This window comes from Streptomyces sp. Wb2n-11, assembly GCF_001049855.1.
GTDB lineage: Bacteria > Actinomycetota > Actinomycetes > Streptomycetales > Streptomycetaceae > Streptomyces > Streptomyces altiplanensis.
Genome location: NZ_CVPB01000001.1, coordinates 1,865,172 through 1,922,842 on the forward strand (window position 1 = coordinate 1,865,172; position 57,671 = coordinate 1,922,842).

Genomic DNA, 57,671 nt, shown 5'->3' on the forward strand with positions numbered 1-57,671 from the left:
CGCCGACCACTCGGCAGGGACACAAGAACCGTACACGCAACGGCCGGGGCCGCTCGACGGAAATAATCTCCGCCGAGCGGCCCCGACTGTACTGCGCAGCTACACGGCTCAGCCGCGCGGCTTCTCGCGCATCTCGTACGTCGCGATGACGTCGTCGATCTTGATGTCGTTGAAGTTTCCGAGGTTGATACCGCCCTCGAAGCCTTCGCGGATCTCGGTGACGTCGTCCTTGAAGCGGCGCAGACCCTGGATGTTGAGGTCCTCGGCGATGACCTTGCCGTCGCGGATGAGGCGCGCCTTGGTGTTGCGCTTGACCTCGCCCGAGCGGACCAGGACACCGGCGATGTTGCCCAGCTTGGACGAGCGGAAGATCTCGCGGATCTCCGCCGTGCCGAGCTCGACCTCTTCGTACTCCGGCTTGAGCATGCCCTTGAGGGCCGCTTCGATCTCTTCGATCGCCTGGTAGATGACCGAGTAGTACCGGACATCCACGCCCTCGCGGTCCGCCATCTGCGCGGCGCGGCCGGCAGCTCGGACGTTGAAGCCGATGACGATGGCGTCGGAGCCCATCGCCAGGTCGATGTCGGACTCGGTGACCGCGCCCACACCGCGGTGCAGGACCCGGATCTCAACCTCTTCACCGACGTCGAGCTGGAGCAGCGAGGACTCGAGAGCCTCCACCGAACCGGACGCGTCGCCCTTGATGATGATGTTGAGGTCCTGGACCAGACCGGCCTTGAGCACCTTGTCGAGGTCCTCGAGGGACACCCGGCGGGTGCGCTTGGCGAAGGCCGCGTTGCGCTCGCGCGCCGCACGCTTCTCGGCGATCTGGCGGGCCGTACGGTCCTCGTCGACGACCAGGAAGTTGTCGCCGGCGCCGGGGACGTTGGTGAGACCCAGGACCAGGACGGGGGTCGACGGACCCGCTTCCTCGACGTTGTTGCCGTGGTCGTCGAGCATCGCCCGGACTCGGCCGTACGCGTCACCGGCGACCATCGTGTCACCGACGCGGAGCGTTCCGCGCTGGACGAGCACGGTGGCGACGGCGCCGCGACCGCGGTCGAGGTGGGCCTCGATCGCAATACCCTGCGCGTCCATCTCCGCGTTCGCCCGGAGGTCGAGCGAAGCGTCCGCGGTCAGGACCACGGCCTCCAGCAGCTGATCGATGTTCAGCTCCTGCTTGGCGGAGATGTCGACGAACATCGTGTCGCCGCCGTACTCCTCGGCCACCAGACCGAACTCGGTGAGCTGACCGCGCACCTTGGTCGGGTCGGCACCCTCGACGTCGATCTTGTTGACCGCGACCACGATCGGCACGTCGGCCGCCTTGGCGTGGTTCAGCGCCTCGATCGTCTGCGGCATCACACCGTCGTTCGCCGCGACCACGAGGATCGCGATGTCGGTGGACTTCGCACCACGGGCACGCATGGCGGTGAACGCCTCGTGACCGGGGGTGTCGATGAAGGTGATGGCGCGCTCTTCACCGTTGACCTCGGTGGCGACCTGGTACGCACCGATGTGCTGCGTGATACCGCCGGCCTCGCCCGCAACGACGTTCGTCTTGCGGATCGCGTCCAGCAGTCGGGTCTTACCGTGGTCGACGTGACCCATGACGGTCACGACCGGCGGACGGGAGACGAGCATTTCCTCGCCGCCCTCGTCCTCGCCGAACTCGATGGAGAAGGACTCGAGAAGCTCGCGGTCCTCCTCCTCCGGGCTGACGATCTCGAGGACGAAGTTCATCTCTTCCGCGAGGAGCTTCAGCGTCTCGTCGGAGACGGACTGCGTGGCAGTGACCATCTCGCCGAGGTTCATCATCACGCCGACGAGCGACGCCGGGTTGGCGTTGATCTTCTCGGCGAAGTCGGTGAGCGAGGCACCGCGCGACAGGCGGACGGTCTGTCCGTTGCCGCGAGGCAGCATGACGCCGCCCACGGACGGGGCCTGCATGGCCTCGTACTCCTGGCGCCTCTGCCTCTTCGACTTGCGACCGCGACGAGCGGGCCCGCCGGGACGGCCGAACGCACCCTGCGTGCCACCACGGGCACCGGGACCGCCGGGACGGCCACCGAAGCCGGGACGACCGCCGAAGCCGCCGCCACCACCGGGACGGCCCGCGCCGCCACCGCCACCGGGACCACCGGGACGGCCGGCGAAGCCGCCGCCACCGCCACCGGGACCGGCCGGACGGCCGGCGAAGCCGCCACCGGGACGACCGCCGCCGCCACCACCCGGACGGCCACCGGGGCCGCCGGGACCGCGGCCACCGCCGCCGGGACCGCCACCAGGACGGGGACCGGCAGCCGGACGCTGCGGCATCATGCCGGGGTTCGGACGGTTACCGCCGGGAGCGCCGCCCGGACGCGGGGCGCCGCCCTGCGGACGGGGCATGCCACCGGGGGTCGGACGTGCGCCGCCGGGGGCGCCGGGGCCGCCGGAACGCTGCGCGCCGCCGGGACCGCCCTGCGGGCGCGGGGCGCCACCGGGTGCCGGAGCACCGGCGCCGCCGCCCGGACGGGGTGCGCCGCCGGGACGGGGCGCCTGGGGGCGCGCCATGCCGGTGGAGCCGCCGGAGGTGAACGGGTTGTTGCCCGGACGCGGACCCGCGGGACGGGCACCGCCCGGACGCGGGGCCTGCTGGCCGCCGGGACGGGCGGGACGCTCGCCACCACGGCGGTCGTCGCGCTGGCCGCCGTCACGCTGGCCGCCGTCACGCTGACCGGCCGGAGCCGGACGGGCGGGACGCGGGCCGGGCGTGGCGCCCGTGGGGCGCGGGGCCTGCTGCGGCTGCGCGGGGGCAGCCTGCTGGGCCGGCTCGGGCGCGGAGAACTCCGCCGCGGGCACCGGTGCCGCCGGAGCGGGCTTGGCCGGTGCGGGCTTGGGGCCCGGACGCGGGGTGCCGGACGGCGCGGACGCCGCCGGGGCGCTCTTCGGGGCCTCGGCCGCGGCCGGCCTGGGGGCCGGGGCACCGGGCTTCGGGGCGCCGGGACGTGCTGCCTGCGCCGGGGAGGGCGCGGACGAGGGGGCCGTCGGGGACGGCTTCGCGGGCGTCGCCTTACGCGGCGCGCCCGGCTTGGCTGCGGACTTGCCGGCGTTGCCGCCGGGACCCTGCAGTGCGTCAGTCAGTTTGCGTACAACCGGCGCCTCGATCGTCGAGGACGCCGAGCGGACGAATTCACCAAGTTCTTGGAGCTTGGCCATGACGACCTTGCTCTCCACACCGAACTCCTTGGCGAGTTCGTATACCCGGACCTTTGCCACTTCGCTCCTTTGAGGTCCGGGTTACCGCCGGACCGTCGCTACTTCATGGGCGTACTCATCGCGTACTCATCGAGTGCTCATCGCAATCTCGACCTACTTCCAACTCGCGAGGTACCTGACCGCACGGTTATCCGTGCCGTTCTCTTCTTACGGTGTTGCCTGCTCGACAAACTGGCTCAGTGCCGTTGTGTCGAGCGGTGCCCGGCCCCGAAAGGCCCGGGGAAACGCCCGGCGGCGGACCGCCAGAGCGAGACAGGCAGGGGCGGGGTGAACGTACGCACCCCGGCCGGGCAGCGTACCGCGAGGATCGGGGACACACTCACCCTCGACCACCACGATCCGCAGCAGTTCGCTCTTGGCCGCTCGCTCCCGGCATCCCACACAGGTTCGCTCAGGGCATACGCGGGCATGCGTCCGGCCAGACACTATTAAGTCTACCTCCCCGCAGCGACCTCACCCCATCGGGGCAAAAATCGAACGGTTGTTGTCGTGAAACCTGCCTCAGTCCCGGTCGTCCGAGGGCTGCTCGGTGTCGGGACGGATGTCGATGCGCCAGCCGGTCAGCCGGGCCGCGAGGCGGGCGTTCTGGCCCTCCTTGCCGATGGCCAGCGAGAGCTGGTAGTCGGGCACGGTGACCCGGGCGGAGCGGGTCGCCATGTCCACGATCTCGACCTTGCTGACGCGTGCGGGCGACAGCGCGTTGGCCACCATCTCGGCCGGGTCGTCCGACCAGTCCACGATGTCGATCTTCTCGCCGTGCAGCTCGGCCATGACGTTGCGCACGCGTCCGCCCATCGGGCCGATGCAGGCGCCCTTGGGGTTCAGGCCCGACCGCGTCGACCGTACGGCGATCTTGGAGCGGTGGCCGGCCTCGCGGGCGATGGCCTCGATGACGACCGAGCCGTCCGCGATCTCCGGCACCTCCAGGGCGAAGAGCTGCTTCACCAGGTTGGGGTGCGTACGCGACAACGTCACGGACGGGCCGCGCATTCCCTTGGCCACCCGTACGACGTACGACCGCAGTCGCAGGCCGTGCGTGTACTCCTCGCCGGGCACCTGCTCCTGCACGGGCAGGATGGCCTCCAGCTTGCCGAGGTCGACCAGGACGTTCTTGGGGTCCCTGCCCTGCTGCACGACGCCCGTGACGACGTCGCCCTCGTGGCCCGCGTACTCGCCGAAGGTCCGGTCGTCCTCGGCGTCGCGCAGACGCTGGAGGATGACCTGCTTGGCGGTGCTCGCCGCGATCCGTCCGAAGTCGGACGGGGTGTCGTCGAATTCCTTGGGCTCCTGGCCCTCTTCGAGATCCGCCGGGTCCTCCTTCGCCCAGACCGTCACGTGCCCGGTCTCGCGGTTGAGTTCCACGCGCGCGCGGCGGTGGCTTCCCTCGGTGCGGTGGTACGCGATGAGGAGGGCCGATTCGATCGCCTCGACCAAAAGGTCGAAGGAGATCTCCTTTTCTTTCGCCAAGCCCTTCAGGAGCTTTACGTCGATGTCCATGGCTACGCCTCCTCTTCCTTCTTGTCCTTGCGGTTGAACTCGATCTCCACCCGCGCCTTGGCGATGTCCGCGAAGGCGACCCGGCGGGCGGTGGGCTTGCGGCCCTTCACGCCCGGCACTTCGAGGTCGAGCCCCTCGTCGTCCACGGCCAGGATGCGCGCGACCAGCTCGGTGGCGTCGTTCAGCGTGAGCTTGGCGAGGCGGCCGGTGGCCCGTACGTAGTGGCGGCGCTCCGACAGCGGGCGGTCGGCGCCCGGCGAACTGACTTCGAGGACGTACTCGCCCTCACCCATCGCGTCCGTCTCGTCGAGCTTCTCGGAGACGGCGCGGCTCAGCTCGGCGCAAGCGTCGAGTTCCACGCCCTCGTCGGAGTCGACGACGATCCTCAGCTGGCGGCGGCGGCCCGCCCGGGACACCTCGATGTCTTCCAGATCGAGGCCTTCTGCGCTGACCAGTGGTTCCAGGAGTGCGCGCAGCCTGTCGCTCTGGGTGGTGCTCATCCGGGTGACTCCTCGGCCGCGTGTGCTGTTGTGTGGATCGTCGCGTGTCAGATCAAAGGGTATCCGGTCCCGAGGGGTGTTGCCGTCCGCCCACCGCGCGGCCGCAGGTACGCTCGCCTGCGGTGATCACCGCAGAGGCCCGAGGGAGACACACGTGCGGCGCACGGAAACCACACGCAGGGGTGCGCTCGCGGCGACCGGGGCCGCGGCCGTCGCGCTGCTGGCCGGCGGGTGTACGGAGGATTCGGCTCCGGGGGGCACGCAAGGCTCCGCCGCCGGGGCCGGGGCCGCGTCCGCGCGGACCGAGGCGAGGCTGCGGAAGCGTTCCGCGCGGGTGCGGCAGACGCTCCTGGCGCACTACGACGCCGTCATCGCCGCCCACCCCTCCACCGCCGGCCGGCTGGAACCGCTGCGCGAAGCGGTGGCCAGGCAGACGGACGCGCTGCGGGCCGGGGGCCCGGCGGGCGGCGCCTCCGCGCCGCCGGCCGTCGCCACCGAGCCGAAGGCCGCGCTGAAGGAGCTCGCCGCCGAGGAGCGGCGCGGCGCCGACGCGCACACCGCGGCCCTCCTCGACGCGCCGGCGGAGCTGGCACGGCTGCTGGCGTCCGTCGCCGCGGCCGGCGCCGCGCACGTGTATCTGCTGACGACCGAGGGGAGCGACGGGTGAGCGGGACGCCGACCGGCATGCAGGCGGTGGAGGCCGTGCAGGCCGCCCTGGCCGCCGAACACGCGGCCGTGTACGGGTACGGGGTCGTCGGCGGCCGGATCGCCGACGAGCGCAGGGACGAGGCGCGGGAGGCGTACGACGCCCACCGTGCGCGGCGCGACGCGCTGGAACGGACCGTGCGCGACCTGGGCGCCACCCCGGTGGCCGCGGCCGCCGCGTACGCCCTGCCGTTCCCGGTGCCCGACGCGGCCGCGGCGCTGCGGCTCGCCGCCGAGCTGGAGAACCGGGTGGCCGGCGTCTACTCCGACCTCGTACGCGCCGCCACCGGGCCGCTCCGGCGCGAGGCGGCGGGGGCGCTGCGGGAGGCAGCGGTGCGGGCGGTGCGCTGGCGGGGACGCGGCGTAGCCTTTCCTGGGCTCGCCGAGCTGACCACCCCGGTCACGAGCCGCAAGCAGTGAGCTTCGAGCCGGCCTTTGAAGGGGACCCACACGCATGCTTTTTGAAGCGCCGCCGCGTCTCGTACGAGCGCTGGGCGAGGCGTACGGAGACGCGGCGGCCGCCGACTGGCTCGGGAAGCTGCCCGAGCTCGCCGAGGAGGCCGTGTCCCGGCGGGAGCTGACCGTCGAGCGGGTGCAGAACCCCGGCGGCAGGAGCAGCCTGGTCGTCCTCGTACGGCAGCAGGACGGCACTCCGGCCGCGCTCAAGATCGCGCCCGAGGAGGCCGGACCCGGCCCGGAGCGGGCGGCGCTGGCGCACTGGAACGGCTGGGGAGCGGTCCAGCTGCTCGACCGGGAGGAAACGGGTGGCGGTGAGTTCCTCCTGGAGCGGTTGCACAGCGAGGTCTCGCTGCGTTCCCTGCCGGAGGCCAAGGCGCTGCTCGAAGCCGCCGGGACCGTACGGCGGCTGTGGGTCGAGCCGCCCGCGGACCACCCCTTCGAGACCGTCGCCCAGCGCACGGCCCGCCAGGCCGCGGCGATGCGCTCCGCGGGCCCCTCGCTCGTCCCGCTGGTCGAGGCGGCCCTCGCGGCGCGTGACGAGCTGACGGCGTCCGCCGGTGAACTCCTGTTGCTGCACGGCAACTTCAGGCAGGGCAAGGTGCTCGCCGGCGACCGGGCCCCGTGGCTGGCCGTCGGGCCCGACCCGCTGGTCGGGGAGCGGGCGTACGACCTGGCCCGGCTGGTCCGCGACCGGATCGAGGACCTCGTCGCGACGGCGGCGGGCGCGTCCGTCACCCGCCGCCGGGTGAACAAGCTCGCCGACTCCCTGGACGTGGACCGGGCCAGGCTGCACGGCTGGACGCTGTTCCGTGCGGTGGAGTCGGGCGTACGGGCGACCGCGGCCGGCCGCCACCAGGACGCCGAACTGCTGCTGGAGTTCGCCGGCTGGCTGTAGCGGCCGCTATCGCGCCCCCGCCTTCCCGAAGACCTCGACCAGGCTGGTGACGCTGTCACCGGCGCGGCCGTCCGCCATGCCCCGCTCGAAGATGCCGAGCATCGCGGCGGGCAGCGCCGGGTCGACACCCGCGTCGCGCGTGGTGTGCAGGACGTGCGCGACGCTGGCCACCCCCATGGCGAGCCTGTCGACGTCGCCGGGGTGCTCCCCCGCGTCGATCCGCGGGGTGTAGAACCCGAGGAAGTTCGGCATCGAGGCGAACGTCTCCGAGGCGTGCGGCAGGAGCTCCTCGGCACTGATGCCGTTCGCACCGGCCACCGCGAGGGCGTGCAGCCAACTGACCAGGCCCGTCCAGAACATGTCCATCTGGAGCTGGTAGTAGAGCGCGGCCAGGCCGGGGTCCTCGCCCTTGTAGTCCGTGCCGGTGAGCACCTCCAGGGTGTCCTGGTGGGCCTCGAAGACGTCCTTCGGGCCGCTGTAGTACGTCGACACGTCCGGCCCGCCGATGGTCGAGGGCGAGGACTGCACCCCGCCGGTGAGGTGGCGCGCGCCGTGCCCGGCGGCCCACTCGGCGGCCGCGCGGGCCCTGTCGGGGGTGTCGGAGCTGAGATTGACGAGGACCCGTCCGTTCAGCGACGCGGTGGCCGGCTCCAGGATGGCGTACATCGCGTCGTAGTCGGTGAGACTGAGGACGACCAGTTCGTTGGCGGCGAGCGCCTCCTCGACCGTGGCCGCCCGGCGCGCCCCCTCGCCACCAGTTCGTCGGCCCGGCTCGCCGTCCGGTTCCACACGGTCACCTCGTGGCCGGCGTCCAGGAACGCGCCCACCATCGCCTGCCCCATCGGGCCGAGGCCGATCACGGTCACGGACTGCTGCTGCTCACGCATGCGAGATCCCCTTCTAGAACGAACGCTCTATTCAGGAAGGAACCTAACACACTCTGGAACGAACGCTCTATTCGGTAAGCTCGACGCGTGAAGACCAAGGCGGAGCAGAACACGGGAACGGGACCGGGGCCGGGTACGCGCGAGCGGATCGTCCGGACGACCTCACGGCTGATGCAGCGGCAGGGGTACGAAGGGACCGGGATCAAGCAGATCTCGCGGGAGGCCGAGGCCACGCTGGGGTCCGTCTACCACTTCTTCCCCGGCGGCAAGCAGGAGCTGGCCGTGGCCGCCGTACGCCACGGCGACCAGGAGTTCACCGACATCCTGCGCGAGACGTTCGAGGGCCAGCAGGACCCGGCGAAGGCCGTCCTCGCGCTGACCGGGGCCCTCGCCGAAGGCCTGCGCGCCTCCGACTGGGCCGAGGGCTGCCCGGTGACCTCGACGGTCGTGGGTACGGCGGGGAGCGCCCCGGACATCCAGCGGGCCGCCGCCGAGGCGTTCGCGCGCTGGCGGGCGGTGGTGTCGGACAGGCTGCGCGAGGCGGGCGTGGCCGAGGACGAGGCCCCCGCGCTCGCGTACACCGTGATCAACACGCTGGAGGGCGCCGAGCTGGCCGCCCAGGTCTCCCGGAGCGAGGAGCCGCTGGAGATCGCGGGCCGTCATCTGGCGAGGCTCATCGACTCGTACCGCTGACGTGAAAACGCGACGAGGGCCCCGCGCGATCGCGCGGGGCCCTCGTGCGTCTGCTCTGCGTCAGGCGGTCAGGCGGGCGATCGCCTCGTCCACCGTCAGCTCCTCGCGCTCACCCGTGCGGCGGTCCTTGAGCTCCACGACGCCCTCGGCGCTGCGGCGGCCCGCCACCAGGATCTTCGGTACGCCGATGAGCTCGGCGTCCGTGAACTTCACGCCCGGCGAGACGCCCGGACGCTCGTCGACCAGCACCCGCAGGCCGGCCGCGCCCAGCTTGTCGGCGACCTCGACGGCCAGCTCCGTCTGGAGCGCCTTGCCGGCGGCGACGACGTGCACGTCGGCCGGGGCGATCTCGGCCGGCCAGCACAGGCCCTTGTCGTCGGCGGACTGCTCGGCGAGGGCGGCGACGGCGCGGGAGACGCCGATGCCGTACGAACCCATGGTCACGCGGACCGGCTTGCCCTGCTGACCGAGCACGTCGAGCTGGAAGGTGTCGGCGTACTTGCGGCCGAGCTGGAAGATGTGGCCGATCTCGATCGCGCGGTCGAGCTTGAGGCCGGTGCCGCACTTCGGGCACGGGTCGCCCTCTTCGACGACGACGACGTCCAGGTAGTCGTCGACCTGGAAGTCGCGGCCCGCGACGACGTTCTTCGCGTGGGTGCCGGGCTTGTTGGCGCCGGTGATCCAGGCGGTGCCGGCGGCGACGCGCGGGTCGGCGATGCAGCGGACCTTCTCCAGGCCCTGCGGACCGACGTAGCCGCGTACGAGGTCGGGGCGGCCCACGAAGTCCTCGGCCGTGACGAGCTCGACCACGGCGGGCGCCAGGTGCTCGCCCAGCTTGCCGAGGTCGACCTCGCGGTCACCGGGCACGCCGACGGCGACGATCTCGCCGTCGACCTTGACGAGCAGGTTCTTCAGGGTCGCCGAGGCCGGTACGCCCAGGTGCTGGGCGAGGGTCTCGATCGTCGGGGTGTCGGGGGTGTCCAGCTCCTCGACCGGGCCGTGCTCCGAGCCGTCGTACGCGGCGGCGACGGCGGCGGGACTGAAGGTCACGGCCTCCGTGTTGGCCGCGTAGTCGCAGGACGGGCAGTCCACGAAGGTGTCCTCGCCGGCCGCGGCCGGGGCCAGGAACTCCTCGGACGCCGAACCGCCCATCGCGCCGGACACGGCGGAGACGATGCGGAAGTCGAGGCCGAGGCGCGCGAAGATCTTCTGGTACGCGGCGCGGTGCAGCGCGTACGACTCGGCGAGGCCCTCGTCCGTCGTGTCGAAGGAGTACGAGTCCTTCATCTGGAACTCGCGGCCGCGCAGCACACCGGAGCGCGGACGCGCCTCGTCGCGGTACTTCGTCTGGATCTGGTAGAGCATCACCGGCAGGTCCTTGTAGGACGTGCACTGGTCCTTGACGGTCTGCGTGAAGATCTCTTCGTGCGTCGGACCGAGCAGGTAGTCGGCGCCCTTGCGGTCCTTGAGGCGGAACAGCAGGTCGCCGTACTCCTCCCAGCGGCCGCTCGCCTCGTACGCCTCCTTGGGCAGGAGCGCCGGCAGCAGCACCTCCTGGGCGCCGATCTCGTCCATCTCCTCGCGCACGACGCGCGAGATGTTCTCGAGGACCTTCTTGCCCAGCGGGAGCCAGGTCCAGATCCCCGCCGCGTTCCGGCGGACGTACCCGGCACGCACCAGCAGCTTGTGGCTGAGCGTCTCGGCGTCCGCCGGGTCGTCACGCAGTGTCTTGACCATCAGACGGGACATGCGCTGGACCTGGGCCATGGTGAACTCCTGCGAAGAAAAGTGTGATGGCTAGGAGGTTAGCCGGGCAGCACAGGCACCGGGAAATCCGTTACGCGCCGTGACGGCGCAGCGGGAGCGGGGCGCCCATCACGGCGTACGGCCTGGGGGCGCTCGGGAAGTGCACCTGGCGGGCCAGGTCGGCGTAGCCCAGCGCGCGGTAGAGGCGGCGTGCCGGGCTCTCGATGTCGATCGCGGAGAGGATCGAACGCGGCTGCGACGCGGTGTCGGTGATGGTGGTGATCAGCTCGCGGCCGATGCCGCGTGCCTGGTGGGCGGGGTCGACGTGCAGTTCGGTGATGACGAAGGAGTCGTCGAGCCAGTCGTCGTTCCCGGCGCGGCGCAGGTGCGGCTCGACGACCGTGGACCACCAGTGCGTACGGTCGTTGGGCATCCCGTAGACGAAGCCGACGAGCCGTCCGTCGGGCGTCGTCGCGCCGAGCGCCCGCGCACCGGGGTTCAGCAGGTGCCGCAGCACGATGTGACGGCGTACACCGATCTCCTCGTCGGTGAGCCCGAAGGCGAGGGCCTGGACGGCGAGCGCCTCGTCCACGCGCGCGGCGAGATCGACCGGCGCGACCACTACGGCGGGGCTGTGGGGTTCGCCCCCGGAAAGAGGTGCCATAAAGCGACCCTACTGGGCGGCAAGGTCAGAACAACACGCTCATGAACGCACCGACCTCGCGGAAGCCGACCCGGCGGTAGGAGGCGCGGGCCGCCGTGTTGAAGTCGTTGACGTACAGGCTGACGACGGGGGCGACATCGGCCAGCGCGTGGCGCAGTACGGCAGCCATGCCGGTCTCGGACAGGCCGCGGCCGCGGAACTCGGGGGCCACCCAGACGCCCTGGATCTGGCAGGCCCGGGGGGTCGCCGCGCCGATCTCGGCCTTGAAGACGACCTTGCCGTCCTCGATACGGGCGAACGACCGTCCGGCGGCGACCAGTTCGGCGACGCGCGCCTGGTAGAGCAGCCCGCCGTCACCGGCGAGCGGCGAGACACCGACCTCCTCGGTGAACATCGCCACGCACGCGGGCATGATCACATCGATCTCGGTCCTGCGGACGCGCCGGACGCGGGGGTCCGGCCGGACCTCGGGCGAGGGCTCCTCGGCGACCATGAGCGGCTGGCGCGCGCGCACCTCGCGGGCCGGGCCCCAGCTGGGTTCGAGCAGCCGCCACAGCTGCCCGGTGGCCTCGGCGGGGCCGACGATCGACGAGCAGCGGCGGCCGGCCCTGCGGGCCCGGTCGGCGAAGGCGCGTACCGCTTCGGGGGGCGCGCAGATCGGGACGAGGTTGGCGCCGGAGTAGCAGAGCGAGCGGAGCCGACCGTCCGCGTACCAGCCCCACATCTCGCCGCCGAGGCGCCAGGGGTCGAGTCCGGCGGCCCGGACGCGCGAGGTCACGAAGGCGTTGGCGACGGGCTCGCTCTCGAGGATGGCGAGTGCGGCGCCGAGATCGCCTGGGCCGAGGACCCGGGTAGTGGTCTGAGTCAACACGTGAGGGGCCTCACCGTACGGTCTTCTGATCTCCGCACTGTACCTGGCGTGTCCACGGGGTGTCGCAGAACGGCAGCGGAGCCCGGCCGGGGGCGGGGCTCCGCTGCTGTCGGTCCGCGGGGCGTCAGCCGACGGAGACCTCGGGCTCACCCACCGCGTCGACGACCGGCGGCCCGGAGGGGACGCCGTCCTTCTCCATCTGCTCGGCGATCTTCAGCGCCTCTTCGATGAGGGTCTCGACGATCTTCGACTCCGGGACGGTCTTGATGACCTCGCCCTTGACGAAGATCTGCCCCTTGCCGTTGCCTGAGGCGACTCCGAGGTCCGCCTCGCGCGCCTCGCCGGGACCGTTGACGACACAGCCCATGACGGCGACGCGCAGCGGCACCTCCATGCCGTCGAGGCCGGCGGCCACCTGGTCGGCGAGCTTGTACACATCGACCTGGGCGCGCCCGCAGGACGGGCAGGACACGATCTCCAGACGGCGCTGCTTGAGATTGAGCGCCTCCAGGATCTGCAGGCCGACCTTGACCTCCTCGGCCGGCGGGGCCGACAGCGAGACCCGGATGGTGTCGCCGATGCCCTCGCTCAGCAGCGCGCCGAAGGCGACCGCGGACTTGATGGTGCCCTGGAAGGCCGGTCCGGCCTCCGTCACACCGAGGTGCAGCGGGTAGTCGGACTGCGCGGCGAGCTGACGGTAGGCGTTGACCATCACGACCGGGTCGTTGTGCTTGACCGAGATCTTGATGTCGCCGAAGCCGTGCTCCTCGAAGAGGGAGGCCTCCCACAGGGCGGACTCGACCAGTGCCTCCGGGGTGGCCTTGCCGTACTTCTGCAGCAGGCGGGCGTCCAGCGATCCGGCGTTGACGCCGATGCGGATCGGGGTGCCGGCGGCGGAGGCCGCCTTGGCGATCTCCTTCACCTTGTCGTCGAACTGCTTGATGTTGCCCGGGTTCACCCGGACCGCCGCGCACCCGGCGTCGATCGCGGCGAACACGTACTTCGGCTGGAAGTGGATGTCCGCGATCACCGGGATCTGCGACTTGCGGGCGATGGTGGCCAGCGCGTCCGCGTCGTCCTGGGTGGGGCAGGCCACCCGCACGATCTGGCAGCCCGAAGCGGTCAGCTCCGCGATCTGCTGAAGCGTCGCGCCGATGTCGGACGTCCTGGTCGTCGTCATCGACTGCACCGAGATGGGTGCGTCCCCGCCGACGGCCACCGACCCGACCTGGATCTTGCGGCTGACCCTACGGTCGGCGAGCTTCGTCGGAACGGACGGCATTCCGAGAGAAATTGCAGTCATCTGCTGTGCAACCCCAAGGTGTGGATCAAGGTCCCGAGATCGGCGGGCTCCGGGGACCGAGGTTACGTCACCTCGAAACCCCGGGGCACATCACGTCGACAAAACCACCCCATTGCGGGCGGTCGGCAAGCCCCCCGTATCAGGAAATCCGGACGGGGTTCACTACGTCCGCCACCAGGACGAGGGCGGTGAAGCAGATGAAGATCCCGGCGACGACGTACGCCACCGGCATCAGTTTGGCGACGTCGAAGGGGCCCGGGTCGGGCCGTCGGAAGACCTTCGCCACATTGCGCCTCAGCGACTCCCACAGGGCCCCGCGATGTGTCCGCCGTCGAGCGGCAGGAGCGGCAGCATGTTGAAGAGGAAGAGGGAGAGGTTGAAGCCCGCGATGAGGAAGAGCATCATCCCGACGGTGTTCTCCATGGGCAGTCCGAGCCCGAGGATCTCGCCGCCGACACGGGCCGCGCCGACCACGCCCATGGGGGAATCCGCCTTGCGCTCCTCGCCGTTGAACGCGGCGTTCCACAGGTCGGGGACCTTGGACGGCAGGGCGATGAGCGAGTCCACGCCGGACTCGATCATGACGCCCATCCGGTCCACCGAGTCGCTGAAGGACAGCGGGGTGACGGCCATGCCGGGACCGAAGCCGAGGTAGCCCGCCTCGACGTACTCGTCGGCGATCGGCTGGCCCTGGGCGTCCTTCTTGGCCACCTTGTTGGCGATCAGCTCCGCCTGGAGGACCTTCTCCCGGCCGTCGCGCTCGACCGTGATCGAGGCGGGGCCGATGGTGTCGCGGATACGCTCCGAGAGCGTGGCCCAGTCCTCGACGGGCTTGCCGTCGAAGGCGACGATCTTGTCGCCCTCCCGCAGGCCGGCGGCCTTGGCGGGCGACGCGGGGTCGCTCTTGCGGCAGTCGCGGTTCTCGCTCTGCGCGACCACGCAGGGGACGACCTGGTCGACCGTGGTCGTCTGCTGGTTCAGGCCGATCGTCATGAAGACGCCGAGGAAGATCGCCACGGCGAGGATCAGGTTCATGAAGGGACCGGCGAACATCACGATCACGCGCTTCCACGGCTTGCGCGTGTAGAAGAGGCGGGTCTCGTCGCCGGGCCGCAGTTCCTCGTACGCCGCCGAGCGGGCGTCCTCGATCATGCCGCGCCACGGGGAGGTCGACCTGGCCTCCACCTTCCCGTCGGCCCCGGGCGGGAACATCCCGATCATGCGGATGTAGCCGCCGAGCGGGATCGCCTTGATGCCGTACTCCGTCTCGCCCCTGTGGCGCGACCAGATGGTGGGGCCGAAGCCGACCATGTACTGCGGCACGCGGACACCGAAGAGCTTGGCGGTCGAGAGGTGACCGAGCTCGTGCCAGGCGATCGAGAAGAGCAGCCCGGCGAAGAAGATGACTATCCCGAGGACCGTCAACAGGATCGTCGTCATGCGCGAGCCTCCGCTGTTGCCTGTTCTGCGATTTCACGGGCCCGGGCTCGTGCCCAGGCCTCGGCTTCCAGGACGTCCGCGACCGTGAGCGAGGTTCCCGCACGCGGGGTGCCGTGCTCGGCCACGACTGCGGCGACCGTATCCACGATTCCTGTGAACGGCAGCCGCCCGGCGAGAAACGCGTCGACGCACTCCTCGTTGGCGGCATTGAACACCGCGGGAGCCGTGCCCGCGAGCGTACCGACGTGGCGGGCGAGTCCCACGGAGGGGAACGCGTCCTCGTCGAGCGGGTGGAACTCCCAGGTCGAAGCCTTGGACCAGTCGAAGGCGGGGGCGGCGTCCGGGACGCGCTCGGGCCAGCCGATGCCGATGGCGATCGGGCCACGCATGTCGGGCGGTGTCGCCTGGGCGAGCGTCGAGCCGTCGGTGAACTCCACCATCGAGTGAACGTACGACTGGGGGTGGACGACGACCTCGATGCGGTCGAAGGGGATGTCGTACAGGAGGTGCGCCTCGATGACCTCCAGCCCCTTGTTGACCAGGGTGGCGGAGTTGACCGTGATCACCGGGCCCATGGCCCAGGTGGGGTGGGCGAGGGCGTCCTCGCGGGTGACGTGGGCGAGCTCGGCCTTCGTACGCCCGCGGAAGGGGCCTCCGGAGGCGGTGACGACGAGCTTGCGGACGTCGGCGCGAGTGCCGCCGGCCAGGGCCTGGAAGAGGGCGGCGTGCTCGGAGTCGACCGGGATGATCTGGCCGGGCTTGGCGATCGCCTTCACCAGCGGGCCGCCGACGATCAGTGACTCCTTGTTCGCGAGGGCGAGGGTGCGGCCCGCTTCGAGGGCGGCGAGGGTCGGGGCGAGACCGATGGATCCGGTGATGCCGTTGAGCACGGTGTGGCACGGGGAGGCGGCGAGCTGGGTGGCGGCGTCGGGTCCGGCCAGGATCTCGGGGAGGGGCTCGCCGTTGCCGTACTGCTGCCCGAGCGCCTCGCGCAGGGCGGGCACGGCGTCTTCGCGGGCGACCGCGACGGTGTGGACACGCAGCTGCCGCGCCTGCTCGGCGAGCAGGCCGACCCGGCCGCCGGCCACGGAGAGCGCGGTGACGCGGAAGCGATCGGGGTTACGGAGCACCAGGTCGATGGCCTGGGTGCCGATGGACCCGGTGGAGCCGAGGACGACGATGTCCCGGCGGCCTTCGGACGGATCGAAGGCGATGTGCGGGTCGGCGAGGGGGGCTGGGCTGTCGCTCATGCCCCCCATTGTTGCCGCAACGTCTCACCGGCCGGACAGCGCCCGGATCAATTGGCGCCGGTCGCCGCCCGGAACTTCTCCCACTGGGCGTCCAGGACTTCCCGCGGCACTCCCCCGATGTCCTCGGTGCCGAGGATGTCGCCGCGGAAGGAGAGAGTGGTCGAGCCGGACCGTACGACCGTGAGGTAGTCGCGGAGCTTGAGCTTCCCCTTCACGTCGCGGATCGTGAGGCGGTACGCCTCGGCCTCGTCCGCGCCGGTTCCGAAGCCGGGCGTCTCGACGGGCTCGACCTCGAGGTACTTCCCCCGGGCGACGGCGCGCTCCTCGGTGAAGCCGCCGGCGCACTCCTCGCCGGCCTTGTCGAGGTCCTTCATGACGCGGGCCGCGTCGCCGCTCCCGTACGAGCGGAGCTGGACGTCGACGGTGGGGCCGGGCGTCTCGCCGGGGACGTCGACCTTGCGGCTGACCTCGGTCCTCAGGTCGTAGTCGGTGACGTCGGCGGCGAGGCTGACGAGGGGCTGGCAGACGGCGGGGTCGGCGGTGTACTCGTCGCCGTGGGGGGCGCCGAGGGTGAACTCGGACGCGGTGTACCTGCCGACCGTCTCCCCGTCGGTGAAGGAGGCCGCGGTGAGCTGCGCCTCGGTGAGCACCTCGGGCCCGCTCGCGCTCGCGGTGGCCCCGGCCCTGTCGCCGCCGGCCCTGTCCCCGGGCTTCTTGTCGTCCTGGCCGCCGCCGTCGCCACCGCCGCCGCACGCGACCGCACCCACGAGCAGGAGACCGCCCATGGCGAGAGCCGCCCCGCGCCGCCGCCTGCCTTGCTTGCCCGCCCCGAACATGCCTGACCTCTGGTTCTGTTGATGCGTGAGTGACCGCACGATGGTGGTCCACGGGGCGGCCGGCTCCACGACTCCGCCCTCCGGTCCCGTACAGAGAGGCCTTCCCCTTGAACACCGAACGAATCGGTCCGCCCCTGACCGCGGGTGAGCGCGAGACGCTGCGCGCCTTTCTCGACTTCCACCGCGCGACGCTCGCCATGAAGTGCGACGGGCTGACCGACGAGGAGCTGCGCCGACGGTCGATGCCGCCGTCGGCGCTGTCGCTGCTGGGTCTGGTGCGTCACATGGCCGAGGTGGAACGGGCATGGTTCCGGCGGGTGATCAATGGCGAGGACATACCACTGGTGTGGTCGGACGAGGGCGACTTCCAGGTGGCGTACGACGCCGGTTCGGCCACCCGGTCGGAGGCGTTCGCGGCCTGGCGGGCGGAGGTGGAGCACGCGCGCCGCATCGAGCGGGAGGCGGAGTCGCTGGACGTGACCGGCCACCGGGCGAAGACGGGCGAGGACGTGTCGCTGCGGCTGGTCATGCTGCACCTGATGCACGAGTACGCCCGGCACAACGGCCACGCCGACTTCCTCCGGGAGAGCATCGACGGGACCGTCGGGGCGTGAGGCGGACGGCGGGTCCGGCGGGCGGCGCGTGGCACGGCCTCGTCCGCGGGCTACCAGGCCCGCCGAAGCGCGGCGAAGGTCTCGTGGAAGGCCGGGAAGGTCTTCCGTACGCAGCCGGGGTCGTCGAACGTGACACCGGGTGCGGTGCGCAGTGACGTGACGGCGAAGGACATCGCCATGCGGTGGTCACCGTGCGTCGCGATCTCGGTGGGGCGGGGCGTGCCGGGGTGGATCTCGATCCAGTCGGGGCCGGTGGCGACCGTGACGCCCATCCGGCGCAGGTTCTCCGCGCACGCCTCCAGCCGGTCGCACTCCTTCACGCGCGTGTTGGCCACGTCTTCGATACGGACCGGTCCTGCGGCGTACGGCGCCACGGCCGCCAGCGTCGGCATGGTGTCGGAGATGTCACGCATGTTGACCGTGAGGCCGTCCAGGGTGCCGGTGCCCCGGACGGTGGTGCTGTCCGGGGTGACACGGACCTCGGCGCCCATCCGCTCCAGTACCCCGACGAAGCGCAGGTCCCCCTGGAGCGCGCCGGCGCCGAGCCCGGGGACCGTGACCTCGCGGCCGGGTGAGATCGCTGCCGCCGCGAAGAAGTAGCTCGCGGTGGACGCGTCGGGTTCGACGGCGTACGTCGTCGCGCGGTAGCCGCCGGGCAGGACGGTGAAGGTGTCGCCCTCGCGCGTCACCTCGGCGCCGAAGCCGCGCATCATCGCGAGCGTGATCTCGACGTACGGCGCCGAAACCAGGTCGGTGACGGTGATGCGCAGGCCCTCGGCGGTGAGCGGGCCGAGCATCAGGAGCGCGGTGAGGTACTGGGACGACTCCCCCGCGTCCAGGGTCACTTCGCCGCCCTTGATGCCGGCGGCGGTGACGCGGAGGGGGTGGTGGCCCTCCGCCTCCTCGTGGCGGAGGTCGACGCCGAGCGCGCGCAGCGCGTCGGTGAGCGGGGCGAGGGGGCGGCGGCGCATCTGCGGGGACGCGTCGAAGCGGTACGTACCGGACGCGCCCGCGGCGGCGAGCGTGGGCAGGAAGCGGGCGGTGGTGGCGCCGTCGCGGCAGTAGACGTCGGCCTCGCCGACGGCGGGGCCCGCCGGGCGGCCCTCGACGCGCCAGGCGTCCGGCCCGCGCTCCAGCCGGTACCCGAGCCTGCCCAGCCCTTCGGCGAAGCCCTCGGTGTCGCCCGAGCGCAGCGGGCGCAGGAGGGTGGTGGTTCCGGCGGCCGCGGCGGCGAGGAAGAGGGCGCGGGCGGTCACGGACTTGGAGCCGGGGATGTCTACGACGGTCGGGGGCCCCATCCTGTCGGGTACGGCGCGGCGGGGGCGGGCTGTTCCGCCCTGTGGACATGCCGGCGGCCGCCGCCCGGCCGCCGCGGAGGCGGGCGCTTCGGCGTTCTCCCGCGCGGGGAGAACCACCGCCGGTGACCGCGGGGCGGGGCAGGCGCCGTCCGGTGGGGGCGGCCGGCCCTGCGGCGGCCGGCCCCACCGGGCTCCGGGCGCGGTTCCTCAGCGGATCGGGCGGTGGACGTTCTCCTTCTGCGAGGGGCCGGGGGCGGCCTCGGCGATCCAGGGGCCTTCGCCGCTCGGGTCGATGATGCCGTCCTCCAGCCAGGTGTACGTACCGGACAGGACGCCCTTGACGACCTTGTTGTCGAGGTCGTCGGTGTTGGTCCACAGCCGGTTGAAGAGCTCTTCGGTGCGGATGCGCGACTGGCGGCAGAAGACGTCGGCCAGTTGGTACGCCTCGCGGCCGTGATCCCCTGTCGTACGCAGGAGTTCGGCGCGTACGCAGGCCGCGCTCGTCGCGAAGAGCTCCGCGCCGATGTCGACGATGCGGCCGAGGAAGCCCTGCTTCGTCTCCATGCGGCCCTGCCAGCGGGACATGGCGTAGAAGGTGGAGCGGGCGAGCCTGCGGGCCGTGCGTTCGGCGTAGCGGAGGTGGACCGAGAGGTCCGGGTGGCCCGCCGGGTGGAATTCGGCGTACGAGCGGGGGAGCTGGCCCGGGCCGGTGACCAGCTTCGGGAGCCACTTGGCGTAGAAGCCCGCCGCGTTCGCCCCGGCCTTCGCCTTCGCCGACAGGGGCTTGTCGGGGTCGATGATGTCACCCGCCACCTTCAGGTGGGCGTCGACCGCCTCGCGCGCGATCAGCAGGTGCATGATCTCGGTCGAGCCCTCGAAGATCCGGTTGATGCGCAGGTCGCGCAGGATCTGCTCGGCGGGGACGGCCCGTTCGCCGCGCGCCGCCAGGGAGTCCGCCGTCTCGAAGCCCCGGCCGCCGCGGATCTGGACCAGCTCGTCGGCCATCAGGCAGGCCATCTCGCTGCCGTACAGCTTGGCGAGGGCCGCCTCGATGCGGATGTCGTTGCGGTCCTCGTCGGCCATCTGCGAGCAGAGGTCCAGGACGGCTTCGAGCGCGAAGGTGGTGGCGGCGATGAAGGAGATCTTCGAGCCGACGGCCTCGTGGAGGGCAACCGGCTTGCCCCACTGCTCGCGCGCCGACGACCACTCGCGGGCGATCTTCAGGCACCACTTGCCCGCGCCGACGCACATCGCGGGCAGGGACAGGCGGCCGGTGTTGAGCGTGGTGAGGGCGATCTTGAGGCCGGCGCCTTCCGGGCCGATGCGGTTCGCGGCGGGGACCCGTACCCGGTGGAAGCGGGTGACGCCGTTCTCCAGACCGCGCAGGCCCATGAAGGCGTTGCGGTTCTCGACGGTGATGCCCGGGGAGTCGGCCTCCACCACGAAGGCGGTGATGCCGCCCTTGTGCCCCTCGGACTTCGGGACGCGCGCCATGACGACGAGCAGGTCGGCGACCACCCCGTTCGTCGTCCAGAGCTTCACGCCGTCCATGACGTACGCGTCGCCGTCGGGCACCGCCGTCGTCGCGAGCCGGGCCGGGTCGGATCCCACATCGGGCTCGGTGAGGAGGAAGGCGGAGATGTCGGTGCGGGCGAGGCGCGGGAGGAAGGCGTCCTTCTGCTCCTGCGTGCCGAAGAGTTTGAGCGGCTGCGGTACGCCGATCGACTGATGCGCCGACAGGAGGGCGCCGATGGCCGGGTTCGCCGAGCCGACGAGCGCGAGGGCCTTGTTGTAGTACACCTGGGTGAGGCCGAGACCGCCGTACCTGGTGTCGATCTTCATGCCGAGCACGCCGAGCTCCTTGAGCCCGTTGATCACTTCGTCGGGGATCTTCGCCTCGCGCTCGATCCGCGCGCCGTCGATCCTCGTCTCGCAGAAGTCCCGCAATTTGGCGAGGAACGCCTCGCCGCGCGCGGTGTCGTCCGGCGGCGGCATCGGGTGGGGATGGATCAGGTCGAGCCGGAGGCGGCCGAGGAAGAGTTCCTTGGCGAAGCTGGGCTTGCGCCAGTCCTGTTCGCGCGCGGCCTCGGCGACCTGGCGTGCTTCGCGCTCGGAGACCTTGGGCTGCTGGGTCGGTTGTGCGGACATGAGGAGCTCACCTCGCCGCGAGTCGGGGCCCGGCCGGTCGCATTACCGCCCGGTTTCACTCGTCCGTATCTACCCGATTCCCGGCATCCTCACCACCCCTGGCACACCGACCGGCACTCGGCCCGGCCCGGGGCAGGGGGAACGGCCGGAGCCCCCGCACAGTGGGCTCCGGCCGTGGTCCAGGTGTCGTACGGGATCAGAGGGCGAGGCCGGTGAGGACCATGACCCGCTCGTACGTGTAGTCGTCCATCGCGTACCGCACGCCCTCGCGGCCGACGCCGGACTGCTTGACGCCGCCGTACGGCATCTGGTCCGCGCGGTACGACGGGACGTCGCCGACGACCACGCCGCCGACCTCCAGTTCGCGGTGGGCGCGGAAGGCCGTCTGGAGGTCGTGCGTGAAGACGCCCGCCTGGAGGCCGTACTTGGAGTCGTTGACCGCGGCGAACGCCTCGGCCTCGCCGTCGACCCTGCGCACCGTCAGGACCGGGCCGAAGACCTCCTCGCAGGAGATCGTGGCGTCGGCCGGCACGTCGGCGAGGACGGTCGGGGCGTACGACGCGCCCTCGCGCTTCCCGCCGGTGAGCAGGGACGCGCCCGCCTTGACGGCCTCGTCGACCCACGACTCGACGCGCTTGGCGGCGTCCTCGCTGACCAGCGGGCCGACGTCGGTGGCGGCGTCGTTCGGGTCGCCGGTCACCTGGGCCTCGACGGCCGCGACGATCTTCGGGACGAGACGCTCGTACACGGACGCGTCGGCGATCACGCGCTGCACGGAGATGCAGGACTGGCCGGCCTGGTAGTTGGAGAAGGTCGCGATACGGATCGCGGCCCAGTCCAGGTCCTCGTCCGAGGCCCAGTCGGCCAGGACGACGGCCGCGCCGTTGCCGCCGAGCTCGAGGGTGCAGTGCTTGCGCGGCACCGAGTCCATGATCGCGTAGCCGACGGTCTCGGAACCGGTGAAGGAGATGACGGGGAGGCGCTCGTCCCGGACCAGCGCCGGCATCTTGTCGTTGGCGACGGGCAGGACGGACCAGGAACCGGCCGGGAGGTCGGTCTCGGCGAGCAGCTCACCCAGGATCAGGCCGGACAGGGGCGTCGCGGGCGCCGGCTTGAGGATGATCGGGGCGCCGACGGCGATGGCCGGGGCGACCTTGTGGGCGCACAGGTTCAGCGGGAAGTTGAAGGGCGCGATGCCGAGGACGGTGCCGCGGGGGAAGCGGCGCGTCAGGGCGAGGCGGCCGACGCCGCCGGCGTCGGTGTCGAGGCGCTGGGCCTCGCCGCCGTTGAAGCGGCGGGCTTCCTCGGCTGCGAACCGGAACACGGAGACGGCGCGGCCGACTTCACCACGGGCCCACTTGATGGGCTTGCCGTTCTCCGCGGAGATCAGCTGGGCGATCTCTTCGGTGCGCTCGGCGAGGCGCTTGCTGACGTGGTCGAGGGCGGCGGCGCGGACGTGCGCGGGGGTCGCCGCGAACTCGGCCTCGACGGCGTACGCGGCCGCGACGGCCTCTTCGACCTGCGCGTCGGTGGGGATGCTCACCGAGGCGACGAGCCGGCCGTCCCAGGGGGACGTGACGTCGAACGCGTCCTCGCCGGTGGCCTGGCGGCCGGCGAGCCAGAAGGCGTGGGGGGAAGTCATGTCGTTTCCGGCCCTTCCGAGGGGGTGGGTGCTGATGCCCCCCACGGTAGGGGTGCGGAGGCGGGAGGTCGTTTGTCCGAGGTGGAGTGCTGCGGGCGCGCGGGACGCCGCTTTGGAGGACGACACGTCCGTACGCCCCGGCCGGGCGGGTGCCGGGGGCGGGGCGGGGGCGGAATTTCCGCTGCCCGCCCCGTCCGGGGACCGGGCTCCGCCCCCGACCCCGGGCGGGCTGAAATCGACCGCGGGTCCTGGGGCCGTGCAGCCGGGACGTACCGACGGCGGGAGGGAGCGCGGGGAGTGGTCCTCGGGACGTAAAGCGTGATGGGGGGGGGAAGGGCCCGGGCGTCGTACGGGGAACGCCGCTCCGCGCCCGGATCACACAGTCCCGAACGCCGCTCCCGCAGGCCCCGGCCCCCGGCACCACCCGCTCTCAGCCCGCCCCCGGCCCCGCCGTCGCCTTGAGCGCCAGCCACAGCTCCATCCGCACGTCCGCGTCGTCCAGCGAACGGCCCAGGATCTCCTCCACCCTCCGCATCCGGTAGCGCAGCGTGTGACGGTGGACGCCCAGGTCCGCCGCCGCCGCGTCCCACTGCCCGTGGCGCGAAAGCCACGCCCGCAGGGACGCGATCAGGTCGCCCCGGCCCTTCGCGTCGTGCTCCCGCAGCGCCCGCAGCATCCCGTCGGCAAAGGACCGCACCGCGTCGTCCGCCAGCAGCTGCATCACCGAGCCCGCCGCCAGCTCCTCGTGCTCGACCAGCGCACGCCCCCGCCGCCGCGCCACCGACAGGGCCTGTTCCGCCTGCTTGTACGCCCCGACCGCCGCGATCGGCCCCGCCGGTGCCGACAGACCCACCACCAGCTCGTCCTCGCCCGCCGGCTCGTGCGGCCGCGCCGCGTCGCCGCGCTGTGCCTCCGTGTGGGCGAGGCAGGCGTCCACCGCGTCACCCCCGTCCGCCGCGAGCACCACCAGCCGGTCGCCGTCCGGCACCACCAGCACCGGCTCGCCCGCCCGCAGCGCCGCGGACTCCATCGCGTCGGCCAGGCTCTGGAGCGGGTCGGACACGCCCCCGGCGGACGTGCCCTCGGACTCCGCGGCCGCCGGCTCGGCGATGAGGAGGCGGAACGGGGCGTCGAGCAGCGCCCCGTACAGATCGCCGGCGACGGCCCGCGCGTGGTCCGGCTCGCCCGCCAGCAGCATCCGCAGCACCGCCGCGCCCAGCCGCTGCTCGGCCGCCTGGAGGGAGCGCGACCGCTCGGTGGTCAGGGTCAGGAGCGCGATCGCCGAGTGCACGGCGTACCGCTCGGCCGTCCCCAGCGGAGCCCCCGTCCCGACCGCCAGTACGGCCCGCACGCGCCGCCCCGCGCCCAGCGACTGCAGTTCGACCCGGTCGTCCGCCTCGGCGTCGCCGTCTGTCCCGCCGCCGCCCACGACGGAGCTCGCGGGCGCCGGCCGCTCCCGCAGCCGTTCGACGTCGGCGGTGAGCCGGGCGGCGCGGCGGGCGGCCCAGTCCGGCGCGGCGGCGACCACCGCGCCGGAGACGTCGTACAGCGCGGCCCACCCCTTCACGTGCGACGCGAGGCGGGCCAGCAGGTCACCGGGGCCGTCTCCCGACAGCGCCGCCTTCGTCAGCTCGCGCTGCGCCTCGAAACCGGCGGTCACCGCGCGGTACTGGTCGGCGGCGTTCGCGGCGGAGACGGCCTTGCTGATGGCGAGGAAGGGCGTACGGCGCGGCACTTCCAGCAGCGGCAGGCCCTCCTCCTTCGCGGCGTCGACCAGTGCCTGCGGAATGTCGTCGTAATGGACGCCGACGGCGAAGCCGAGCCCCACCACACCGGCGCCGGCCAGCCGCCGCACGTACCGGCGCATGACCTCGGGGTCCTCGGCCTCCAGCTTCACCGCGGTGACGAGGAGCAGTTCGCCGCCCTCCATGTACGGCACGGGGTCGGGGAGCTCGCTCACATGGGCCCAGCGCACCGGCGTGTCCAGCCGGTCCTCCCCGGCGCGGACGGTGAGCTTGAGCGCCGAGTGGTGGACGAGGGAGGCGAGGGTGGGCGGCATGGACGGGCGAACCTTAAGGAAGAGGATTTCGCCGTCCTGTACGAACGGCGTACTTCGATTCTGCCAGGACGTACGACAAGGAGCGTCACGACCGCAGATCGACCAGGAGCGGAGGGGTGCTTTCCCCCCGTACGCCGCTCAGGGAGAGCACCGCGTGCCCGGCGGGCACGGCATGCGCCAGGTCGGAAGCCGACCAGCGCTCCCGCTCCACCTCGCGCACCGTGATCGCCTCGGTCGTCGCCGCCTTGCCGGTCACCAGGCGCCGCATGAAGTGCAGCGCCTTGGTGAGCGGCTCGCCGGAGACGATCTGCCGGTTGGTGACGTCCCGGGTCTGCACCCATTCGGTGCCCCACGCCTGCGCGAACCGCCCGCCGTCCCAGGGCGCGACCCCCGCGAACGTCATCCGGCAGCCGACCGCGCCGAGCAGCGGCCCGCGCAGCGCCTCCGGCACGTCCTCCAGGGTGCGCAGCGCGAGGACGACGCCCGCGTGAGCGGCGCGCAGCCGCTGGATGGCGCGTACGGATTCGGCGGTGACCGCGTACGTCGCGTCGTCCAGGACCAGGCAGGCGAACAGCGACCGGTCGGAGCGGCCGAGGGCGGCGTCGGTGAACTGGGCGAGCAGCAGCCGGGTGATGATCCGGGACGCCTCGGCGTGACCGCGCTCGGGCAGGTCGACGCGGACGCGCATCGGGTGCTCGATGCCGCGCGGCGAGAACCGCGGGCCGCTTCCGTCGGTGCGGAAGAACCGGGCGAAGGCCGGCCGGTCCAGGAAGGCGATCCGCTCGGCGAGCAGCACCCCGATGTCGTCGCCGCGCTCCGACTGGCGTGCCCGGGCGTCGAGTTCGCGCAGCTGCGCCGGGTCGCCGGCGACCGCGGAGCGCAGCCGGCCGAACGTCTCGGACGCGCCGCCGAGCAGCTCGCGCAGCTCCGGTACGGCGGGGAAATGCCCGTAGGCGGCCCGGTACGGTCCGATGAGCTGGGCCAGCGCGGTGGCGGCCCGCCGGCTGTCCGGCACCAGGTCACCCACCAGCGCCTCCGCCAGCACCCGGGCGGCCTCGTCCGGGTCGTCGGTGCCGCCGTACAGGTCGAGGTCGTGGCCGGAGTCGGGGCGGCCGACGGCGACCACCACGTCGAACGCCTCGTCGGGGGCGAGCGCGGCGCCCTGCCCGGTGACGGCGATCACCGCGGCGCGGTTCGCGAGCGCCTGGAGGCACAGCGACTCGACGACCGGCCGGGTCAGCCGCATGGTCTTGCCGGACCCGGCCGGGCCCACCGCGACCAGCGAGGTGCCGAGCAGTCCGGGTTCCAGGGCGACACCGGTGGTGCGGCGGACGTACGGGTTGCGCGGGCTGTCGGCGACGGTGCCGATCCTCACCTGGGCGGTGACGAGGTCGTGCGCGGCGGTACGGACGGGCAGGTCGCGGATGCCGGAGGGGTGGGCGCAGGCGGCGGCGCCCTGGGTGAGCACCGCGCCGTTGAAGGCGGCGAGCTGCTCGGGCCGCGCCCGTACGCCCTGCCATGCCCGCGTGATGCGGGCGTAGTCCACTTCACCGAGGGCGCCCGACCGGGTGGCCTCGGCGAGCCGCGCGGCGGCCTCCGGCAGGCCGGCGTCCCGCAGCTCCGGCCAGTCGGCGGGGTCCTGGCGGGGCTCCGCCCCCTCCTGCCCGCCCCCGGCCTGCCAACGCCTCAGCGGCGGCCAGGCGGCCGCCCTGCGGAGGGCCGCCGCCGGTCCCGGCCTGGTGGGGCCGAGCCGGTCCGCCAGCGCCAGGGCGGCCGCCGGAAGCCTCGGCCAGGCACCCGCCCTGCCGACGACCGCGACGACGGCCGCCGTCAGGAGGAGGTAGTAGAGGGTCGAGGTCCAGTCGAGCCACCAGACCGTGGTCGGCATCTCCCGCCAGACCCCGGGCAGCAGCACGAACAGCGGCCAGAGCGGCACGCCGTACCGGCGCCAGAGCTCGTTCCAGTTGCCGACCCGCCCCATGCCCACCGCGATCAGGGTGAGCACCAGGGCGTAGTAGAGGTAGGTCACCAGGACGAAGAACGGGTAGTTGGGGTGGCTCACGTCCATCCAGGCGTCGGGCACCAGCATGCCCATGGGCAGCGTCCACCAGTTGTCGATGAAGATCCACGACCCCTCGAGGTAGCGGTTCCAGAGCAGGGACCAGAGCAGCCAGCCGCACAGGAAGGCGATCAGCGCGCCGCTGAGCAGTTGGCGCATGGGCACGGTGTCGGGCGCTTCCTCCGCCCGCGGGCGGTGGTCGAGCCGCCAGATCCCGGGCTCCGCCTCGGGCCGGGGCCTGCGCAGCCATTCGGCCGTCGCCCCGCCGCGGGCGGGGACGGAGCCGGACGCGGACGCGCCGGCTCCGCCGACGGGCTCCGCCGGGCGGGGCACGGAACGGCGCGCGCCCTCCACGTGGCGTCCGGAGCGGTCGCCGCCCGCGCGTGCGCCGTGGGTGTGCTGTGTGCCTTCGGTATCCATGAACCCCTGCCCCCTGACCAACCAGGTCGCGCCCTTACGCACCGTCAATCTAGTGCCGGCGGCAACCGGACGTCAGTCACCGCCGCGCTCCGCGGCACGCACCCGGTGATTTCCGGACCTGCTCCCCGCGCCACTCGGCGGCCCGCCCCGCCGTGGCCCGGCGGGGCGGCTGCCCCCGCTATGTCCGTCGCGGACAACGACTCGCCCCCACTTCTCCCGAACGGAACATGCCACCCCCTGCCCACCACCCCTAGCCTGCGAAGTGAAGAAGCGTCCGGAATACCCCCCAGGAGCCCCCCATGACCGCAATCCCGCAGGAGCGCCGCGTCGTCACCGCGATTCCCGGCCCGAAGTCGGCAGAGCTGCAGGCCAGGCGTACCGCCACGGTCGCCGGCGGCGTGGGCTCCGTGCTGCCCGTCTTCACCGCGCGCGCGGACGGCGGCATCATCGAGGACGTCGACGGCAACCGCCTGATCGACTTCGGCTCCGGTATCGCCGTGACGTCGGTGGGCGCCTCCGCCGAGGCCGTCGTACGCCGCGCCTCCGCGCAGCTCCAGGACTTCACCCACACCTGTTTCATGGTCACGCCGTACGAGGGCTACGTCGAGGTCTGCGAGGCCCTCGCCGAGCTGACGCCGGGCGACCACGCCAAGAAGTCCGCGCTGTTCAACTCGGGCGCCGAGGCCGTCGAGAACGCCGTCAAGATCGCCCGCGCCTACACCAAGCGCCAGGCGGTCGTCGTGTTCGACCACGGCTACCACGGCCGCACCAACCTCACGATGGCGCTGACCAGCAAGAACATGCCGTACAAGAACGGCTTCGGCCCGTTCGCCCCCGAGGTCTACCGCGTCCCGGTCGCCTACGGCTACCGCTGGCCGACCGGCGCCGAGAACTGCGGCCCCGAGGCCGCGGCCCAGGCCATCGACCAGATCACCAAGCAGGTCGGCGCCGACAACGTCGCCGCGATCATCATCGAGCCGGTGCTCGGCGAGGGCGGCTTCATCGAGCCGGCCAAGGGCTTCCTGCCGGCGATCGTGAAGTTCGCCAACGACAACGGCATCGTCTTCGTCGCCGACGAGATCCAGTCCGGCTTCTGCCGCACCGGCCAGTGGTTCGCGTGCGAGGACGAGGGCATCGTCCCCGACCTGATCACCACCGCCAAGGGCATCGCGGGCGGCCTGCCGCTCGCCGCCGTGACCGGCCGCGCCGAGATCATGGACGCCCCGCACGGTGGCGGCCTGGGCGGCACGTACGGCGGAAACCCGGTCGCCTGCGCCGGTGCGCTCGGCTCCATCGAGACGATGAAGGAGCTCGACCTCAACAAGAAGGCGAAGCGCATCGAGGAGGTCATGAAGGGCCGTCTGGCCGCCATGGCCGAGAAGTTCGACATCATCGGCGACATCCGTGGCCGCGGCGCCATGATCGCCATCGAGCTGGTGACGGACCGCGACACCAAGGAGCCGAACGCGGCCGCGGCCGGCGCGCTCGCCAAGGCGTGCCACGCGGAGGGCCTGCTGGTCCTGACCTGCGGCACCTACGGAAACGTGCTGCGCTTCCTGCCGCCGATCGTCATCGGCGAGGACCTGCTCAACGAGGGCCTGGACATCATCGAGGCGGCCTTCGCCGGAGTGTGACCTGTGAAGAAAGGGTGGGGGGCCAATGGCGGGATGGGGATCCTCCTGTCGGTCCCCCACCCCCTGCCGTACGGTTTCCCCAGATGAGAGAAACACCCCGCTCGCAGGAGACTGCGGGCGGCTCCAGGTCGGAGCCCCCCCTGCCCCGCCCTGGTCGTGCCTTCGCGCACGCGGCTGGAGCCTTCGGCTCCGGAACTCCTCACCGATCGGACGGCCGCCCGCCCCACACCCCCCGGGGCGAGCGGCAGCCCGGTCAGGGCGGCTGCCCCGGAACTACCCCCCCTGTTCCGGGGCAGCCGTCTTTCCTCTCCAAGAACCCCGGGCTCCTCGCCCTCTGCGGGCTCTCCGGACTCCTCTTCGCGCTGATCACCTGGCAGGTCGCCGCCGGCGGCCCCCTGCGCCGCGCCGACGAGCGGATCGGCCGGGCCCTCGTGGGCCACGGCCCGGTCCCCCTCACGGAATTCCTCGCCGATCTCGGCAACACGGCGGTCGCACTGCCCGTACTGGCCGCGGCCGTCGTCTGCGCGCTGTGGCGCGACGGCCGGGGCGCGCTCGCCCGCGCGACGGCCGCCGTGCTCGCCATGGCGGCGGTGCCCGCGCTGGTCGTCCCGCTCAAGTCCTGGATCGCCCGCCCGGGTCCGCTCACGCAGGAAACCGGCTATTACCCGTCCGGGCACACGGCGACAGCGGCCGTCGCCTACTGCGGCGCGGCCCTGCTCCTGGGCGCGTCCGTACGCCGCCACCGGTGGTGGCCGCCGGCCCTCGCGCTCGTGCTCGCGCTCGCCACCGGCGCCGGCCTGGTCCTGCGCGGCTACCACTGGCCGCTGGACGTCCTCGGCAGCTGGTGCCTGTGCCTCGTGCTCCTTCTGCTCAGCCACCGTCTTCCGGCGCGGTACGCACGGCCGCCTCACGCCTCCCGGGCTCCGGCGGCGCCGGGCCGGTGAGCGTGCCCGGCCCGCCCGGTCCGGCCCGCCCGGCAGGACGTGCCGGGCCGGACGCGGCGGGGATCATTTCCCGGGCCCGGCCACTCAGCTGTCGAAGCCGAGTCCCAGCCTGTCCATGGCCTTCAGCCACAGGTTGCGGTGGCCGCCGTTGTCGTCCGACCGGGCGAGCGACCACTTGGTGATGCCGATGCCGGCCCAGGCGAAAGGTTCCGGCGGGAAGGGCAGCGGCTTGCTGCGGACCATCTCCAGCTCCGTACGCTCGGTCCGCCCGCCCGCGAGCAGGTCGAGCATGACGTCCGCGCCGAAGCGGGTGGCGCCGACGCCCAGACCGGTGTACCCGGCGGCGTACGCCACCCTGCCCGCGTAGGCCGTACCGAAGAAGGCGGAGAAACGCGAGCAGGTGTCGATCGCACCGCCCCACGCGTGGCTGAAGTTCACACCCTCCAGCTGCGGGAAGCAGCGGAAGAAGTGCTCTGCCAGCTTGAGGTACGTCTGGGGCCGGTGGTCCATCTCGGCGCTCAGCTTGCCGCCGAAGGGGTAGACGGCGTCGTAACCGCCCCACAGGACGCGGTTGTCGGCACTCAGCCTGAAGTAGTGGAACTGATTGGCGCTGTCGCCCAGCCCCTGGCGGTTCTTCCAGCCGATCGACGCGAGCTGGCCGTCGGTGAGCGGCTCGGTCATCAGCGCGTAGTCGTAGACCGGGACGGTGTACGGGCGGACCCGCTTGACCAGCGACGGGAAGACGTTGGTGCCGAGCGCGACCCGGCGGGCGAAGACCCGGCCGTACGGCGTGCGCACGGCCATCCCGGCGCCCGTCGACGCCAGGTCCAGGCCGCGGGTGTGCTCGTAGATCCGTACGCCCAGACCGAGGCACGCCTGCTTGAGTCCCCACGCCAGCCCGGCCGGGTTCAGCAGGGCGACGCCCCGCCGGTCGAGCAGCCCGCCGATGAAGGTCGGCGAGTCGACCTCGGCGCGTACCGCGTCCTGGTCGAGCAGTTCGAGATGGTCGGTGAAGCCGAGCCTGCGGGCCTCCTCGTACGTCTCCCGCAACTCTTCGAGCTGGTGCGGCTCGGTGGCGACGTCGATCTCGCCGGTGCGCTCGAAGTCGCAGTCGATGCCGTACTCCGCCACCGCCGCCTCGATCGCGTCGAGGTTGCGCTCGCCGAGCTCCTCCAGCTTCGCCAGTTCGCCGGGCCAGCGGGAGATGCCGTTGCTCAGACCGTGGGTGAGGGAGGCGGCGCAGAAGCCGCCGTTGCGGCCCGAGGCGGCCCAGCCCACCTCGTGCCCCTCGATCAGTACGACGTCCCGTCCGGGGTCGCGCTCCTTGGCGAGGAGCGCGGTCCACAGTCCGCTGTATCCGCCGCCGACGACGAGCAGATCGCAGCGCTCGTCGCCGGTGAGGGCGGGCCGCGGTGCGGGCTTTTCGGGATCGTCCAGCCAGAACGACACCGGCTTCGCGCCGGAAAGGGATTGTGCGGCACTACGCATGGCAACCGGGGCCATGGTTTCCAACTCCTTCAGGGCTTACTGGGGCTGTGTGCTCTTCTTCCGGCGGCTCGCGACGAGCTGACCGCCGAGGACCATCAGCACGGCGATGGCGAACATGGCCGTGCCGATGACGTTGATCTGTACGGGCGTGCCGCGCTGCGCCGATCCCCACACGAACATCGGGAAGGTGACGGTCGAGCCCGCGTTGAAGTTGGTGATGATGAAATCGTCGAAGGAGAGCGCGAAGGCGAGCAGTGCTCCCGCCGCGATTCCGGGCGCCGCGATCGGCAGGGTCACCCGTACGAACGTCTGCACCGGACCGGCGTAGAGATCACGGGCGGCCTCTTCCAGGCGCGGGTCCATCGACATCACGCGCGCCTTGACCGCCGTCACCACGAAGCTCAGGCAGAACATGATGTGCGCGATGAGAACGGTCCAGAAGCCCAGCTCCGCGCCCATGTTGAGGAAGAGCGTCAGCAGCGAGGCGGCCATCACGACCTCGGGCATCGCCATCGGCAGGAAGATCAGCGAGTTGATCGCGCCACGCGCCCGGAAGCGGTAGCGGACCAGCGCGAAGGCGATCATCGTGCCGAGCACGGTGGCGCCGGCCGTCGCCCAGGCGGCGATCTGGAGCGAGAGGGAGAGCGAACCGCACAGGTCGGCGACGCCGCACGGGTCCTTCCACGCGCCCAGGGAGAACTCCTGCCAGGCGTAGTTGAAGCGGCCCTTCGGGTTGTTGAAGGAGAACACCATCACGACGATGTTCGGCAGGATCATGTAAGCGAGCGTCAACAGCCCGGCGATGACGACGAGATTGCGCCGTATCCAGCGAAGCACAGACATCAGACCAGATCCTCCGTCCCGGACTTGCGGATGTACACGGTGACCATGGCCAGCACGATCGCCATCAGGATGAAGGAGAGCGCGGCCGCCGTCGGATAGTCGAGCACCCGCAGGAACTGCGACTGGATGACGCTGCCGACCATTTTCGTGTCGGTGGATCCGAGGAGTTCCGCGTTGACGTAGTCACCGCTCGCCGGAATGAAGGTGAGCAGCGTGCCCGAGACGACACCCGGCATGGAGAGCGGGAAGGTCACCTTGCGGAAGGTGGTCGCCGGGGTGGCGTAGAGGTCGCCGGCCGCCTCGTGCAGCCTGCCGTCGATGCGCTCCAGGGAGGTGTAGAGCGGCAGGATCATGAAGGGCAGGAAGTTGTACGTCAGGCCGCAGACCACGGCCATCGGCGTGGCCAGCACCCGATCGCCCTCGGTCCAGCCGAGCAGGCTGGTGACGTCCAGGACGTGCAGGGTGTTCAGCACGTCCACCACCGGGCCGCCGTCCGCGAGGATCGTCTTCCAGGCGAGCGTGCGGATCAGGAAGCTGGTGAAGAACGGCGCGATGACCAGCACCAGGACCAGACCGCGCCACCGGCCCGCCTTGAAGGCGATCAGGTACGCGAGCGGGTAGCCCAGCAGCAGGCACAGCAGGGTGGCGGTGCCGGCGTACAGCAGCGACCGTACGAACTGGGGGGAGTACTCCGTCAGCGCGTCCCAGTACGTCCGGAAGTGCCAGGTGACCTCGAAGCCCTTCTCCAGCGAGCCGGTCTGCACCGAGGTCGACGCCTGGTAGACCATCGGCAGCGCGAAGAAGACGACCAGCCACAGGATACCGGGGAGCAGCAGCCAGTACGGTACGAGCCGCTTGCGGGCGGAGGCCTTGCGCGGGGCGGGCGGCTCCTCGGCCGGTGCGGGCGCCAGGGGCGGCGCGTCGGTGACGCTCACGCGCTCTCCTCCGCCGTCTCCACGCCGGCGGAGCCCACTGTCCCAGCAAGCAGGGACTGGCCGGCGTCCAGACCGAAGGTGTGCGCCGGGTTCCAGTGCAGGACGACCTCGGCGCCGGGCACCAGCCGCGCGTCGCGCTCGATGTTCTGGACGTACACCTCGAAGTCGGAACAGGCCGGGCTGTCGACGATGTACTGGGTCGAGACGCCGATGAAGCTGGACGCCACGATCCGGCCGGTGATCTTGTTGCGGCCGGCCGCGACCGTGCCCGCGTCGTCGGCGTGCGCGACCGAGACCTTCTCCGGGCGTATCCCGATGAGCAGCTTGCCGCCGCTGCGGGGCTGCGAGGCGCACCGCCCGCCGGGCAGGCGCAGCCTGGAGCCGCCGCAGGTGACCACGGTGTCCTGGCCCGAAGCCTCGACGACCTCGGCCTCGATGAGGTTGGAGGTGCCGAGGAAGTTGGCGACGAACGTCGTCTTCGGGTTCTCGTAGAGGTCGGCGGGGGCGCCGAGTTGCTCGACGCGGCCGCCGTTCATCACCGCGACCTGGTCGGCCATGGTCATGGCCTCCTCCTGATCGTGGGTGACGTGCACGAAGGTGATGCCGACCTCGGTCTGGATGCGCTTGAGCTCCAGCTGCATCTGGCGGCGCAGCTTGAGGTCGAGCGCGCCGAGCGGCTCGTCGAGGAGCAGGACCTGGGGGTGGTTGATGAGCGCGCGGGCCACGGCGACGCGCTGCTGCTGGCCGCCGGAGAGCTGGTGCGGCTTGCGGCCGGTGAAGGCTCCGAGCTGGACGAGGTCCAGCATGTCGTCGACCTGCTTCTTCACGGACTTGATGCCGCGCCGGCGCAGGCCGAAGGCGATGTTCTCGAAGACGCTGAGGTGCGGGAAGAGCGCGTAGCTCTGGAAGACGGTGTTGACCGGGCGTTTGTACGGCTGGAGGTCGGTGACGTCCTTGTCGCCGAGGAAGACCGTGCCGGTGGTCGGGTCCTCGAGACCGGCGATCATCCGCAGGGTGGTGGTCTTGCCGCAGCCGGACGCGCCGAGCAGGGCGAAGAAGGAGCCCTGCGGGACGGTCAGGTCGAGCGGGTGCACGGCCGTGAAGGAGCCGTAGGTCTTGCTGATCCCGGAGAGGCGGACGTCGCCGCCTTCTGTCGTCTTCTGCGTCATGGGGTGTGGTCCCAGGGGGTGTCGAGTGGGGAGCGGGAGCGGACGGCGGCTCAGGCGCCGATGAGCTTGGCGAACTTCTCCTCGTACGCCGCCTCTTCCTTGCCGCTGAGCGAGCGGAAGGCGTGGGACTTCGCGGCCATCGCCTTGTCGGGGAGGATCAGCGTGTTGGAGGCCATCGACTCGTCGATCTTCGCCAGTTCCTCGCGCACGCCGTCGACCGGACAGACGTAGTTGATGTACGCGGCGAGCTCGGCGGCCACGGGCGGCTCGTAGTAGTAGTCGATGAGCTTCTCGGCGTTGGCCTTGTGCCGCGCCTTGGCCGGGACCAGCAGGTTGTCGCTGGAGGTGATGTAACCGGCCTCCGGGATCACGTACTTGATGTCCGGGTTGTCCGCCTGGAGCTGGATGACGTCACCGGCCCAGGCGAGGCAGGCCGCGAGGTCGCCCTTGGAGAGGTCCGCGGTGTAGTCGTTGCCGGTGAAGCGGCGGATCTGCTTCTTGTCGACGGCCTTCTGCATCCGGGCGACGGCCGCGTCGTAGTCGTCGTCGGTGAACTTCCCCGGGTCCTTGCCCATGTCGAGCAGGGTCATCCCGACGGAGTCGCGCATCTCGGAGAGGAAGCCGACCTTTCCCTTGAGCGCGGGGTCGTCCAGCAGCCGGCCGACGCTTTCGATCTTCTCCCCGCCCGTCGCCTTGGCGTTGTAGGCGATGACGGTGGAGATGCCGGTCCACGGGTACGAGTGGGCGCGGCCCGGGTCCCAGTCGGGAGAGCGGAACTGCGCGGAGAGGTTGGCGTACGCGTTCGGCAGGTGTGCCGGGTCGAGTTTCTGGACCCAGCCGAGCCGGATGAGCCGGGCGGCCAGCCAGTCGGTGACGCAGATCAGGTCGCGTCCGGTGTCCTGGCCGGCCGCGAGCTGCGGCTTGACCTTCCCGAAGAACTCGACGTTGTCGTTGATGTCCTCGGTGTACTTGACCGTGATCCCGGTGCGCCTGGTGAACGCCTCCAGGGTGGGCCGGCTCTTCTCGTCCTCGCTGACGTCCATGTACTCGGTCCAGTTGGAGAAGGCGATCCGCCTCTCCTCGGCCGAGTGGTCGTCGGAGGCCGGCGCGCCGCCCTCCCGCTTGGCGGGCGGGATGCCGCACGCACTCAGCGTGCCCAGGCCGCCGACCGCCAGCGCGCCGACGCCCGAGGCGCGCAGCAGCGAGCGGCGGGTGAGGGCGCCCCTGCCGGTGCTCAGGCTGCGGCGCACGGCGGCCACCTGGGCCGCGGAGAGGCGGTCGGGCTCGTACTGCTCCATGCGTAAGTGCCCTTTCGGGTGGGTGGGGCCGCTGGTCGTGCGGCGCAGTGGCTGAGTGACTACCGGTCCCCGAAGATCGTGCGGTGCCAATCCTTGCGGGCGACCGCGGTGTTGTCGTACATCACATGCTTGACCTGCGTGTACTCCTCGAAGGAGTACGCCGACATGTCCTTGCCGAAGCCGCTGGCCTTGTAGCCGCCGTGCGGCATCTCGCTGATGATCGGGATGTGGTCGTTGACCCAGACGCAGCCTGCCTTGATCTCGCGGGTGGCGCGGTTCGCGCGGAACACGTCGCGGGTCCAGGCCGAGGCGGCGAGGCCGTACGGGGTGTCGTTGGCGAGTCCGATGCCCTCGTCGTCGGTGTCGAAGGGCAGCACGACGAGGACCGGGCCGAAGATCTCGGCCTGGACGATCTCGCTGTCCTGCGGGGCGTCGGCGACGAGCGTGGGACGGTAGTACGCCCCCTTGGCGAGGTCGCCGGCGGGCGCTTCGCCCCCGGTCACCACCCGGGCGTACGCACGGGCGCGCTCGACGAAACCGGCGACCCGGTCGCGCTGGGCGTGGCTGATGAGCGGACCGAGGTCGGTGGAGGGGTCGAAGGGGTCGCCGAGCCGCACGCTCTCCATCAGCTCGGCGACGCCCGCGACGAAGGCGTCGTAGAGCGGGCGCTGGACGTAGACGCGGGTCGCGGCCGTGCAGTCCTGCCCGGTGTTGATGAGCGAGCCGGCCACCGCGCCGTGCACCGCGGCTTCGAGATCGGCGTCGTCGAAGACCACGAACGGTGCTTTGCCGCCGAGTTCGAGGTGGAGGCGCTTGACGGTGGAGGTGGCGATCTCGGCGACGCGCCTGCCGACGGCGGTCGACCCGGTGAAGGAGGTCATGACCACGTCCGGATGTCCGACGAGGTGCTCGCCGACGTCCTTGCCGGCGCCGGTGACGATGTTGATCACACCGTCCGGGATGCCGGCCTCCTTCGCCGCCTGCGCGAACATGACCGAGGTCAGCGGCGTGATCTCGGCGGGCTTCAGGACGATGGTGTTGCCCGCCGCGATCGCCGGCAGGACCTTCCAGGCGGCCATCTGGAGGGGGTAGTTCCAGGGGGCGACGGACCCCACGACGCCGATCGCCTCACGCCGTACGTACGAGGTGTGGTCGCCGGAGTACTCGCCGGCCGCCCTGCCCTCCAGGTGACGGGCCGCGCCCGCGAAGAAAGCGGTGTTGTCGACACTGCCCGGCACGTCGAACCCGGCGGACAGCTTGATCGGCTTGCCGCACTGGAGCGACTCGACGTACGCGAAGTCCTCGGCCTGCTCGGCGAGTACGGCGGCGAAGCGGTGCATCGCCTCGGAGCGCTCCCCCGGGGTGGCTCCCGACCAGCCGGGGAACGCCGCGCGCGCGGCCGCGACCGCCGCGTCGACGTCGGCGGTGGACGCCAGCTCGTACGCGTAGACCTTCTCGCCGGTCGCGGGGTCCACGACGGTGTGTGTCCGGCCTGAAGTGCCCGCGCGCAGCTGTCCGGCGATGTACTGCGCACCGTCCGCGAATCGGTCCTGCACCGGGAAGCGGTTGACCATGACGCTCTCCTCCGCCGTTCTCCCCGCTCAGCGGGTGTCGGCGTAGCTCCAGCTGGATTTGAGTGCCGATCCTGACAGAGGCCCACAAGAGCAACAAGGGATTCCGTTGTTGCCTTTTGGTTACGCGACGGAATCGGTCGACCATGTGTCGCGTCGAGGAGGAAATACCGTACGGAGTGTCCGTGGCGCGCGCCGAATCGGCATGGCATGGCCGCGTCACCGGGCGAAACCCCAGGTGAAGCGGGTGCCTGCGACGCTTCCTCCCCCCTCGCGCCCGGCCGGACGCCCCCCGGACGCCCCCGAACGCCGGACGGGCCGGATTCTCCGGGTGAGAATCCGGCCCGCAGGGTGTCCGGGGCGGTACGGGGGAAGGAGAACCGGCCGGGCGGCGCCCTAGCCCCGGGCGGGGGCCTCGACCACCAGCGAGGAGTGCGCGTAGGGGTCGTACGAGTCGAGTTCCCTGTCGCGCTCGTTCTCGGACTGGACGATCACCCAGACGATGACCCCGATGAACGCCGCGCTGAGCACGAAACCGACGATGCCGAGGATGATCCCCGCCAGGGCCATGCCGCTGTTCGTCGCCTCGCCGCGCTGGACGCGCTTGCGGCCGAGGATGCCGAAGATCAGCGCGAGGATGCCGAGGATGATGCCGAGACCGTAGGCGCAGAAGAACGTGACGGAGATGATGCCGAGCACCATCGCGGTGATGCCGAAGCCGTTCGCCGGGCCCTGCTGTCCGGCCCAGCCGGCCGGGCCGCCGTATCCCGGATACCCGGGGTAGCCGCCGGTGCCGTACGGGGCCTGGGCCTGCGGGGCCACGTAGGCCGGGTAGCCGTACTCGCCGGGCGGGGTGTGCGCCGGGCCGGTGGGGGCGGGAGGCGGCGGCGGTACCGCGCCCTGTTCCGGGGCCGCGCCCGTTCCCGGGCCCGGGCCGAAGCCCGGCGCCGGTTCCGCGGCCGGCACCGATGCGACCGTCTGCCGGCCGTGCACCGAAGGCGGTCCGGGCTGCGGCTTGTCCAGCGACACCGCGTGCTCGGGCGGCGCCCAGGGGTCCCGCGGCCGCTCGGGCAGCGGGCCCGAGGGGTCCTGTGCGTTGTCTGACATGTGCCTCCCCCATCGTGGTTCCGCCATGCTACGGCCTGCGTTCCGGGCCGTACCGCCCGCCTACGATGATCCCTGAACCGCCCCCCGGGGCCCGTAGACCCCGTACATCCGGAGGATCCGATGACCGATCTGCACCCCTTCATCGCGGGGCTGCCCAAGGCCGAACTGCATGTGCACCACGTCGGATCCGCCTCGCCCCGCATCGTCGCCGAACTGGCCGCCCGCCACCCCGACTCCAGGGTCCCCACCGACCCCGAGGCGCTCGCGGACTACTTCACCTTCACCGACTTCGCGCACTTCATCGAGGTCTACCTCTCCGTCGTGGACCTGATCCGTACCCCGGAGGACGTCCGGCTGCTGACCTTCGAGGTCGCCCGCGACATGGCCAGGCAGAACATCCGGTACGCCGAGCTGACCGTCACGCCGTTCAGCTCGACCCGCCGGGGCATCGACGAGAAGGCCTTCATGGAGGCGATCGAGGACGCCCGCAGGGCGGCGGAGGCCGAGCTCGGCACCGTACTGCGCTGGTGCTTCGACATCCCCGGCGAGGCCGGCCTGGAGTCGGCGGAGGAGACGGCGAGGCTGGCCGTGGACCTGCGCCCCGAGGGCCTGGTGTCGTTCGGTCTCGGCGGCCCCGAGATCGGCGTACCGCGCCCGCAGTTCAAGCCGTACTTCGACCGGGCGATCGCGGCCGGGCTGCGCTCCGTCCCGCACGCCGGCGAGACGACCGGGCCCGAGACGATCTGGGACGCGCTGAACGACCTGCGCGCCGAGCGCATCGGCCACGGCACCAGCGCCGTCAAGGACCCGCTGCTACTGGCCCACCTGGCCGAGCACCGCATCCCGCTGGAGGTCTGCCCGACGTCCAACATCGCGACGCGCGCCGTGGCCACGCTGGACGAGCACCCGCTGAAGGAGATGGTGGACGCGGGCGTGCTGGTCACCATCAACAGCGACGACCCGCCGATGTTCGGCACCGACCTCAACAGCGAGTACGGGGTGGCGGCCCGCCTGCTCGGCCTCGACGAGCACGGGGTCGCCGGCCTCGCCAGGAACGCCGTGGAGGCGTCCTTCCTCGACCCGGCGGGCAAGGCGCGGCTCGCCGCCGAGATCGACGCGTACACCGCGGACTGGCTTGCACGGCGGTAGCGCCCCGGACAATGGGGCCATGCCCCTCTCCCCCTCCACGCGGTCCCCGCGCACCGTCACCGCCGTGGCCCACCGCGGCGACCCGTACCGGTTCCGTGAGAACACCCTCGCCTCGCTCCGCTCCGCGGTGGAGCGGGGCGCGGACGCCGTCGAGATCGACGTCCGGCCGACCCGCGACGGCGTCCCCGTACTGCTGCACGACGACTCGCTCAAGCGGCTGTGGGGCCACGACCGGCTGCTCGGGGCCCTCACCGAGAAGGACCTGCGCGAGCTCACCGGCGGCGCCGTGCCCACCCTGCGCGAGGCGCTGCACGCCGCCGGCGACCACCGCCTCATGATCGACCTTCCGGGTGCCACCGCCGAGTCGGTGCGCACGGTGGTCGGCGTCGTCCACGAGTCCGGGGCCGACGAGCGCGTGTACTACTGCGGGGGCGTCTCCGCCATGGCGGACGTACGCGCCGCCGACCCCGGCGCCGAGATCGCCATGACCTGGACGACCCTCACCCCGCCCCGCGCCACGCTGCTCGACGCGGTGAAGCCCCGCTGGCTCAACTACCGGTTCGGCCTGGTCGGCCGCGACCTGACGGACCGCGTGCACCGGGACGGTCTGCTGGTCTCCGCCTGGACCGCCGACACCGGGCTCACGATGCGCCGCCTGATCGGCCGCGGTGTCGACTCCATCACCACCAACCGGATCGACGTCCTGAGCGCGCTCACCAAAAGCCCTTGCCCGTAGGCGAGTCGGCCCTTGCGGCAGGACGAGGACACCCGGCGCGTCGTCAAGCCCCTCGCCCTGCACGGCACTTCGTTCCCCGGCACCGGCCCCCGCATCCACGGCTACCAGACCATGGGGCTGGCCAACGGCGGCACCGGGCCGCGTGATGTCAGCGTGTGGAGTCCCGCCGACGGCTGGGCGGCGGGAGACGTCATTTCCACCAGTGCCGACCTGGAGCGCTTCACGCACGCGCTGTTCGGCGGGCAGGTCGTGCGAGGGCCGCTGCTGGAGCAGACGTTCACGCTGCCTCGGCTCGCGGAGGGCGAGGCGGCGTACAGCGCCGGCCTGACGTCCTGGAAGCTCGGCGGCCGCCAGGTGTGGGGCAGGACGGGCGGCCGCCGGGGCTACAACGCGGGCATCGGCGGCACCCGCGACCGCTCCCGCGTCCTCGTCTGCAGCGTCAGCTCCACCGACGCGAAGGGCCGGGACAGGAACCCGGTCGTGACGGACCTGGCGCAGGCGGCCTTCGGCGCGGTGGACAAGAGCTGATCCACCGGGGCTACAGCCCGACGACCGCGTTCCACTTCTTCGCGAACCCGACGCGCTCCTGCGCCGTGATGTCCCGCGCGGTCACCAGCCGCTCCCGCATCGCGTCGTCGGGGAAGATCAGCGGGTCCTCGGCGAGTGCGGCGGTCTCCGCGTCCTTGGCCGAGGCCAGGACGTCGCGCGCCGCCGGCACCGGGCAGACGTAGTTGACCCAGGCGGCCAGCTCCGCCGCGACCTCGGGCTCGTAGTAGTGGTCGACGAGCTTCTCCGCGTTGCGCTTGTGGCGGGCGAGGTTGGGGATCATCAGGCTCTCCGCCCACAGCTCCGCCCCCTCCTCCGGCACCACGAACTCGATGTCGGGGTTGTCGGCCCTGAGCTGGATGACGTCGCCCGAGTACGCCTGGCACGCCAGGACGTCGCCGCTCGCCAGGTCCTTGATGTAGTCGTTGCCGGTGAAGCGTCTGATGTGCCTGCGCTTCACCAGCTTCTCCACCTGCTCGCACACCGTGTGGAAGTCGTCGGCGGTCCAGCGCGTGACGTCGGCGCCGTTGCCCTGCATCAGCAGTGCGAAGCTCTCGTCGAGTCCGGAGAGGAGCGTCACCCTGCCGCGCAGGTCGTCGGCCCACAGCCGGGAGGTGGAGCGGATCTCGTGACCGAGTCTCCTGCGGTTGTACGCGATGCCGGTGATCCCGGACTGCCAGGGCACGGAGTGCAGCCGCCCCTCGTCGAAGGCGGGTGTCCGCAGCTGCGGGTCGAGGTACCTGGCGACGTTCGGCTGCTGCGCACGGTCCATCTCCTGCACCCAGCCCAGGCGTACGAACCGGGCCGCCATCCAGTCGCTGACGACGATCAGGTCGCGGCCGGTCTCCTGGTGGTTCATCAGCGCGGGGCTGACCTTCCCGAAGAACTCGTCGTTGTCGTTGATCTCTTCGGTGTAGCGGACGGATATCCCGGTCCGCTCGGTGAAGGCGTCGAGGGTGGGCCGCCGCGGCGTGTTCTCGTCGTCGGTGTCGATGTAGAGCGGCCAGTTGGCGAACCGAAGACTGCGGTCGCGCTCCGACCGGTCGGCGGCGGCCCGGTCGCCCGGTTCGACGTACGCCGCCGGCACGCCGCATCCGGTGAGCGCGGCCAGCGCGCCCGCCGCCGGGAATCCGCGGAGCAGCGTACGCCGCGACACACGAGCACGACCAAGATCACCCATGGCGTCCACTCCTGTCCCGCACGGCGAGGGCGGGCAATAGACGGTCTGTCTACCGCCCGCCCTCGTGGAACAGCGTCCTGATCAGCCCTCGATCGAGGTCATCACGTGCTTGATGCGCGTGTAGTCCTCGAAGCCGTACGCCGAGAGGTCCTTGCCGTAACCGGACTTCTTGAAGCCGCCGTGCGGCATCTCCGCGACCAGCGGGATGTGGGTGTTGATCCACACGCAGCCGAAGTCGAGGTTCTTGGACATGCGCATCGCCCGCGCGTGGTCCTTGGTCCACACCGAGGACGCCAGCGCGTAGTCGACGCCGTTGGCCCACTCCAGGGCCTGCGCCTCGTCCGTGAAGGACTGGACGGTGATGACGGGGCCGAAGACCTCGTTCTGGATGATCTCGTCGTCCTGCTTGAGGCCGGAGACGACGGTCGGGGCGTAGAAGTAGCCCTTGTCACCGACCCGCTCGCCACCCGCCTCGACCTTGGCGTGCGCCGGGAGGCGCTCGATGAAGCCGCTGACCTGCTTGAGCTGGTTGGCGTTGTTGAGCGGGCCGTAGAGCACGTCCTCGTCGTCCGGCTGCCCGGTCTTCGTGTCGGCGGCGGCCTTCGCCAGCGCGGTCACGAACTCGTCGTGGATCGACTCCTGTACGAGCACGCGCGTCGCGGCGGTGCAGTCCTGGCCGGCGTTGAAGAAGCCCGCGACCGAGATGTCCTCGACGGCCTTGGCGATGTCGGTGTCGTCGAAGACGACGACCGGCGCCTTGCCGCCGAGCTCCAGGTGGACGCGCTTGACGTCCTTGGCGGCGGACTCGGCGACCTGCATGCCGGCCCGTACGGAACCGGTGATGGAGGCCATCGCCGGAACCGGGTGCTCGACCATCGCGCGGCCGGTGTCACGGTCGCCGCAGACGACGTTGAAGACGCCCTTGGGGACGATCGAGCCGATGATCTCGGCCATCAGGACGGTGGACGCCGGGGTCGTGTCCGACGGCTTCAGGACGACCGTGTTGCCCGCGGCGAGCGCCGGGGCGAACTTCCACACGGCCATCATCATCGGGTAGTTCCACGGCGCGACCTGCGCACAGACGCCGACCGGCTCGCGGCGGACGATGGAGGTCAGGCCCTCCATGTACTCGCCGGCCGAGCGGCCTTCGAGCAGCCGGGCCGCGCCCGCGAAGAAGCGGATCTGGTCGACCATGGGCGGCAGTTCCTCGGTCCGCGTGAGACCGAGCGGCTTGCCGGTGTTCTCGGACTCGGCCGCGATCAGTTCCTCGGCGCGCTCCTCGAAGGCGTCCGCGATCTTGAGCAGTGCCTTCTGGCGCTCCGCGGGCGTGGTGTCGCGCCAGGCCGGGAAGGCCGCGGCGGCGGCCGCCATGGCGGCGTCGACGTCCTCCTGGCCGGAGAGCGGCGAGGTGGCGTACACGTCGCCCGTGGCCGGGTTGACCACGTCGATGGTCCGCCCGTCGGCGGCGTCGCGGAACTCTCCGTCGATGTAGTTGCGCAGGCGGCGCAGTTCGGTGGTCACAGCCACCCCTTCCCTGGTCGGATGTCCGATTGCTGAGATGCCCACCCTAGTCGCTCGGGTATCGCTTTCGACATACCCGCATACCGGGAACTTCGGATTCAGCAAGATCCGACGCTTCAAACAACGGATTTCATCGGTTTGGGGTTGCGGAACAGTCGAGACGTCGTGCACAGTGAAGACGTGGCCAGTAGAAGCGCAGATTCCAGAACCGGGAACGGCTCGTCCCCAACGGTCGATGCCGTGTCTCTGGCGATCATCGAGCAGCTCCAGGAGGACGGACGCCGTCCTTACGCCTCCATCGGCAAGGCCGTGGGCCTCTCCGAGGCGGCCGTGCGCCAGCGCGTGCAGAAACTGCTCGACCAGGGCGTGATGCAGATCGTCGCCGTCACCGACCCGCTCACCGTGGGCTTCCGGCGGCAGGCCATGGTCGGCATCAACGTCGAGGGCGACCTCGACCCCGTCGCCGAAGCGCTGACGGCCATGGCCGAGTGCGAGTACGTGGTGATGACCGCGGGCTCCTTCGACCTCATGGTGGAGATCGTCTGCGAGGACGACGACCACCTGCTCGAAGTGATCAACAAGAGGATCCGCACGCTCCCCGGCGTGCGTTCCACCGAGAGCTTCGTCTACCTCAAGCTGAAGAAGCAGACCTATATGTGGGGAACCCGATAGTCGTGAGCCAGGACCTCTCCAAGACCGCGTACGACCACCTGTGGATGCATTTCACCCGCATGTCGTCCTACGAGAACGCACCCGTGCCCACCATCGTGCGTGGTGAGGGCACCTACATCTACGACGACAAGGGCAAGAAGTACCTCGACGGTCTCTCCGGCCTCTTCGTGGTCAACGCCGGCCACGGCCGGCACGAGCTCGCCGAGACCGCGTACAAGCAGGCTCAGGAACTCGCCTTCTTCCCGATCTGGTCGTACGCCCACCCCAAGGCCGTCGAGCTGGCCGAGCGCCTCGCCAACTACGCGCCGGGCGACCTCAACAAGGTCTTCTTCACCACCGGTGGCGGCGAGGCCGTCGAGACCGCGTGGAAGCTGGCGAAGCAGTACCACAAGCTCACCGGCAACCACACCAAGTACAAGGTGATCTCCCGCGCGGTGGCCTACCACGGCACCCCGCAGGGCGCCCTGTCCATCACCGGCCTGCCGGCCCTGAAGGCCCCCTTCGAGCCGCTCGTACCGGGTGCGCACAAGGTGCCGAACACCAACATCTACCGCGCGCCGATCCACGGCGACGACCCGGAGGCCTTCGGCCGCTGGGCCGCCGACCAGATCGAGCAGGAGATCCTCTTCGAGGGCCCGGAGACGGTCGCGGCCGTCTTCCTGGAGCCGGTGCAGAACGCCGGCGGCTGCTTCCCGCCGCCGCCCGGGTACTTCCAGCGGGTCCGCGAGATCTGCGACAAGTACGACGTGCTGCTCGTCTCCGACGAGGTCATCTGCGCCTTCGGCCGCCTCGGCACGATGTTCGCGTGCGACAAGTTCGACTACGTACCGGACATGATCACCTGCGCCAAGGGCATGACGTCGGGCTACTCCCCGATCGGCGCGTGCATCATCTCGGACAAGCTGGCCGAGCCGTTCTACAAGGGTGACAACACCTTCCTGCACGGCTACACCTTCGGTGGCCACCCGGTCTCCGCCGCGGTCGGCTGCGCGAACCTCGACATCTTCGAGCGCGAGGGCCTCAACCAGCACGTGCTCGACAACGAGGACGCGTTCTTCTCGACGTTGAAGAAGCTCAACGACCTGCCGATCGTCGGCGACGTCCGCGGCAACGGCTTCTTCTACGGCATCGAGCTGGTGAAGGACAAGGCCACGAAGGAGACCTTCACGGACGAGGAGACGGAGCGCGTGCTCTACGGCTTCCTCTCCAAGGCCCTCTTCGAGAACGGCCTGTACTGCCGCGCCGACGACCGTGGCGACCCGGTCGTCCAGCTCGCCCCGCCGCTGATCTCCAACCAGGGCACCTTCGACGAGATCGAGGGCATCCTGCGTCAGGTGCTCACGGAGGCCTGGACCAAGCTCTGAGCCAGGGTGAGCCTGCTCTGATCGTATGACCCAATCGCGGCCCGGATTAGCCCGTTCGAGTGAGAACGGACGTATCCGGGCCGCGCGCTTGCCACGCCACCACGTCACGAATCCTTACGGTGCCCAGTGACCGATCGGCCCCGTCTTCGTTCCCCCGTACGGGGGAACGGGATATCTGCTGTGACACTCAAGACGTGAGGTGTACGCCATGGTGGCCCCACCCGACAACGATGTGCTCTGGGCACGCTCCCTGCACTACTCGTACAGCGGCTCCCCCGCCCTCACCGGCGTCTCGCTGGGCGTGCGCGAGGGCGAGATCCTCGCCGTCAACGGCCCGCGCGGCAGCGGCAAGACGACCCTCCTCCAGTGCCTCTCCGGCCAGTTGGTCCCCGAGGAGGGCGAAGTATGGTTCGACAGCGCGCCCGTGCACACCATGAGTCCCGTGCTGCGCGAACGGCTGCGCCGTGACCGGTTCGGCTGGATCGATCCCGAACCCCGGCTCCTGCCGGAACTGAACGCCTGGGAGAACACGGCCCTGCCGCTCCTCCTCCACGGCATCTCGCACCGCGCCGCGAAGAAGACCGCCATGGAGTGGCTGGAGCGGTTCGACATCGGCGAGGTCGCCCGCAAGCGGCCCGCCGCACTCCTGCAGTCCCAGCGCCAGCGGATCGCCATCGCCCGCTCGCTGGTCAACACGCCGGCGGTGCTGTTCGCGGACGAACCGACGGCGCCGCTGCACCGCAAGGACCGCGCCCAGGTGCTGCGTACGCTCACCGCCGCGGCCCGCTCGCACCGCATCACGGTCGTCCTCGCGACGCACGACGCGGAGGTGGCGATGCTCGCGGACCGTACGGTGTCGCTGCTCGACGGACACCCCGTCAACTCCGTACAGGTGGACGGTGCGGAAGGCCGGGCCGCGTGCTCGCTCTCCGTCTAGCCCGCAGCACCCACCCGCTGGTCCTGCTGCGGCGACTGCTGGTCGCGGTGGCATCGGGCGGCGTAGGTTTCCTCCTCCTGTGCACCCTGGGTCACGCGGTGGGCCATCCCGCGCAGTCCAGGGACTCCGCGCTGCGCCTGCTCTGGTGCCTGGCCCCGCTCGCGGCCACCGTGTACTTCGCGGTGGCGGTGGCCCGCACCGACCCCGGTACGAGCCCGCCGCGCGCGGGGCTCTCCGCCGTCGGTCTCGGCCCGGCCCGCCTCGCGGCGCTCGCGGCCGTGTCCACGGCGGTCTCCTGCGCCCTGGGCAGCGTGCTGGCGCTCCTCCTCTTCCTCCACCTGCGCGGCGGCGGTCCCGGCCGTCTGCCCTTCGACGGCGCGGCGGCCGGGCTGCTGGCCGCGGACCAGCCGTTGCCGTCGGCCGCCGTGCTCACCCTGCTGAGCCTGGTGCCGGTCACGGCGGCGGTCGCGAGCGCCGTGGCACTGCGCCCGCGCCGCCCGAAGCGCTCCGGCGAACAGTCCTCCGCGCCCCTGCCCCCCGCCGGCCTGCCGTGGGGAATGGCCCTCGTCGCCGCGGGCCTCGCAGTCGAGACCTACGCGAGCCGCGGCGTCCCCGGCGCGCCGCTCCCGCTGCCGGGCCGGCTGGACGTCGCCCCGCCCGGCGTCCTGGCCGGCTGGGCCCTGACCGCCCTCGGCCTCGCCCTCGCGGGCCCCGGGCTGACCCACCTCGCAGGCCGCCTGCTCCAGTGCGTGCGCCCGGGCGCGGTGCGGCTGCTCGCGGGCCGCGTCCTGATGGACGAGGCCCGCCGGATCGGCCGCCCGCTGGGCGTGGTGTGCGCGGTGGCGTCGGCGGCGATCGCCACGGCGACCCTGCCCGATGCCGCCTCCGCCGCCCCCTTCGGCCCCCTGACCGGCCTGGGCGCGGTGCTGATGGCGGGCTGTACGGTCGCCACGCTGCTGATGGCGGCCCTGGAGGCGAAACACGCCCGCACGGCCACCGCGGAAACCCTGGTCCGCATGGGCGCCCCCTCCCAGACCCTCCGTACGGCGGCGGCCCTGAGAGCGACAGCCGTCCTGACCGTCTTCACCCCCGTGACCTGCGTCCTGGCAGTCCTGGCGGCCCTCCCCCTGACCTCCTGACCCCGCCCGGTTCGAGCCCCGCCCGGGCAGCCCGCGCGGAACAGGGCGGCCCCCGCCGCGGGGCCGGCCCCGCTCCCCCGGCCCCGCTCCCCCGGCAACGCGCCGTACCACCCACCGCCTAGCATCGTCGCGTGCCTCACCTCACGGACTCCGACGCCCGCCGCGACCACGACCACGACCACGAGATCGAGACCCTCGCCGAGTTCGACGCCGCCGTCGCGCGCGGCTCGCTCGGCGGCTACCGCGTCCAGGCCGTCGACCTGACGGCCCGTACCCTCGACCTCCTCACCGTCGCCACATCCGGGGCCGTGTTCCTCGGTTGCCCCATGCACCCCGACGGCCTCGCCAAGGTCCGCGCGGACGGCGCCCTCGTCTTCCCGCCCGTCCCCGACCTCCCCTTCGACCCGTACCGCGGGCTGCTCTACACCGCCGACACCCTCTTCGAGCACCTGGAACAGGGGTACGACGCCACCCCCGACGCCCTCGCGTACGCCTGGCTCCAGCGCACCAAGGCCGACGGTGACATATTCGCCTCGATGCTCCGCTCCATCCACGACGACGCCGTCTCGGACGCCCTCGACGAACACCTCGCCGGCGCCCGCGTCGTCGGCGTCATGGGCGGCCACGCCATGGCCCGCGGCACCACCGCCTACGCCGGCGCCGCACGCCTCGGCCGCACCCTCGCCCGCAGCGGCGTGACCGTCGCCACCGGCGGCGGCCCCGGCGCGATGGAGGCGGCGAACCTCGGCGCGTACCTGGCTCCCCTCCAGGACGACGCCGTACTCGACGACGCCCTCCAGCTCCTCGCCAAGGTCCCGTCCTTCACCCCCTCCGTCACCGACTGGGCCCGCACCGCCTTCGAGGTCCGCGACCGCTGGCCGTCCGGCGGCGACTCCATCGGCATCCCCACCTGGTTCTACGGCCACGAGCCCCCGAACGCCTTCGCCGGCCACATCGCCAAGTACTTCGCCAACGCCACTCGCGAGGACGGCCTCCTCGCGCGCTGCAACGCCGGTGTCGTCTTCCTGCCCGGCGCGGCCGGCACGGTCCAGGAGATCTTCGACAACGCGACCCCCAACTACTACGAGTCGCGCGGCGAACCGACCCCCATGGTCCTGGTGAACCGCGCCCACTGGACCGAGCGGCTCCCCGCCTGGCCCCTGCTCCAGTCCCTGGCCGGGGGCCGCCCGATGGAGTCCCGCATCGCCCTGGTCGACACCGTCGACCAGGCCCCGGCGGCGCTGGCCCGGCTAGCCGCCGAGTAACCCGGCCAGCCGCTCGTACGACCGGTCCCGGCTCCACTCCGTACGCACCCGGTGCCGTCCCTTCCCGCCCGCCGCCCGGGCGGGAAGGGGCGCGTCGAGCATCCGCGCCGGCCGCCCCCGACCGCCCGTCGAGGACGTGTCCCGTATCCCCGTCCCGTACGGCGTCCGGCGCACCGCCCGAGTCGCCCGCCGGCACCGGCGGTCCGGCGGCGGCCGCCTCCGGGAAGGCGATGCCGGGCCCCTCCACCTCCAGCCCGCGCTTTCGCGTGCGGCACGGCATCGTGAAGACATCGGCGGCATAGAAGGACGGCATGGCCCCGTGCGGGTGACCGCCCGGGAAGACCACGGCGTCCGGACCCGTGCTCGGCCGCCGTCCGGTGCGGCCGGCGCTCGTACGGCCCCTCGCCGACGAGCAGCAGCACGGCGCCGGGCACGGCGCGCCGCACCCTCCCCATGCCCTGATCGGCGTGTCCTGTCTCCCTCGCGGGCCACGAGCCCGGCGGCGCACAGGATCACCGGCCGGCCGACGGGGCCGTACCTCTCCCGTACCGGTACCGGTACCGCGTCGAGGCCGGGCCGGAAGACGGTGGTGCCACCCCCGGAACGAGCCGCTCCAGCCGCCCGCCGGGCCCGGGGGCCGCCGCGACCGGGGTACGGGTGCCCGCACCCAGGTGCGTCACCGTGTCGGCCCCCGGGTCCGCCGGCGGTGGAGCTGTCAGGCGCGACGACCGGTCTTGAGCGGTCCGCCGTGATCGCCGGCGCTCCGGGGGTTCTCGTCACCTGACGGACCCGGCGCCAGGGGCTCCAGCACCACGACGTCCTCCGCGGCGAAGGCGACGCCCACCTGCGCCCCTTCCTCGGGCGCGTCCCGCAGCGTGCACTCCGCCTCCAGCTGCGGCCCGCCCGCGGGCCGCAGCAGTACGGCGACGTGGTGGCCCCGGAAGGTGCGCGCCGTGACCGTGCAGGGCAGCCCGTCCGCGGCCGGGACCATCCTGACGCCCGCCGGACGGACCAGCAGACGGCTCTCGCCCTGCGCCGACCCGGCCGGGACGGGGATCTTGCCCCACACCGTGTCGGCGGCCTCGCCACTGACCGTCGCCGCGACGACGTTGTCGAAGCCGAGGAAGCGGGCGACGAACTCGGAGGCCGGCCGCTGCCAGACCTCCAGCGGCGTACCGGCCTGCGCGATCCGCCCGTCGCGCATGACCACCACCCGGTCGGCGAGCGCGAAGGCTTCGCCCTGGTCGTGCGTGACGGCCAGTACGGTCGTGCCCAGCCGCCCGAAGAGCTGTCGCAGCTCGACGACGAGGCGTTCGCGCAGGCCGCGGTCGAGCTGGCCCAGCGGCTCGTCGAGCATCAGCAGCTTCGGCTGCGGAGCGAGCGCCCGCGCCAGCGCGACCCGCTGCTGTTCACCGCCCGACAGGGTGCTGACCGCCCGGCGCCCGGCGCCCGGCAGGCCGACCATCTCCAGCAGCTCATCGACCCGCCGGGTCCGTTCCGCCTTGTCCTCCCCCCGCATCCGCAGCCCGAAGGCGACATTGCCGCCGACGTCGCGCTGCGGGAAGAGCTGATGGTCCTGGAACATCAGGCCGACCCCGCGCCGGTGCACCGGCACCCCGCGCTGGTCGCGCCCGTCGAGCAGCACCCGCCCCGCGTCCGCCGGCTGAAGACCCGCGACGACCCGCAGCAGCGTGGACTTCCCGCTGCCGCTCGGTCCGAGCACGCACACGATCTCGTGGTCGGCGACCTCCAGGTCCACGGCGTCCAGTGCCGCCCGCTTCCCGAACCGCACGGTCGCCCCGTCCAGCCGCAACATCAGAACTCCCCGGATCCGGATCGGTCGGGCCGCACGCGTTCGAGAACCAGCAGCGACACCGCGCACACCACCATCAGAATCGTGCTCAGGGCCATCGCCTGCCCGTAGTTGAGGTCCCCGGCCCGCCCGAGCAGCCGCGCCACCGCCACCGGCAGCGTCGGGTTGTCGGGCCGCGCGATGAAGACGGTCGCCCCGAATTCGCCCAGCGACACGGCGAAGGCGAACCCGGCGGCGACGAGCAGCGCCCGCCGCACCATCGGCAGGTCGACCTCCCGCCACGCCCGCAGCGGCGAGGCCCCGAGCACGGCCGCCGCCTCGCGCAGCCGCTCGTCGACCGCCCGCAGGACGGGCAGCATGGTGCGTACGACGAAGGGGACACCCACCAGCGCCTGGGCGAGCGGCACCAGGATCCACGACGTCCGCAGATCGAGCGGCGGCCGGTCGAGCGTGATGAGGAAACCGAAGCCCACCGTCACGGCGGACACGCCCAGCGGCAGCATCAGCAGCGCGTCGAAGCCGCGCACGAGCCGCCCGGCGCGCCGGGTCAGGGCCGCCGCCGCGAGCCCGCCGACGACCAGCGCGACGGCGGTCGCCACCAGGGCGTACTCCAGCGAGTTCCACACCGCCTCCAGCGGCGGCACGAGGAAGGTGCCCCCGCTCGCACCCGTCGTCCGGAGGGCGCGGTAGTAGCCGAACCCGTACCCGCCCGGCCCGTCCAGTGACCGCTCGACGAGCACCCGAGCGGCACCAGGACCAGGAGCACCACCGTCACCAGCACGCCGCCCAGCAGCGTCCACTGCCCGGCGCCGCGCGGCGGCCGCGAGGTCCGCGCCGCGTCGACGAGCTTCAGGGCGCTCTCCCTGCGCCGTACCGTCCACGCGTGCACGGCGAGGATCGCGCCCACCGCCGCGAACTGCACCAGCGTCAGCACGGCGGCGGTCGGCAGGTCCAGGAGCTGCGCGGTCTGCCGGTAGATCTCCACCTCCAGGGTGGAGTAGGCGGGTCCGCCGAGGATCTGCACGACGCCGAAGGAGGTGAAGGTGAAGAGGAAGACCATCAGCGCGGCGGCGGCGACGGCGGGCACGAGCGCCGGCAGCGTCACCCGCCGCCAGGCCGCGAAACGCCCGGCGCCGAGGACCCGCGCGGCCTCTTCCTGGCGCGGGTCGAGCTGCGACCACAGGCCGCCCACGGTCCGTACGACGACCGCGTAGTTGAAGAAGACGTGCGCGAGCAGGATCGCCCACACGCTGGTGTCGAGCCGTACGCCCCACACCTCGTCCAGCAGCCCGCCCCGTCCGAGCAGCGCCAGGAACGCGGTTCCGACGACGACCGTCGGCAGCACGAAGGGCACGGTGACCACGGCGCGCAGCAGCTGCTTGCCGGGGAAGTCGAGCCGGGCGAAGACGTACGCCGCCGGAAGCGCGATCAGCAGGGTCAGCGCCGTCGAGGCGAGCGCCTGCCAGGTGGTGAACCACAGCACGTCGAGGATGGCCGGGTCGGCGAGCACCTCGCCGATCCGGCCGAGCCGCCAGACGCCGTCCACCTGGAGCCCGCGCCCCACGATCGCGGTCACGGGGTAGGCGAAGAAGACCGCGAAGAACGCGACGGGCGCGGCCATCAGGCCGAGCCGCACCGCGCTCCCCCGCATGTTCTTGGCTACTTCAGGACGAGCGAGGACCACGACTTGACCCACTGCTCACGGTTGTCGGCGATCCTGTCGGGGGCCACGGTCTGCGGCTTGTCGACGACCACGCCGTGCTCCGTGAACAGCTCCGGCAGCTTCGTGTCCTCGACCACCGGGTTCACGAACATGTTCAGCGGCATGTCCTCCTGGAACCTCTTCCCGATGAGGAAGTCGATGAGCGCCTTGCCGCCCTCCTCGTTCTCCGCACCGTTCAGCAGCCCCGCGAACTCGGTCTGCCGGAAGCAGGTGCCGGTCGCGACACCGGTCGGCGCCTCCCCGGGCTGCGGCTCCGCGTACAGCACCTCCACCGGCGGGCTGGAGGCGTACGAGACGACGAGCGGCCGGTCGGCCTTGGTCTTCCTGCCGCCCGCGGAGCCGGAGAACTCCTCGTTGTACGCCTGCTCCCAGCCGTCCACGACCTTGACGCCGTTGTCCTTCAGCTTCTTCCAGTAGTCCTGCCAGCCGTCGTCGCCGTACTGCCCGACCGTGCCGAGCAGGAAGCCGAGGCCGGGCGAGGAGGTCGCGGCGTTCTCGGTGACGAGGAGGTTCTTGTACTCCGGCTCGACCAGGTCGTCGAAGGTCTTCGGCGGCGCGAGCTTCTTGTCGGCGAAGTACTTCTTGTCGTAGTTGACGCAGATGTCGCCGGTGTCGACGGGTGTGACGCGGTGCTTGTCGCGGTCGAGCCGGAGCTCGGCCGGCACCTCGTCGAGCCCCTTGGCCTCGTACGGCGTGAAGATGCCGTTGTCCAGGGCCCGCGAGAGCAGCGTGTTGTCGACGCCGAAGAAGACGTCGCCGCGCGGGGAGCCCTTGGTCAGGATCTCCTGGTTGAGCGCGGCGCCCGCGTCCCCGCTCCTGAGGACCTTGACGGTGTAGCCGGTCTCCTCGGTGAACGCCTTCAGTACGGCGTCGGATGCGTTGAACGAGTCGTGGCTGACCAGCGTCACGGTCTTGGATCCGCCGCCCTTGCCGCCCTTGCCGGAACCGGAGTCGTCCGACCCGCCCCCGCACGCGGCGAGCGTCGAGACACCGAGCGCGGCGGCCACGGCGGTGACCGCGAGCTTCTTGGTGGTGTGCACTGAATTCCTCCTGGGATGGGACATCCAGGAAGAGACGCGGCCCTGCCCGCGGAAAACGGGCAGGGCGCAACAGCTCGAGTAGTGACCGAACTTCCTACCCAGAATGACCTGGGCGAGGTTCAGAGGGTCTGCGGCGTGCCGCACTCTCAGCGCTGTGGCGCTCCCCTGTCGGAATATGAAGATGTGCGGCCCACGGTACACGGGCCCTCTGACATGCCTATCGCTCGGTGGCCGCCAGCTGCCCGCACGCTCCGTCGATCTCCTGGCCACGGGTGTCCCGTACGGTCACGGGTACGCCGTGGGCCGCGATCGCCTCGACGAACGCCTTCTCGTCCTCGGGACGGGAGGCGGTCCACTTCGAGCCCGGGGTCGGGTTCAGCGGGATCAGGTTGACGTGCACCCGCTTGCCCTTGAGCAGGCGGCCCAGCAGGTCACCGCGCCACGCCTGGTCGTTGATGTCGCGGATCAGGGCGTACTCGATGGAGATGCGGCGGCCGGACTTCTCGGCGTACTCCCAGGCCGCGTCCAGCACCTCCCGGACCTTCCAGCGCGTGTTGACCGGCACCAGGGTGTCGCGCAGCTCGTCGTCGGGCGCGTGCAGCGAGACGGCGAGGCGGCACTTGAAGCCCTCGTCGGCGAACCGCAGCATCGCCGGCACCAGACCCACGGTCGACACGGTGATGCCGCGCTGCGACAGCCCGAGGCCGTCCGGCTCCGGGTCGGTCAGGCGGCGGATCGCGCCGACGACCCTCTTGTAGTTGGCGAGCGGCTCACCCATGCCCATGAAGACGATGTTGGACAGCCGTGCGGGACCGCCGGGAACCTCTCCGTCGCGCAGCGCGCGCATGCCGTCCACGATCTGGTGCACGATCTCGGCGGTCGACAGGTTGCGGTCGAGCCCGGCCTGTCCGGTCGCGCAGAACGGGCAGTTCATGCCGCATCCGGCCTGCGACGAGATGCACATGGTGACCCGGTCCGGGTAACGCATCAGGACGGACTCGACGAGCGTCCCGTCGTGCATCTTCCACAGGGTCTTGCGCGTGGTGTCGTCGTCGCAGCTGATGTGGCGCAGTACGGTCATCAGCTCGGGCAGCAGCTCCGCCCGGAGCTTCTCGCGCGAGCCGGCGGGGATGTCGGTCCACTCGGCCGGGTCGTGCGCGTACCGCGCGAAGTAGTGCTGCGACAGCTGCTTGGCGCGGAACGGCTTCTCGCCGATCGCGGCCACGGCCTCGCGGCGCTCGGCGGGCGTGAGGTCGGCGAGGTGGAGCGGGGGCTTCTTGGCTCCACGCGGCGCGACGAAAGTCAGTTCTCCAGGTACAGGCATGGTCATACCAGTGTCGCAGACATACGGAAAGGACCCGCCGCCCCTGTGGACGACGGGCCCCTCACCACAGAAAACGCAGGTCAGCCGACGCCTACGAAGACCACCAGCAGCAGCCAGACCACCGGAGCCGTCGGCAGCAGCGAATCCAGCCGGTCCATGATGCCGCCGTGGCCCGGCAGCAGCGTCCCCATGTCCTTGATCCCGAGATCCCGCTTGATCATGGACTCGCCGAGGTCGCCGAGCGTCGCACTCGCGGCCACCGCGAGACCCAGCAGCAGCCCCTGCCACCACGTCCCGCCGTGCACCAGGAACTCCATGCAGAGCGCGCCCGCCGCCATCGCGAAGACGATCGCGCCGCCCAGTCCTTCCCGGGTCTTCCCGGGGCTGATGCGCGGTGCGAGCTTGCGCCTGCCGAAGCGCCAGCCCACGGCGTACGCCCCGGTGTCGCTGACCACGGTCAGCAGCAGGAAGGTGATCACCCGCTGCACACCGTCGTCGGCCGCCAGCATCATCGCGACGAACGTCGCCAGGAACGGCACGTAGAACGCCGCGAAGACACCCGCCGTGACGTCCTTGAGATAGCCGTCGGGCGGCTCCGTCATCCGCCAGACGAGCACCGCGAGCGTGGTGAGCGCCATGGCGACCCACGTGCCCTCCGCACCCCTGACGTACCCCGCCACGATCATCGCCGTGCCGCCGACCGCGAGCGGCACCAGCGGGGCCTTGATCTCCTTGCGCTCTTCCAGCCGCGAGGTCAGCTCCCACAGCCCAACCACCACGGCAACCGCTATCACGCCGATGAAGGCGGCTTTCCAGACGAACAGCGACGCGACGATCACCACGCCGAGTCCCGCGCCCACCCCTATGGCAGCACGCAGATCACGCCCCGCACGCTTCTTCTGCGGGGGCGTCGGCGGGGTGGGCATGGGCTCCTCGGGCGGAACGATGGGCATGGGGCGAGTCTGCTCGGCCTGATGCGCATCGTGGGCGGGACCCGCCGGGGCAGGCCCCTGGTCGGAGGGACCCCACGCGCCGACGTACTCGTCCCGCGCCGGGGCCCTCCAGGAAGAGTCGTTCATCAGACCTCGAGCAGCTCGGCTTCCTTGTGCTTGAGCAGCTCGTCCACCTGCGCGGTGTACTTCGCGGTGGTGTCGTCGAGCTCCTTCTCCGCACGGCGGACCTCGTCCTCGCCGGACTCCTTGTCCTTGACGAGCTTGTCGAGGGTCTCCTTGGCCTTGCGGCGCACGGCGCGGATCGAGATCTTGGAGTCCTCGGCCTTGGTCTTGGCGACCTTGATGTACTCCTTGCGGCGGTCCTGCGTCAGCTCGGGGAAGGTCACCCGGATGATGTTGCCGTCGTTGCTGGGGTTGACGCCCAGGTCGGAGTCGCGGATCGCCTGCTCGATGTTGCGCAGCGCGCTCTTGTCGAACGGCGTCACGATGGCCATCCGCGCCTCGGGCACCGAGAACGAGGCCAGCTGGTTGATCGGCGTCAGCGCGCCGTAGTAGTCGGCCACGATCTTGTTGAACATCGCCGGGTGCGCACGGCCCGTGCGGATCGCGGCGAAGTCCTCCTTGGCCACCACGACGGCCTTCTCCATTTTTTCCTCGGCCTCGAGGAGGATTTCTTCGATCACCACTTGCTCCTGCATGTCTTGAGTGGGCCCGGCACTCAGCACTCAGGCCCGGAGTAACCCGCGTCTTGCTCCTGCACGGTGTCCGACCGGCAGGGCTTTGTCCATCCCCTCACAGGGGCCACCCGGTCAGTTCCGGGTGCCCTGCGCACTCACGAGGGTGCCGATCTTCTCACCCTTGACGGCGCGCGCGATATTGCCTTCGGCGAGCAGTTCGAAGACAAGGATCGGAAGTGCGTTGTCGCGGCAGAGGGTAATGGCCGTGGCGTCGGCGACCTTGAGGTCGCGGGAGAGCACCTCGCCGTACTCGAGCGCGTCGAACTTCACCGCGTCGGGGTTCTTCTTGGGATCGGAGTCGTAGACACCGTCCACGCCGTTCTTGCCCATGAGCAGGGCCTCGGCGTCGATCTCCAGGGCGCGCTGCGCGGCGGTGGTGTCCGTGGAGAAGTACGGCATGCCCATGCCTGCGCCGAAGATGACGACGCGGCCCTTCTCCAGGTGGCGTACGGCGCGCAGCGGGATGTACGGCTCCGCGACCTGGCCCATGGTGATGGCTGTCTGGACGCGGGAGTCGATGCCCTCCTTCTCCAGGAAGTCCTGGAGGGCGAGGCAGTTCATGACCGTACCGAGCATGCCCATGTAGTCGGAGCGGGCCCGGTCCATGCCGCGCTGCTGAAGCTCTGCGCCACGGAAGAAGTTGCCGCCGCCGATGACGACCGCGATCTCGGCACCGTCACGTACGACAGCGGCGATCTCCCGGGCGATGGCGTGCACCACGTCGGGGTCCACACCCAGGCCGCCGCCACCGGCGAACGCCTCGCCGGACAGCTTCAGCATGAAACGGCCGTTCGCTTTGCCGTCTTCGCTCTTCTGGGTACTTGTCATGGAGATCTCCTAGTGCACATACGAAGGAGGCCATTGCCGGTGGGGTACTGAGTCCCGTGCGCGGCAATGGCCTCCTCGTCAGATCTGCGGTCGCCCGTACGTACGCGGTCGACTGGTCAAACCCTAACCGGGTCGTCAGTCAGTCGTCGTACGGACTCAGATGCCGACCTTGATGCGCGAGAAGCGCTTCAGGGTGACGCCGGCCTCGTCCAGAACCTTCTGGACCGACTTCTTGTTGTCCAGCGCGTACGGCTGGCCGAGGAGGGTGGCCTCCTTGAAGAAGCCGTTCACGCGACCCTCGACGATCTTCGGGAGGGCGGCCTCGGGCTTGCCCTCGGCGCGCGTGGTCTCCTCGGCGACGCGGCGCTCGGCCTCGACGACCTCGGCCGGGACCTCGTCGCGGTCGAGGTACTTCGGCGCGAAGGCGGCGATGTGCTGCGCGATGCCGCGGGCCAGCTCGGCGTCTTCCTTGTCCAGCTCGACCAGGACACCGATCTGCGGCGGCAGG

The 57,671-nt window shown here is 71.5% G+C and carries 46 protein-coding genes, 4 pseudogenes and 1 riboswitch (1 of these 51 only partly in view); of the genes and pseudogenes, 15 read left to right on the top strand and 35 right to left on the bottom strand.

Features of this window, described 5'->3' with window-relative positions:
- Nucleotides 1–108: 108 nt before the first annotated feature.
- The 4 genes from infB to rimP all read right to left on the bottom strand — a co-directional run bounded on the left by infB (nt 109) and on the right by rimP (nt 5,258).
- Nucleotides 109–3,261 (bottom strand): translation initiation factor IF-2, encoded by a 3,153-nt coding sequence (infB, locus tag BN1555_RS08175; protein ID WP_093798753.1) that lies wholly within the window; start codon nt 3,259–3,261, stop codon nt 109–111.
- Nucleotides 3,262–3,408: 147 nt separating this feature from the next.
- A complete protein-coding gene (locus tag BN1555_RS08180; protein WP_093798754.1) occupies nt 3,409–3,687 on the bottom strand; it encodes a YlxR family protein in 279 nt (92 codons plus the stop codon).
- Between the two features lie 75 nt (nt 3,688–3,762).
- Nucleotides 3,763–4,758 (bottom strand): transcription termination factor NusA, encoded by a 996-nt coding sequence (nusA, locus tag BN1555_RS08185; RefSeq protein WP_093798755.1) that lies wholly within the window; start codon nt 4,756–4,758, stop codon nt 3,763–3,765.
- A gap of 2 nt (nt 4,759–4,760) precedes the next feature.
- Nucleotides 4,761–5,258 carry a ribosome maturation factor RimP gene (gene rimP / locus BN1555_RS08190; protein ID WP_093798756.1) on the bottom strand — a complete coding sequence of 166 codons (498 nt, stop codon included), beginning with the start codon at nt 5,256–5,258 and terminating at the stop codon, nt 4,761–4,763.
- Nucleotides 5,259–5,412: 154 nt separating this feature from the next.
- Here rimP and BN1555_RS08195 point away from each other — a divergent pair, with 154 nt between their 5' ends.
- Genes BN1555_RS08195 through BN1555_RS08205 form a run of 3 tightly spaced genes read left to right on the top strand, consistent with a single transcriptional unit; the run spans nt 5,413 to nt 7,317 of the window.
- Nucleotides 5,413–5,925, top strand: coding sequence for a hypothetical protein (locus BN1555_RS08195; protein WP_093798757.1), 513 nt, complete (start codon nt 5,413–5,415; stop codon nt 5,923–5,925).
- 17 nt (nt 5,926–5,942) lie between these two features.
- A complete protein-coding gene (locus BN1555_RS08200; protein WP_093803276.1) occupies nt 5,943–6,383 on the top strand; it encodes a ferritin-like domain-containing protein in 441 nt (146 codons plus the stop codon).
- A gap of 34 nt (nt 6,384–6,417) precedes the next feature.
- The gene (locus tag BN1555_RS08205) at nt 6,418–7,317 is read left to right on the top strand and encodes an aminoglycoside phosphotransferase family protein (RefSeq protein ID WP_093798758.1); all 900 of its coding nucleotides are present in this window, start codon (nt 6,418–6,420) and stop codon (nt 7,315–7,317) included.
- Nucleotides 7,318–7,323: 6 nt separating this feature from the next.
- On the opposite strand, the pseudogene BN1555_RS08210 reads toward BN1555_RS08205, so the two are convergent.
- Nucleotides 7,324–8,204, bottom strand: a pseudogene (locus tag BN1555_RS08210) (NAD(P)-dependent oxidoreductase).
- Nucleotides 8,205–8,291: 87 nt separating this feature from the next.
- Here BN1555_RS08210 and BN1555_RS08215 point away from each other — a divergent pair.
- A complete protein-coding gene (locus BN1555_RS08215; RefSeq protein WP_304364344.1) occupies nt 8,292–8,897 on the top strand; it encodes a TetR/AcrR family transcriptional regulator in 606 nt (201 codons plus the stop codon).
- A 60-nt stretch (nt 8,898–8,957) separates the two neighbouring features.
- Here the strand turns inward: BN1555_RS08215 and BN1555_RS08220 are convergent, their stop codons facing one another.
- The 7 genes and pseudogenes from BN1555_RS08220 to BN1555_RS08250 form a co-directional block, all read right to left on the bottom strand.
- Nucleotides 8,958–10,664, bottom strand: coding sequence for a proline--tRNA ligase (locus BN1555_RS08220; protein ID WP_093798759.1), 1,707 nt, complete (start codon nt 10,662–10,664; stop codon nt 8,958–8,960).
- Nucleotides 10,665–10,734: 70 nt separating this feature from the next.
- Complete coding sequence (locus BN1555_RS08225) at nt 10,735–11,307, bottom strand: GNAT family N-acetyltransferase (protein ID WP_093798760.1); 573 nt, start codon at nt 11,305–11,307, stop codon at nt 10,735–10,737.
- A 25-nt stretch (nt 11,308–11,332) separates the two neighbouring features.
- Nucleotides 11,333–12,178 carry a GNAT family N-acetyltransferase gene (locus BN1555_RS08230; RefSeq protein WP_176709994.1) on the bottom strand — a complete coding sequence of 282 codons (846 nt, stop codon included), beginning with the start codon at nt 12,176–12,178 and terminating at the stop codon, nt 11,333–11,335.
- A gap of 124 nt (nt 12,179–12,302) precedes the next feature.
- Nucleotides 12,303–13,481, bottom strand: a complete 1,179-nt coding sequence (ispG, locus tag BN1555_RS08235; RefSeq protein ID WP_093798762.1) for a flavodoxin-dependent (E)-4-hydroxy-3-methylbut-2-enyl-diphosphate synthase — start codon at nt 13,479–13,481, stop codon at nt 12,303–12,305.
- Between the two features lie 139 nt (nt 13,482–13,620).
- Nucleotides 13,621–14,921: pseudogene (locus BN1555_RS08240) on the bottom strand (RIP metalloprotease).
- Nucleotides 14,918–16,171, bottom strand: coding sequence for a 1-deoxy-D-xylulose-5-phosphate reductoisomerase (gene dxr / locus BN1555_RS08245; protein ID WP_093798763.1), 1,254 nt, complete (start codon nt 16,169–16,171; stop codon nt 14,918–14,920). The pseudogene BN1555_RS08240 and the gene dxr overlap by 4 nt, the downstream one beginning before the upstream one ends.
- A 47-nt stretch (nt 16,172–16,218) precedes the next feature.
- Nucleotides 16,219–17,007: a hypothetical protein gene (locus BN1555_RS08250; RefSeq protein ID WP_141662830.1), complete on the bottom strand. Its 789-nt coding sequence runs from the start codon at nt 17,005–17,007 to the stop codon at nt 16,219–16,221.
- A gap of 107 nt (nt 17,008–17,114) precedes the next feature.
- Here BN1555_RS08250 and BN1555_RS08255 point away from each other — a divergent pair, with 107 nt between their 5' ends.
- Nucleotides 17,115–17,621, top strand: a complete 507-nt coding sequence (locus BN1555_RS08255; RefSeq protein WP_093798765.1) for a DinB family protein — start codon at nt 17,115–17,117, stop codon at nt 17,619–17,621.
- A gap of 50 nt (nt 17,622–17,671) precedes the next feature.
- Here BN1555_RS08255 and aroA read toward each other — a convergent pair whose 3' ends face one another.
- The 5 genes from aroA to BN1555_RS08280 all read right to left on the bottom strand — a co-directional run bounded on the left by aroA (nt 17,672) and on the right by BN1555_RS08280 (nt 27,247).
- Nucleotides 17,672–18,919, bottom strand: coding sequence for a 3-phosphoshikimate 1-carboxyvinyltransferase (aroA, locus tag BN1555_RS08260; RefSeq protein WP_093798766.1), 1,248 nt, complete (start codon nt 18,917–18,919; stop codon nt 17,672–17,674).
- Between the two features lie 207 nt (nt 18,920–19,126).
- Nucleotides 19,127–21,067 carry an acyl-CoA dehydrogenase family protein gene (locus BN1555_RS08265; protein WP_093798767.1) on the bottom strand — a complete coding sequence of 647 codons (1,941 nt, stop codon included), beginning with the start codon at nt 21,065–21,067 and terminating at the stop codon, nt 19,127–19,129.
- A gap of 196 nt (nt 21,068–21,263) precedes the next feature.
- The gene (locus BN1555_RS08270; RefSeq protein WP_093798768.1) at nt 21,264–22,709 is read right to left on the bottom strand and encodes an aldehyde dehydrogenase family protein; all 1,446 of its coding nucleotides are present in this window, start codon (nt 22,707–22,709) and stop codon (nt 21,264–21,266) included.
- Between the two features lie 430 nt (nt 22,710–23,139).
- Nucleotides 23,140–24,768, bottom strand: a complete 1,629-nt coding sequence (locus BN1555_RS08275) for a PucR family transcriptional regulator (RefSeq protein ID WP_093798769.1) — start codon at nt 24,766–24,768, stop codon at nt 23,140–23,142.
- A gap of 85 nt (nt 24,769–24,853) precedes the next feature.
- Nucleotides 24,854–27,247 (bottom strand): type IV secretory system conjugative DNA transfer family protein, encoded by a 2,394-nt coding sequence (locus tag BN1555_RS08280; protein WP_255305939.1) that lies wholly within the window; start codon nt 27,245–27,247, stop codon nt 24,854–24,856.
- A gap of 299 nt (nt 27,248–27,546) precedes the next feature.
- On the opposite strand from BN1555_RS08280, the gene gabT reads away from it, so the two are divergent.
- Together gabT and BN1555_RS08290 are read left to right on the top strand one after the other, a co-directional pair.
- Complete coding sequence (gene gabT / locus BN1555_RS08285) at nt 27,547–28,881, top strand: 4-aminobutyrate--2-oxoglutarate transaminase (protein ID WP_093798770.1); 1,335 nt, start codon at nt 27,547–27,549, stop codon at nt 28,879–28,881.
- A gap of 83 nt (nt 28,882–28,964) precedes the next feature.
- On the top strand, nt 28,965–29,825 hold the full coding sequence (locus BN1555_RS08290; RefSeq protein ID WP_093798771.1) for a phosphatase PAP2 family protein: 861 nt from the start codon (nt 28,965–28,967) through the stop codon (nt 29,823–29,825).
- An 84-nt stretch (nt 29,826–29,909) separates the two neighbouring features.
- Here BN1555_RS08290 and BN1555_RS08295 read toward each other — a convergent pair whose 3' ends face one another.
- The 7 genes from BN1555_RS08295 to BN1555_RS08330 form a co-directional block, all read right to left on the bottom strand.
- Nucleotides 29,910–31,328: an NAD(P)/FAD-dependent oxidoreductase gene (locus tag BN1555_RS08295; protein ID WP_093798772.1), complete on the bottom strand. Its 1,419-nt coding sequence runs from the start codon at nt 31,326–31,328 to the stop codon at nt 29,910–29,912.
- Between the two features lie 21 nt (nt 31,329–31,349).
- Entirely contained in the window at nt 31,350–32,156 is an 807-nt protein-coding gene (locus BN1555_RS08300) for an ABC transporter permease (RefSeq protein ID WP_093798773.1), read from the bottom strand.
- Complete coding sequence (locus BN1555_RS08305) at nt 32,156–33,091, bottom strand: ABC transporter permease (RefSeq protein WP_093798774.1); 936 nt, start codon at nt 33,089–33,091, stop codon at nt 32,156–32,158. The genes BN1555_RS08300 and BN1555_RS08305 overlap by 1 nt, the downstream gene beginning before the upstream one ends.
- Nucleotides 33,088–34,260 (bottom strand): ABC transporter ATP-binding protein, encoded by a 1,173-nt coding sequence (locus BN1555_RS08310; RefSeq protein WP_093798775.1) that lies wholly within the window; start codon nt 34,258–34,260, stop codon nt 33,088–33,090. Before BN1555_RS08310 ends, BN1555_RS08305 begins: the two co-directional genes overlap by 4 nt.
- 50 nt (nt 34,261–34,310) lie before the next feature.
- Nucleotides 34,311–35,558 carry an ABC transporter substrate-binding protein gene (locus BN1555_RS08315; RefSeq protein WP_093798776.1) on the bottom strand — a complete coding sequence of 416 codons (1,248 nt, stop codon included), beginning with the start codon at nt 35,556–35,558 and terminating at the stop codon, nt 34,311–34,313.
- Nucleotides 35,559–35,617: 59 nt separating this feature from the next.
- Entirely contained in the window at nt 35,618–37,132 is a 1,515-nt protein-coding gene (locus tag BN1555_RS08320) for a gamma-aminobutyraldehyde dehydrogenase (RefSeq protein ID WP_093798777.1), read from the bottom strand.
- A 393-nt stretch (nt 37,133–37,525) separates the two neighbouring features.
- The gene (locus BN1555_RS08330; protein WP_093798778.1) at nt 37,526–38,236 is read right to left on the bottom strand and encodes a DUF4190 domain-containing protein; all 711 of its coding nucleotides are present in this window, start codon (nt 38,234–38,236) and stop codon (nt 37,526–37,528) included.
- Between the two features lie 120 nt (nt 38,237–38,356).
- On the opposite strand from BN1555_RS08330, the gene BN1555_RS08335 reads away from it, so the two are divergent.
- The 3 genes from BN1555_RS08335 to BN1555_RS08345 are packed head-to-tail and all read left to right on the top strand — an operon-like array spanning nt 38,357 to nt 40,649.
- On the top strand, nt 38,357–39,385 hold the full coding sequence (locus BN1555_RS08335) for an adenosine deaminase (RefSeq protein ID WP_093798779.1): 1,029 nt from the start codon (nt 38,357–38,359) through the stop codon (nt 39,383–39,385).
- A 19-nt stretch (nt 39,386–39,404) separates the two neighbouring features.
- Nucleotides 39,405–40,121, top strand: a complete 717-nt coding sequence (locus BN1555_RS08340; protein ID WP_093798780.1) for a glycerophosphodiester phosphodiesterase — start codon at nt 39,405–39,407, stop codon at nt 40,119–40,121.
- 12 nt (nt 40,122–40,133) lie between these two features.
- The gene (locus tag BN1555_RS08345; protein WP_093798781.1) at nt 40,134–40,649 is read left to right on the top strand and encodes a serine hydrolase; all 516 of its coding nucleotides are present in this window, start codon (nt 40,134–40,136) and stop codon (nt 40,647–40,649) included.
- 10 nt (nt 40,650–40,659) lie between these two features.
- On the opposite strand, the gene BN1555_RS08350 is transcribed toward BN1555_RS08345, so the two are convergent.
- Nucleotides 40,660–41,823, bottom strand: a complete 1,164-nt coding sequence (locus tag BN1555_RS08350; protein WP_369689029.1) for a polyamine ABC transporter substrate-binding protein — start codon at nt 41,821–41,823, stop codon at nt 40,660–40,662.
- 105 nt (nt 41,824–41,928) lie between these two features.
- A complete protein-coding gene (locus tag BN1555_RS08355) occupies nt 41,929–43,368 on the bottom strand; it encodes a gamma-aminobutyraldehyde dehydrogenase (RefSeq protein WP_093798783.1) in 1,440 nt (479 codons plus the stop codon).
- 165 nt (nt 43,369–43,533) lie between these two features.
- Between BN1555_RS08355 and BN1555_RS08360 the strand changes: the two genes are divergently transcribed.
- From BN1555_RS08360 to BN1555_RS08380, 5 genes are all read left to right on the top strand, one after another.
- Nucleotides 43,534–44,040 (top strand): Lrp/AsnC family transcriptional regulator, encoded by a 507-nt coding sequence (locus BN1555_RS08360; protein ID WP_093798784.1) that lies wholly within the window; start codon nt 43,534–43,536, stop codon nt 44,038–44,040.
- Nucleotides 44,025–45,404 carry an aspartate aminotransferase family protein gene (locus tag BN1555_RS08365; protein WP_093798785.1) on the top strand — a complete coding sequence of 460 codons (1,380 nt, stop codon included), beginning with the start codon at nt 44,025–44,027 and terminating at the stop codon, nt 45,402–45,404. The genes BN1555_RS08360 and BN1555_RS08365 overlap by 16 nt, the downstream gene beginning before the upstream one ends.
- Before the next feature lie 208 nt (nt 45,405–45,612).
- On the top strand, nt 45,613–46,341 hold the full coding sequence (locus tag BN1555_RS08370; protein ID WP_093798786.1) for an ABC transporter ATP-binding protein: 729 nt from the start codon (nt 45,613–45,615) through the stop codon (nt 46,339–46,341).
- Nucleotides 46,323–47,480, top strand: coding sequence for a hypothetical protein (locus tag BN1555_RS08375; protein ID WP_093798787.1), 1,158 nt, complete (start codon nt 46,323–46,325; stop codon nt 47,478–47,480). The genes BN1555_RS08370 and BN1555_RS08375 overlap by 19 nt, the downstream gene beginning before the upstream one ends.
- Nucleotides 47,481–47,611: 131 nt before the next feature.
- Complete coding sequence (locus tag BN1555_RS08380) at nt 47,612–48,745, top strand: LOG family protein (protein ID WP_093798788.1); 1,134 nt, start codon at nt 47,612–47,614, stop codon at nt 48,743–48,745.
- 178 nt (nt 48,746–48,923) lie between these two features.
- On the opposite strand, the pseudogene BN1555_RS41590 reads toward BN1555_RS08380, so the two are convergent.
- The 9 genes and pseudogenes from BN1555_RS41590 to tsf form a co-directional block, all read right to left on the bottom strand.
- Nucleotides 48,924–49,058 (bottom strand): annotated as a pseudogene (locus BN1555_RS41590) (hypothetical protein); the annotation flags it as partial.
- 402 nt (nt 49,059–49,460) lie between these two features.
- A complete protein-coding gene (locus BN1555_RS08390) occupies nt 49,461–50,561 on the bottom strand; it encodes an ABC transporter ATP-binding protein (protein ID WP_093798789.1) in 1,101 nt (366 codons plus the stop codon).
- A pseudogene (locus BN1555_RS08395) lies at nt 50,561–52,179 on the bottom strand (ABC transporter permease). The gene BN1555_RS08390 and the pseudogene BN1555_RS08395 overlap by 1 nt, the downstream one beginning before the upstream one ends.
- A 38-nt stretch (nt 52,180–52,217) precedes the next feature.
- Entirely contained in the window at nt 52,218–53,321 is a 1,104-nt protein-coding gene (locus BN1555_RS08400) for a thiamine ABC transporter substrate-binding protein (protein WP_093798790.1), read from the bottom strand.
- Nucleotides 53,322–53,394: 73 nt separating this feature from the next.
- Nucleotides 53,395–53,498, bottom strand: a riboswitch (TPP riboswitch).
- Nucleotides 53,499–53,538: 40 nt separating this feature from the next.
- The gene (rlmN, locus tag BN1555_RS08405) at nt 53,539–54,645 is read right to left on the bottom strand and encodes a dual-specificity RNA methyltransferase RlmN (RefSeq protein WP_093803280.1); all 1,107 of its coding nucleotides are present in this window, start codon (nt 54,643–54,645) and stop codon (nt 53,539–53,541) included.
- Nucleotides 54,646–54,725: 80 nt separating this feature from the next.
- Nucleotides 54,726–55,724 carry a phosphatidate cytidylyltransferase gene (locus BN1555_RS08410; protein ID WP_093798791.1) on the bottom strand — a complete coding sequence of 333 codons (999 nt, stop codon included), beginning with the start codon at nt 55,722–55,724 and terminating at the stop codon, nt 54,726–54,728.
- Nucleotides 55,724–56,281 (bottom strand): ribosome recycling factor, encoded by a 558-nt coding sequence (gene frr, locus BN1555_RS08415; protein ID WP_093798792.1) that lies wholly within the window; start codon nt 56,279–56,281, stop codon nt 55,724–55,726. Before frr ends, BN1555_RS08410 begins: the two co-directional genes overlap by 1 nt.
- A 126-nt stretch (nt 56,282–56,407) precedes the next feature.
- Nucleotides 56,408–57,169 (bottom strand): UMP kinase, encoded by a 762-nt coding sequence (pyrH, locus tag BN1555_RS08420; RefSeq protein WP_176710256.1) that lies wholly within the window; start codon nt 57,167–57,169, stop codon nt 56,408–56,410.
- 150 nt (nt 57,170–57,319) lie between these two features.
- Nucleotides 57,320–57,671 carry the end of a translation elongation factor Ts gene (gene tsf / locus BN1555_RS08425; protein ID WP_093798794.1) on the bottom strand. It continues 485 nt past the right edge of the window, so only the last 352 of its 837 coding nucleotides appear in the window; the start codon falls outside the window, past its right edge; the stop codon is at nt 57,320–57,322.

Excerpts from the sequence above, each read along its gene's own strand:
- nusA (WP_093798755.1), bottom strand. The coding sequence starts at position 4,758 with ATGGACATCGACGTAAAGCTCCTGAAGGGCTTGGCGAAAGAAAAGGAG.
- rimP (WP_093798756.1), bottom strand. The coding sequence starts at position 5,258 with ATGAGCACCACCCAGAGCGACAGGCTGCGCGCACTCCTGGAACCACTG.
- BN1555_RS08200 (WP_093803276.1), top strand. The coding sequence starts at position 5,943 with ATGCAGGCGGTGGAGGCCGTGCAGGCCGCCCTGGCCGCCGAACACGCG.
- BN1555_RS08205 (WP_093798758.1), top strand. The coding sequence starts at position 6,418 with ATGCTTTTTGAAGCGCCGCCGCGTCTCGTACGAGCGCTGGGCGAGGCG.
- BN1555_RS08220 (WP_093798759.1), bottom strand. The coding sequence starts at position 10,664 with ATGGCCCAGGTCCAGCGCATGTCCCGTCTGATGGTCAAGACACTGCGT.
- BN1555_RS08225 (WP_093798760.1), bottom strand. The coding sequence starts at position 11,307 with ATGGCACCTCTTTCCGGGGGCGAACCCCACAGCCCCGCCGTAGTGGTC.
- ispG (WP_093798762.1), bottom strand. The coding sequence starts at position 13,481 with ATGACTGCAATTTCTCTCGGAATGCCGTCCGTTCCGACGAAGCTCGCC.
- dxr (WP_093798763.1), bottom strand. The coding sequence starts at position 16,171 with ATGAGCGACAGCCCAGCCCCCCTCGCCGACCCGCACATCGCCTTCGAT.
- BN1555_RS08250 (WP_141662830.1), bottom strand. The coding sequence starts at position 17,007 with ATGTTCGGGGCGGGCAAGCAAGGCAGGCGGCGGCGCGGGGCGGCTCTC.
- aroA (WP_093798766.1), bottom strand. The coding sequence starts at position 18,919 with ATGGGGCCCCCGACCGTCGTAGACATCCCCGGCTCCAAGTCCGTGACC.
- BN1555_RS08265 (WP_093798767.1), bottom strand. The coding sequence starts at position 21,067 with ATGTCCGCACAACCGACCCAGCAGCCCAAGGTCTCCGAGCGCGAAGCA.
- BN1555_RS08270 (WP_093798768.1), bottom strand. The coding sequence starts at position 22,709 with ATGACTTCCCCCCACGCCTTCTGGCTCGCCGGCCGCCAGGCCACCGGC.
- BN1555_RS08275 (WP_093798769.1), bottom strand. The coding sequence starts at position 24,768 with ATGCCGCCCACCCTCGCCTCCCTCGTCCACCACTCGGCGCTCAAGCTC.
- BN1555_RS08280 (WP_255305939.1), bottom strand. The coding sequence starts at position 27,247 with ATGGATACCGAAGGCACACAGCACACCCACGGCGCACGCGCGGGCGGC.
- gabT (WP_093798770.1), top strand. The coding sequence starts at position 27,547 with ATGACCGCAATCCCGCAGGAGCGCCGCGTCGTCACCGCGATTCCCGGC.
- BN1555_RS08290 (WP_093798771.1), top strand. The coding sequence starts at position 28,965 with ATGAGAGAAACACCCCGCTCGCAGGAGACTGCGGGCGGCTCCAGGTCG.
- BN1555_RS08295 (WP_093798772.1), bottom strand. The coding sequence starts at position 31,328 with ATGGCCCCGGTTGCCATGCGTAGTGCCGCACAATCCCTTTCCGGCGCG.
- BN1555_RS08300 (WP_093798773.1), bottom strand. The coding sequence starts at position 32,156 with ATGTCTGTGCTTCGCTGGATACGGCGCAATCTCGTCGTCATCGCCGGG.
- BN1555_RS08310 (WP_093798775.1), bottom strand. The coding sequence starts at position 34,260 with ATGACGCAGAAGACGACAGAAGGCGGCGACGTCCGCCTCTCCGGGATC.
- BN1555_RS08315 (WP_093798776.1), bottom strand. The coding sequence starts at position 35,558 with ATGGAGCAGTACGAGCCCGACCGCCTCTCCGCGGCCCAGGTGGCCGCC.
- BN1555_RS08320 (WP_093798777.1), bottom strand. The coding sequence starts at position 37,132 with ATGGTCAACCGCTTCCCGGTGCAGGACCGATTCGCGGACGGTGCGCAG.
- BN1555_RS08330 (WP_093798778.1), bottom strand. The coding sequence starts at position 38,236 with ATGTCAGACAACGCACAGGACCCCTCGGGCCCGCTGCCCGAGCGGCCG.
- BN1555_RS08335 (WP_093798779.1), top strand. The coding sequence starts at position 38,357 with ATGACCGATCTGCACCCCTTCATCGCGGGGCTGCCCAAGGCCGAACTG.
- BN1555_RS08340 (WP_093798780.1), top strand. The coding sequence starts at position 39,405 with ATGCCCCTCTCCCCCTCCACGCGGTCCCCGCGCACCGTCACCGCCGTG.
- BN1555_RS08370 (WP_093798786.1), top strand. The coding sequence starts at position 45,613 with ATGGTGGCCCCACCCGACAACGATGTGCTCTGGGCACGCTCCCTGCAC.
- BN1555_RS08390 (WP_093798789.1), bottom strand. The coding sequence starts at position 50,561 with ATGTTGCGGCTGGACGGGGCGACCGTGCGGTTCGGGAAGCGGGCGGCA.
- rlmN (WP_093803280.1), bottom strand. The coding sequence starts at position 54,645 with ATGCCTGTACCTGGAGAACTGACTTTCGTCGCGCCGCGTGGAGCCAAG.
- BN1555_RS08410 (WP_093798791.1), bottom strand. The coding sequence starts at position 55,724 with ATGAACGACTCTTCCTGGAGGGCCCCGGCGCGGGACGAGTACGTCGGC.